A 57,671-nucleotide genomic window follows, 5' to 3' on the forward strand; every position below is an offset into this window, starting at 1 on the left:
GTCACCTCGTCAAGGTCGGTGGTGTCTTCGCCGTTGATCAGGATCTTGCCCGAGGTGGGTTTGATCAGGCGATTGATCATCTTTAGCGTGGTGCTCTTGCCGCAGCCCGAGGGCCCCAGGAATACGCAAATCTCGCCTTCGTTGACGGTCAGGCTTACATCGTTGACGGCGGTGACAGTCTTGCCGTTGCTTTGAAAAGTCTTGGACAGGTTTTGAAGTTCGATCATTTGAGCAATCCTTTTGGAGTCAGCGAGCGTTGCAGCCATTGCAGAAGCAGGTCGGCGAAGATGGCCAGGAGACTGACCAGCACGGCGCCGACAATCAGCATCGACATATCGCTGCGGCTGATGGAAGCCAGAATAAGTACACCCAGGCCACCGGCACCGATGGTGGCGGCGATGGTCATCACACCGATATTCATCACGACGGCGGTGCGCACGCCAGCGAGGATCACCGGCACGGCAATCGGCAGTTCGACCATGCGCAGGCGCTGGCCGAAGGTCATGCCGATGCCTTTGGCGGCCTCGCGAATGCCTGGCTCAACGCCGGTGAGGGCCAGGTAGGTGTTACGCATGATTGGCAGCAGGGAGTACAGGAACACGGCGGTGATCGCCGGCATCGGCCCCAGGCCCTGGCCGAACTTGGAGTAGAACGGCAACAGCAGCCCGAACAGCGCAATGGATGGCACGGTCAGCAACACCGTGGCGCTGGCTTGCAAGGGACCTGCGAGGGTTGGGAAGCGCGTCATCAGAATACCCAGGGGCACGCCGATAAAGATCGCGAGGATCACGGCGATGCCGACCAGGGTGATGTGCTGCCAGGTCAGGTGCAGGACTTGGGCCCAATCAAGATGGGAAAAGGCGTTCAAAAATTCCATGTCTTCTCCTTCTTAGTTGATCGGATGTTGGCGCAGGAAATCGGCGGCGACAGCGGACGGGCTTTCGTGGTCGACGTCGACCCGCGCATTCAGCTCGCGCATGGTTGCGTCGTCGAACAGCTCGGCCAAGGGCTTGAGCTCTGCGGCCAATTGAGGATGCTGGTCGAGATATTCCTGACGGATCACCGGAGCTGCGGTGTAGTCCGGGAAGTAATGCTTGTCGTCGGCCAGCAGCTTCAATTTGAACGCGTTCAGGCGGCCATCGGTGGTGTAGACCAGACCGGCAAACACCTGGCCATTACGCAGGGCGGTGTAGACCAGGCCAGCGTCCATCTGCCGGGTGTTTTTGCGCGTGAGGTTCATGTCATACAGCTTGACCATGCCGCCCATGCCGTCGGAACGGTTGGCGAACTCGGTGTCCAGGGCCACCAGGCGGTTTTCCTTGGTGTCCTCGGCCAGGGCTTTGGTCAGGTCGCTGATGCTGTTGATCTGCGGAAATTCCTTGGCCACGTTTTCCGGCAGTGCCAGCGCGTAGGTGTTGCTGAATTTCGACGGCGAGAGCCAGACCAAGCCTTTTTTCGCGTCGAGTTCTTTCACCCGGGCGTAGGACTGTTCGCTGTCGAGCTTCTCGTCGATGTGGTTATAGGCCACCAGCGATACGCCGGTGTATTCCCAGATCAGATCCAGTTGCCCGCTTTCCTGGGCACTGCGTGCCAGGTTGCTGCCCAGGCCACCCGTTACACGGGCGTCGTAACCCTTGGTGCGCAGGTACTGGGAGGTGATTTCGGCGAGCAGGGTCTGCTCGGTGAACACCCGGGCGCCAATGCGAATCACCGGTTTTTCAGCGGCTTGCGTAATACCTGCAAACAGCAGGACGCAGCCTAATATCAAGCTTAGTTTTTTCATGTCGATTCCTTTCCTGGCGTTAAGACGGGCGCAACCCGCGTTCCAGCCAGAGGCGGCTGGCCATGGTCACCAGGCCGTCAAGCAGCAATGCCAGCAGCGCGGTGCATGCAGCGCCGAGCAGCAGTTGCGGCTGGTTGTTCAGGGCAATGCCGGGGAAGATCAGGCTGCCCAGGCTGTTGGCACCAATCAGGAACGCCAGTGGCGCGGTGCCGACGTTGATCGCCAGGGCCACACGTACACCGCCGATGATGATCGGCACGGCGTTGGGCAGTTCCACGCGAAACAGCACCTGGCGCGGCGTCATGCCGATGCCGGTGGCGGCTTCCTTGAGGGAACCCTGGACGTTTTTCAAGCCTTCGTAGGTGTTACGCACGATGGGCAGGAGGGAGGCGAGAAACAGCGCGAAGATGGCCGGGCCGCTGCCGATGCCGAGGACGCCGAGGGCGATGGCCAGTACAGCCAGGGGAGGGACGGTGTTGCCGATGTTGAAGATCTGCATGAAACGTTCTGCACGCCCGACCATGTTGGGTCGGCTGAGCAGGATACCAGCGGGGATGCCCACAATCAGGGCTGCCAGCATGGAGACTAGGACAAGAATCAGGTGAGCTTGCAGGTAAAACAACAAATCGTCGCGGTACAGTTCGATCGTGTTGATGCCGATCCAGTGGACCAGCAGGGCCAGGAGCGCGACGACAACCGCGCCTCCTATCAGCCCTTTGCCATAGCGAATAGCCACAGGCGGACTCCTTTTTTTCTTTTGTCGGCGAACACATTCTCCGGCGGCAATGCCATTCCTGGCTGTCGGCGAATAGGTTCGCGAAAAGCAGCTCGCCGATACTGGCAATGCAGTATGCGATCAAGCCATGAGCGCAGCCTCGTCAGGCTAACTTGCTGATATTTCAGCCCCTGTTCCGAGTGCGGTAGCAGGGGAGTGGACGTCTCGACCTTTTAAAAGGTTCCACACTTGGGCGCATTTAGCCACCCCCAATGGGCTCAACGGTGGTCTGTACCCTCGCGTTTGCGCTATACTCGCCGCCCTTTTTTGACTCACCTGCCAGGCGATTTCCCATGACCCACCAGGCCGCCGAAGTCGCGAAACGCCGCACTTTCGCCATTATTTCCCACCCCGATGCCGGTAAAACCACCATCACCGAAAAGCTGTTGCTGATGGGCAAGGCGATCGCGGTAGCCGGCACGGTGAAATCGCGCAAATCCGACCGCCATGCCACCTCCGACTGGATGGAAATGGAAAAACAACGGGGTATTTCCATTACCACGTCGGTCATGCAGTTCCCGTATCGCGACCACATGGTCAACCTGCTCGACACCCCGGGCCACGAAGACTTCTCCGAAGATACCTACCGCACCCTGACGGCAGTGGACTCGGCATTGATGGTCCTCGACGGCGGTAAGGGCGTTGAGCCACGTACCATTGCGCTGATGGACGTTTGCCGCCTGCGTGACACGCCGATCGTCAGCTTCATCAACAAACTCGACCGTGATATCCGCGACCCGATCGAGTTGCTGGATGAAATCGAAGCCGTCCTGAAGATCAAGGCCGCGCCGATTACCTGGCCGATTGGTTGCTATCGCGACTTCAAGGGCGTGTACCACCTGGCCGACGACTACATCATTGTCTACACCGCCGGCCATGGTCACGAACGTACCGAAACCAAGATCATCGAAAAGCTCGACTCCGACGAAGCCCGCGCCCATCTGGGTGACGAGTACGACCGTTTCGTCGACCAGCTGGAACTGGTGCAGGGCGCCTGCCATGAGTTCAACCAGCAGGAGTTCCTCGACGGCCAGTTGACCCCGGTGTTCTTCGGTACCGCCTTGGGCAACTTCGGCGTCGACCACGTGCTCGACGCGGTAGTGGACTGGGCCCCGCGCCCGCTGGCGCGTGTCGCCAACGAGCGCACCGTGGAACCGGTTGAAGAGAAATTCACCGGCTTCGTGTTCAAGATCCAGGCGAACATGGACCCTAAGCACCGCGACCGTATCGCCTTCATGCGCATCTGCTCCGGCAAATACGAAAAAGGCATGAAGATGCGCCATGTGCGCACCGGCAAGGACGTACGCATCGGCGACGCCCTGACGTTCTTCTCCTCCGAGCGTGAACAGCTCGAAGAAGCCTACGCCGGCGACATCATCGGTTTGCATAACCACGGCACCATCCAGATCGGCGACACCTTCACCGAAGGCGAAGCGCTGGGCTTTACCGGTATCCCGCACTTCGCCCCGGAACTGTTCCGCCGCGTGCGCCTGCGCGACCCGCTCAAGTCCAAGCAACTGCGCCAAGGCTTGCAGCAATTGGCCGAAGAAGGTGCCACCCAGGTGTTCTTCCCCGAGCGCAGCAACGACATCATCCTCGGCGCCGTGGGTGTGCTGCAGTTCGACGTGGTCGCCAGTCGCTTGAAGGAGGAATACAAAGTGGAGTGCTCCTACGAGCCGATCACCGTGTATTCGGCGCGCTGGATCGAGTGCAGCGATAAGAAGAAGCTGGAAGAGTTCTCCAACAAGGCGGTGGAAAACCTCGCGGTCGACGGCGGTGGTCACCTGACCTACCTGGCGCCGACCCGGGTCAACCTGGCGTTGATGGAAGAGCGCTGGCCGGATGTGAAATTCCGCGCGACCCGTGAGCATCATTAAAGCTAGAGCGGTACACCCAAGGGCGAAGCTGTGATGGCTTCGCCCTTTTTATTGGGGGGCTGGTATGGCCCGTTGGGCGTGAGCGCAATCAGGTTCAGCAACGGCTGGAAGTGTTCGCTGCACTGGATAATCCAGCGTGCCAACGTTTGCCGGGGGATCTCGATACCGTGTCGGCTCTGCACCGTTTCAAAACGATGCAGCGGCAAGCCATCGACATACTTGGTGGTCAGCAGCATGCCAGTACGCTTGGGCTGGCCATGCTCTTTTCGATTGACTGCGCAGGCTTGTCTGCGGTGATCGGGGCTCTTTCACAACCGCGGCAGCCGTAGACCTTGCGCACATGTTTGATCACGTGGATCTGCATCGGCAAGATGTTCAACTGCTCGCTGGTTTCTTCGCCAATGACATGTTCGCAGCAACCACAAGCGCAGGTCAGATCGTGCTCTGGCAAGTCGTGGATGACTTCGATATGCGCCAGATCAGCCGACAGTGGCTCGCTTTCCGGCTCGTGGAGCCAGTTCAGTTCCTGGACGCTCAGGACAATAGCTTCGTCAGTAATGTCGGGCGAGGTTTTGAAACGTTCGGACTCCAGGCGCTTTAGCCAAAGACAGAAACTGTTGCGCTCCCAATACAACACCTTGACCCGATTGCGGTGGCGATTTAGAAAAACGAAAAGCACGAAAAGCACGGGGTCAGACACCGCCACCTTGATATCCAGTTCGACAAGGGCTGCCAAGCCGTCGATGGGTTTTCGACAGTCGACCGGTTTTGGATAGAGGTACACTTTTTCAACGCTGGTATTGGGACGCATCATGACGATGGGCTTCTGGTTGAAGTCGAGAGCACAGCATGATGATGACAGTTGACCTAGCACTGAAGGGCGCGAGTTACAAAAAAAAATAATGCGTGCCCCCTCCAACTGACAGTATCTAGTGAAACACATTAAGAATCGTCTTATTTTGCCCTCCACCAAAAACACAATATAATTATAATTCATTCCATTTCATTCCCCTCTGTTAATATTGGGGTCCAACTGTCAAAGCGAAGTTAGCACATGAAAAGGCACGCGTTTAATATTTTGCACTCCCTATGTTTAATAGCGCTCGCTGGGTGTTCACCTATCTCTATGCCGCAGACGTAGCTCAACCTGCCCGCGTCCGATTTCGAAACATATAGAAGCGACTTCAAAGTCAGGTTCCACAATTAAACTCAGTCTTCCTTCAAGAAGCTAGGCACTATGAAAGTCATTAAGCTATTATTGCTATTTTTTATCTTTTGCACGACGGCCAATGCAGTTGCAGCAGTATGCGAGTACGAAACAGGCGACTCTGCTGTTACGCGAAACATCGTGCTGCCCACAAGTGTATCGATACCTAGAGATGCAGCTAACGGCACAGTTATATATGAGAGCGTGCAAGTTACAAATGCTGAGGTGGGCGTTTTCAATTGCAGCGATTTTCATTTGGAGGGGATCAAGAATTACTTGGGCCAGGACGTGGCCGGGACAATACAGCCTATTGGGGATACAGGAATTGGTTGGCAATGGATTTATAATGGATACCCACATTATGGAGTGGCAAACAATAATAGTGGCCGACCTAGCCGATACTCGTTCAAAGACACAGCTGTCGCGTTAAGATTTGTAAAAATAGGAGCAATAAAAAGCAATGCTCTAATACCTGCCGGAGCAATCGGTGCGTTCGAATTTGGAACAATTTTTCCGTTTATAATCGAAACCAGCGGAATGTCTATAGTAGTACCTTCATGCGAAACACCCGATGTAATTGTGGACATGGGAAGCCAAGACTTGAGTCAGTTTTTTTACAATGCTCCATACACTGCATCGAAGCGCTTCAACATAAAACTCAACGACTGTCCAGTTGGCATCAAAAAAGTAAATTACAAATTGATTGCAACATCAACAGCTCCTGCCATAGATCCAACCTCAGGAATTATTAGCCTAAACTCCACCTCAACTGCCAAAGGCATTGCATTGCAAATAATGGACAGTAGCGAGCAGCCAATAAATCTCAACCTGACACATGTATTCAACGATTACTCAAGTGGCGGGGGGAGTTTCGAAATCCCTATGTTTGCACGATACTTTAAGAAGACAGGGGGAGATGGAGAAATCAAAGCCGGAACCGCAAATACGGAGATTACTTTTGTTATGAGTTACTTATAATGTCGCTCAGTCTCCTTGTCACATAGAGCGACTTAAGGAGCCCTTGAACGTGGCTATCGCAATCGAACCTCAAAAACGTATAGACTTTGTTTTTTTTGAATTCGGACGAAACGGTAGAACTGGCGAGAAAAACCTCATTGCTCGGCAGTCGTGTTGATCCATGCGTATGGATGGCAAGTTTGAAATTCATCAAGCCGACTAAGTCAAGCAAATCGCATAGTGTATTCCAATACATTCACGTCCTCAGATCCTATCCAAGTCTTAGGAGGAACTCGACTCTGGGCCACTACCGCCACACTTGTCCGCACACCCAGAATTCTCTGCTCCCTATCACCACCTACAGTGATGTTGTGCTTCTGCCCTACCACCAAGTTGAAGTCCCGCCCGGTGACCAGTATCAGGGCGGCAGCAAGGACGATAATGACGCCACCACTAGCGACGATCCGGATGATGAAGGCGATAGCCAGACCTAGTCCCGGCCAGATACAAACCCGCCCGGCTAGCCGGGCGGAGTACGTTATGAACTTACAACGGCCCGATCAGAACGAAGTGGTCACCGACGCGAAGTAAGCCCGGCCCGGCTCATTGTAAGTCTGCGCACCCGCATCCTCGGCGTTGCCTTTGCGCGACAGGCGCTTGTCCAGCAGGTTGTTGATGCCCACCCGTACGCTCAGGTTTTTGCTGAACTCGTAGCCGCTGCTCAAGCCCATCAACCCATACGGGTCGACGTCCTGCTGGGCGCTGCGATCGTAACTGCTGGCGCTGCGTGAGTTGAGCTTAGGCGCTTGCTGCTTGCCGTAATAGGTGCCGCTGACCTGGAAGGACAACTTATCGGTGGCTTGCCAATCCAGCGTGGTGTTGACGGTGTACTTGGGGATGATGCTCAAGGGCTCGCCGGTGTCTTTGTCCTTGGAGTCGATCATATAAGTCAGGTTGGTGTTCAAGTCCAAGTCATCGCGCAGGCTGACGAACAGGTTGCCTTCAACGCCCTGCACCAAGGCGGGGCCGCTGTTTTCCCACTCCAATACACGTCGGCCGTTGCCCAGACGGAAAGCCGCCTCGTTACTGGCGTTGATCTTGTTCTTGTAGTCATTACGGAAGTACGTCGCACTGGTGCGCCAGGTGCCCTTGTCGAAAGCCAGGCCGATTTCCTTGTTGACGCTGATTTCCGGCTTCAGGTCCCGGTTGCCCACCAGGTAGCATCCGCCCATGTTGGCTTCGCTGGCGTTGCAGCCATTACCACGGCTGTAGAGCAAATAGTTCGGGTTGGACTGGTACAGGTTGGGGGTTTTGTAGGCGCGGGCAATGCCGCCCTTGATGCTCAGTTCGTCGGTCAACTGGTGCGAGGCATTGAAGCTGGGGCTCCAGTTGCCGCCGTATTCCTCATGATCGTCGAAGCGCAAGCCAGGCGTGATCACGGTTTTGCTGCCCAACTCGATGTTGTTCTCGGCAAACAAGGCGTAGCTCGAGGCGGTGGTCTTGGTGCTGTTGCGGCTGACGCCGGGGATGGCGGGGACGCCGCCGGTGCCCGGGTCATAAGTTTGCGGGCGCAACGAGCCTGGATCGTTCATCGACTCGTAGAGGTATTCGCTGCCCAGGGTCAGGACTTGTTCGGCACCGAAGCTCAGGGGCAGGTTGACCTCGGCGGTGGCCCGGGTGTTACGCAGGCGTGATTCGAAACGCCCGGCGCTGGCCGAAGGCGCGCCCTCGCCGGATCCGGCCAGGCCTTCGTTGAGACGCTCATTGCGGGTCAGGTCGTGGGTCAGCGAGGCCAGGGTCGAGCCCCAGTCAAATTCACCACGGTGGGTTGCAGAGAAGCTGCTGCGTTGAATCACACTGGTTTCCTTGCCCACCAGGCTTTCAACGAATGCGCCACCGCCGTTGAGCATGGTGTCGCCGGCAAAAATATTACCCTGGCGGCTGTAGCTGGCTTCCAGGTCGAGTGTTTGCTCGGGGGTGAATTGCCAGCTCAGCAAGCCATTGACGTCTTTATTGCGCACGCCCTCGCGGCCAGCGACCAAAGAATCAGGCGTCGCTTGAGCTGCGCGGTTGATGTCGGCGTCATCGGCGTCGGTCTTGTTCAGGCCGCCATAGACGCGGAATGCCAGAGTGTCGGTCAACGGGCCGCTGAGGTTGAAGTTGGTGCGCTTGCTCGCGCCTTCGGCATCGTTTTCGGGGAAGGCGGTGTAGGCGGTCAGCGAACCGTGCAATTGATCGGTCGGGCGTTTGGTGATGATGTTGATCACCCCGCCCATGGCCCCGGAGCCATAACGAGCGGCGGCCGGGCCGCGCAGGATTTCAATGCGCTCGACTTCTTCGGCCGGCACCCAGTTGGTTTCGCCACGGGTATCACGGTCACCGCTCCAGCCATAACGCACGGCGTTGCGTGAGGTGGAGGGCTTGCCATCGATCAGGATCAGGGTGTTTTCCGGGCCCATGCCGCGCAGGTCGATCTGACGGTTATTGCCGCGGCTGCCGCTGGAACTATTGCCGGTCAGGTTGACGCCTGGCTCGCGGCGGATGATCTCCGACAGGTCGTTGCTGGGTGGGCGCTTCTTGATGTCTTCGGCGGTGATGATCGACACGCCGGGTGCTTGCTTGAGTTCTTCGGCAGCGGTCCCCAAAACACGCGTCTCGCCCAACACCAAGGCTTGGGAGGTGCCATCTACAGGCAGGTCCGTTGCCTGGATCGGCACTTTATCGCGCTCTTTTTCCACACTCTCCGCCAGCAGCGCGGGAGACGAGAGGGTAGCGATAAACGCCAGCGATAGATGGCTGAGCCTGAATTGAGACGACATGTCCACAAAGTCCTTTACGAGGGGCGATTGAACGAGAGGCGTCTGAATTTTTCGCGTAGCCAACCGTGGCTTGGCAGCCAGTATCCAGCGCCCTCTTTGCGTCGTGATGGTATTGATTCTCAAACAAAAGTAAATTTCATTTACAATCTATACACTTTCCAGAGGGCTCTGGCGCAATGTTTTCAAGGCCGGAGGCATTGAAAGGCGCAGGTCCATCTGTATTTTCTTTGCTACAAACGCGCAAAAAAAAGCCCCTCCGGCCAGACTGATGCGCAATCTGGCGGGAAGGGCGATGGAACTCATTGAAGCTGCAGTTCCTACAAGGGAGGCGTCAGGCCACGAATTGCTCTGCGTAGTGGCAAGCCACCTGCCGATTATCCAATGGTCGCAACAGCGGCTCCTCGCTGCTGCAGCGCTCGGTCGCATACGGGCAGCGCTTGTGGAACGCGCAGCCAGGTGGCGGGTTCAGCGGGTTAGGCAGTTCGCCGACGATTTTGATCTTCGGCTTGTTCGGGTCCGGGTGAATGGTCGGTGTGGCCGACAGCAGCGCCTGCGTGTACGGGTGCAGCGGGCGGGCGTAGATGTCTTCCTTGGGGCCTACTTCCACCGGGCGGCCGAGGTACATCACCATCACGTCGTCGGCGACGTGTTGCACCACCGCCAGGTTGTGGGAGATGAACACGTAGGCGGTGTTGAATTCCTGCTGCAAATCCATGAACAGGTTGAGCACCTGGGCCTGGATCGACACGTCCAGCGCCGAGGTCGGTTCGTCTGCCACCAACACTTTGGGTTGCAGCATCATCGCCCGAGCCAGTGCGATACGTTGGCGCTGACCACCGGAGAACATGTGCGGGTAGCGCTGATAATGCTCAGGGCGCAGGCCCACTTGCTTCATCATCGCCTGGACTTTTTCGCGGCGCTCGGCGGCGGACAGGTTGGTGTTGATCAGCAACGGCTCCGCCAGTTGATCACCGACTTTCTGGCGTGGGTTCAACGACGCATACGGGCTTTGGAAAACCATCTGCACGTCTTTACGCAATTGCTTGCGCTGGGCCTTGTCGGCACCGGCCACTTCTTGCCCGGCGATTTTCAACGAGCCCGACGAGGGCTCTTCAATCAGCGTCAGGGCACGGGCCAGGGTGGATTTGCCGCAACCCGACTCGCCCACAACCGCGAGGGTCTTGCCGGCTTCCAGCTCAAAGGACACGCCATTGAGAGCACGCACGGTGGCGTGGCCCTTGAACAGGCCACGGGACACTTCATAGTGACGGGTGAGGTCGCGGGCGGTAAGTACGACGGCCATTACGCCACCTCCTGGTTCAGCGGGTAGAAGCAGCGGGCGAGGCTGTTGCTTTTCGGATCAAGGCTTGGACGCTGGGCGCGGCAGGAGTCCTGGACATACGGGCAGCGCGGTGACAGCAAGCAGCCCTGCGGACGGTCATAGCGGCCGGGAACGATGCCCGGCAGCGTGGCCAGGCGCGTGGCGCCGAGGCTGTGCTCCGGGATCGCCTTGAGCAGCGCTTCGCTGTACGGGTGCGCCGGAATGTCGAACAGTTGCGGCACCTGGCCGACTTCCACCGCTTGGCCTGCGTACATCACGCATACGCGCTGGGCGGTTTCAGCCACTACCGCGAGGTCGTGAGTGATCAGCACCAGGCCCATGTTCTGCTCTTTTTGCAGGGCCAGCAGCAGTTCCATGATCTGCGCCTGGATGGTCACGTCCAACGCAGTGGTCGGTTCATCGGCGATCAGCAACTTGGGCTCGCCGGCAATCGCCATGGCGATCGCAACACGTTGGCTCATACCGCCGGACAATTGGTGCGGGTAGGCATCCATACGGCTGGCGGCGCCTGGGATCTCGACTTTTTCCAGCAGTTCGATAGCCCGCTTGCGCGCTTGCCTGCCGGACATTTTCAAATGCAGGCGCAGCACTTCTTCGATCTGGAAACCCACGGTGTAGCTGGGGTTCAGCGCGGTCATCGGGTCCTGGAACACCATCGCCAGGTCTTTGCCGACGATCTGGCGGCGCTGGCGGTTGCTCAGCTTGAGCATGTCCTTGCCGTCGAAGTTCAGCGCATCGGCGGTAACGATGCCGGGATGCTCGATCAGGCCCATCAGCGCCATCATGGTCACGGATTTACCCGAGCCCGACTCGCCAACGATCGCCAGTACTTCGCCTTTGTCGACCGACAGGTCGAGGCCATCGACCACTGGTACGGCGGTCTTGTCGCCGAAGCGGACGTTGAGATTCTTGATTTCTAACAGTGACATGGGAATCTCCTCAGGCGGCGTTCTTGAGTTTCGGGTCCAGCGCATCGCGCAGGCCGTCACCCATCAAGTTGATTGCCAGCACGCTGAGCAAAATGGTCAAGCCAGGCAGGCTCACGACCCACCAGGCGCGTTCGATGTAGTCACGGGCCGAAGCCAGCATGGTGCCCCACTCAGGGGTTGGCGGTTGTACGCCAAGGCCGAGGAAGCCCAGGGCCGCGGCATCGAGAATCGCCGAGGAGAAGCTCAGGGTGGCCTGGACGATCAGCGGTGCCATGCAGTTAGGCAGCACGGTGATGAACATCAGGCGTGGCAGGCCGGCACCCGCGAGGCGGGCGGCGGTCACGTAGTCGCGGTTCAGTTCGCCCATCACCGCGGCGCGCGTCAGGCGCACATAAGACGGCAGCGACACGATGGCGATGGCGATCACGGTGTTGATCAGGCCAGGGCCGAGGATGGCGACAATGGCAACGGCCAGCAGCAGCGATGGCAGGGCCAGCATGATGTCCATCAGGCGCATGATGGTCGGGCCGAGCAAGCGCGGGAAGAACCCGGCGAACAGGCCCAGCAGGATGCCCGGGATCAGCGACATCACCACCGATGACAAGCCGATCAGCAACGACAGGCGCGAACCCTGGATCAGGCGCGAGAGCAAGTCACGGCCCAGTTCGTCGGTGCCGAGCAGGAACTGCATCTGCCCGCCCTCCAGCCACGCCGGTGGGGTCAGCAGGAAGTCGCGGTATTGCTCGCTGGGGTTATGCGGCGCAACCCAGGGGGCGAAGATCGCGCAGAACACGATCAGCAACATGAACAGCAGGCCGGCAACCGCGCCCTTGTTCTTGGAGAAGGCTTGCCAGAATTCTTTGTACGGGGACGGGTACAGCAGGCTCTGATCGACTGCTGACACTGGAGTAGAGGTAGTCATGGTCATGATCTCAGCGCTGGTGACGGATGCGTGGGTTGGCGAAGCCGTAGAGGATATCCACCACGAAGTTCACCAGGATCACCAGGCAGGCGATCAGCAGAATGCCGTTTTGCACCACCGGGTAGTCCCGCGCGCCAATGGCTTCGATCAGCCATTTGCCGATGCCGGGCCACGAGAAGATGGTTTCGGTCAGTACCGCACCGGCCAGCAGCGTGCCGACTTGCAGGCCGACCACGGTCAGTACCGGGATCAGCGCGTTGCGCAGGCCGTGCACGAATACCACGCGCGCCGGCGACAGGCCCTTGGCCTTGGCGGTGCGGATGTAGTCCTCGCGCAGTACTTCAAGCATCGATGAGCGGGTCATCCGTGCGATCACCGCCAGCGGGATAGTACCCAGCACGATAGCCGGCAGGATCAGGTGGTGCAGGGCGTCCCAGAACGCGTCCGGCTCGTCGGCCAGCAGGGTGTCGATCAACATGAAACCGGTGCGCGGCTCGATGTCGTAGAGCAGGTCGATACGCCCGGAAACCGGGGTCCAGCCCAGGCTCACCGAGAAGAACATGATCAGGATCAGGCCCCACCAGAAGATCGGCATCGAATAGCCCGCCAGGGAGATGCCCATCACCCCATGGTCGAACAGGGATCCTCGTTTGAGTGCCGCGATCACCCCGGCCAACAGGCCCAGGATACCGGCGAACAACAGGGCGGCCATGGACAGTTCCAGGGTCGCCGGGAAAAGGGCGGTGAACTCGGTCCACACGCTGGTGCGGGTGCGCAGTGATTCGCCAAGATCGCCCTGGGCGAGCTTGCCGACGTAATCCAGGTATTGCGCGTACAGCGGCTTGTTAAGGCCAAGGCGCTCCATTGCCTGGGCGTGCATTTCGGGGTCAACCCGCCGCTCGCCCATCATGACTTCTACGGGGTCGCCTGGAATCATGCGAATCAACGCAAAAGTCAGCAACGTGATGCCGAAGAACGTGGGGATCAATAACCCCAATCGGCGGGCAATAAAACTAAACATCTTGGTGTATACCTCAATCAGCCGGTTAGGCAGGTTCGGCACCGTCAATGTCGACGGTGCCGAGCGTTTTTCTTATTACTTCACCTGGGTGGTGGCGAAGTTATTGGTAGTCAGAGGGCTTTGGGTATAACCCTCGACGTTCTTGCGCATGGCGGTAAACATTTTCGGGTAGGCCATGGGGATCCACGGTTGGTCCTTCTCGAAAACGGCCAAAGCTTGTTCATAGAGTGCAGCGCGTTCGGCGGGTTCAGCGTCGGCGCGGGCCTTGTCGATCAAGTCTTGAAACTCTTTGTTACACCAGCGGGCGTAGTTTTCGCCGTTTTTCGCTGCATCGCAACTCAGGTTTGGGGTGAGGAAGTTATCCGGGTCACCGTTATCCCCGGCCCAACCGGCAGAAACCATGTCGTGCTCTCCGGCTTTGGCGCGCTTGAGCATTTCGCCCCATTCCATGACCTTGATATTGACCTTCAGGCCGATCTGGGCCAGATCCGCCTGCATGCGCTGGGCGCCGAGCATCGGGTTGGGGTTGGTCGGGCCGCCGCCGTTGCGGGTGAACAGGGTGAACTCGGTGCCTTCCGGCACGCCGGCTTCCTTGAGCAGGGCGCGGGCCTTGTCCAGATCGCGGGGCGGGTTCTTGATTTTGTCATTGAAGCCCAGCAAGGTCGGTGGATACGGGCCGGTGCCCACCACCGCGTTGCCTTTGCCGTACAGGGCGTCGGTGTAGCCGGCTTTGTCGAACGCAATGTTGATCGCGTGACGTACCCGTGCATCGCTCATGTACTTGTGAGTGGTATTCATCGCGGTGTAGCTGGTGGTCATGGCCGCCAGCTCATCGACTTTCAGGTTTGGGTCGGCCTTGACGCTCGGCACGTCATCAGGCTTGGGGTACAGCGCGATCTGGCACTCGTTGGCCTTGAGCTTCTGCAGGCGCACGTTGTTGTCGACGGTGATCGCCAGGATCAGTGGGTCGGCCGGCGGCTTGCCGCGGAAGTAGTCCGGGTTGGCCTTGAAACGTACCTGGGCATCTTTCTGGTAACGCGTGAAGATGAACGGCCCGGTGCCGATCGGCTTGGCGTTCAGGTCATCGGTCTTGCCGGACTTGAGCAATTGGTCGGCGTATTCAGCGGAGTGGATCGAGGAAAACGCCATGGCCAGGTCGGCCAAGAATGGAGCTTCAGGACGAGTCAGGGTAAATACGACGGTGTGATCGTCGGTCTTCTCTACGCTCTTGAGCAGTTCCTTGAAGCCCATGCTTTCGAAGTACGGATAGCCCACGTTGGACTTTTTATGCCACGGATGATTCGGGTCCAGCTGGCGCTGGAAGCTCCAAAGCACGTCGTCGGCGTTCAGGTTGCGCGTGGGTTTGAAATAGTCGGTGGTGTGAAACTTGATGTCGTCACGCAGGTGGAAGGTGTAGGTCAGGCCATCGGCGCTGATTTCCGGCAGGTCTTTAGCCAGCGCAGGGACCACCTCGGTAGTACCGGGCTTGAAGTCCACCAGACGGTTGAACATGGTTTCAGCGGCGGCATCGGCGGTCACGGCGGTGGTGTACAGGACCGGGTCGAAACCTTCCGGGCTGGCTTCGGTGCACACCACCAGCGGTTTGGCCGAAACGCCGATCGCCACGCTCAACAGCGCGGCAGCCATGGCGGCTTGTAGCGGGAGCATTTTCATTCAGAGCCCTCTGCAATCGATGGAACCAGAAAAGCGTAGACGGCGAGCTCGTCCTGAGCCCGCCGTCTGCCTGGCGCTAATTAAAGGATGTTGAATGGGATAGTGGTGACCAGACGGAACTCTTTGATGCTGCCGTCGGATTGGAACTCGCTGCCACGGTGTTCAACGTAGGTGGCACGAATCGCGGTGGCCTTGAGCGGGCCGCTCTGGACCGCGTAGGAAGCGCCGATACCGTATTCCTGGTGCTTCTCGCCGTCCTGGGACTGGATGCCGTCGTAGGCGAACTTGGCCCGACCACCGTTGCCGGTGTAGTGGGTGCCGTCGATATCCCAGCCGCGCGCCGAGTAGGCGTTGAACTTCAGGCCCGGTACGCCGTATTCGGCCATGTTGATGGCGTAGGCGATCTGGAAGGACTTCTCGTTCGGGCCGTTGAAGTCCGAGGTCAGGGAGTTGGCCAGGTAGATGCCGTTGGTTTCGTGCAGGTAGTCGAAGTACTCGTTACCGTTCACTTGCTGGTAAGCGAAGGTCAGGCTGTGTGCCTGGTGGGTCAGGCCCAGAGAAAGGGAGAAGGTATCGTTGTCGATTTCCCCCATCTCTTTTTTGCCTTCATCGACGGTTTTGTAGTAGTTGAAACCGGTGGTCAGGCCCAACTGCTGCGCGTCGCCCAGCTCGTGGGTGGCGCCGAAGTAGTACTGGTTCCAGAAGTCCTTCACGTTGGCGGCGAAGAAGCTGGTCTTCAGGCTTTTCAGCGGCTGGTAGTTCACACCCAGGGTCGACACTTTGTCGGTTTCTGCACCGTTACCGTATTCGGTACGGAATTTCGACAGGCTCTGCTCGCTACGTGGCGAAACGCGGTCGAACACGCCGCCCTGAAACGACAGGTTGCTGAACTCTTCGCTGTTGAAGCTCACGCCCTGGAAGCTCGAAGGCAGAGCACGGTTGCCGATGGTGTCGACGATGCCGCTGCTGAAGTTCTGGCGACCGGCGGTCAGTGTGGTGTTGGACACACGGAACTGCACGTTGGCCAGGCCCAGTTTGCTCCACTGGTCGACGGCGTCGCCGTTGGAGTCGGCCAGTGTACGGTTGGAGCCGCCTTTGATATCACGCTTGCTGCGGTCCAGCACCAGGGCGTTGTACACCGCCACTTCAGTCTTGACCCCAACGGTGCCTTGGGTGAAACCCGAGCTGGCGTTGAGGATGGTGCCTTGCACCCAGTTGGTACGGTTGCGATCGGTCAGGGTCTGGCCGTGCTTCTGGTACGAGAAGGTGCCCCCACGGTATTTGCTTTCATGGGAGTACCAGTTACGCGTGGTGCCGCCCAGGCTGAAATCTTCGATAAAGCCTTTGGCCTCGCTTTGGGCGCTGGTGCCGGCCAGGGTGGTAGGAACGAAGTCCTGGCTTTGCGTTTCAGCGTACGCGGTCGCCGTGATGCTGCTGATGGCCAAGGCCAGAAGCGCTTTGCTGCTCAGTTTCATGGGTGAAGCTCCTTTGGTTCTCTTTTTTAATGCCGGTCTTTTTAGGTGAACCGGCTATTGGGTGTGGAACTCGTTCAAGCCTGTGCAAACGTTTGGCGTAGGAAATTTCCCAACAAAAGCCTGCGCGTTTGCCGGGAAGCGAACTTCGCTCCCCGCAATCCGGTTATTTTCTTATGGGGTAATGCTGACGCCCGAGAACACGTTGCGGCCGAAGGGGCTCACCTTGAAACCTTCGACTTTGGCGCTTAACGGCTGGTTGACCGTCGAGTGGGCGACTGGCGTGATCGGCACCTGCTGCTTGAGCAGTTGCTGCGCCTGTTTGTATAGAACAGTCCTTTGTTCGCGGTCGGTCACGACCTTGGCTTGCTTGATCAGCTTGTCGTACGCCGGGTCACACCACATGGAGTAGTTGTTCCCGCCGATGGCGTCGCAGCTGTAGAGGGTGCCCAACCAGTTGTCCGGATCACCGTTGTCGCCGGTCCAGCCAATCAGGCTGACATCATGCTCACCGTTCTTGGTGCGCTTGATGTACTCGCCCCATTCGTAGCTGACGATTTTGACTTTCAGGCCGATCTTGGCCCAATCGTTCTGCAGCATCTCGGCCATCAGCTTGGCGTTGGGGTTGTACGGACGTTGTACCGGCATCGCCCACAGGGTGATCTCGGTGCCTTCCTTGACGCCGGCGGCCTTGAGCAGCTCCTTGGCTTTTTCCGGGTTGTAGGCGGCGTCCTTGATGCTGTCGTCGTAGGACCACTGTGTCGGCGGCATGGCGTTGACCGCCAGTTGCCCTGCGCCCTGGTACACAGCGTTGAGGATGCTCTGCTTGTTCACCGCCATGTCCAGCGCCTGGCGCACTTCAAGCTGGTCGAACGGCTTGTGGCGCACGTTGTAGGCGATGTAGCCGAGGTTGAAGCCAGGCTTGGTCAGCAGTTGCAGGTTCGGGTCGGCCTTCAGCGCGTCTACATCGGCGGGGCGCGGATGCAGGGTGACCTGGCATTCGCCGGCCTTGAGCTTCTGCACCCGTACCGAGGCGTCGGTGTTGATGGCGAAGATCAGTTGGTCCAGCTTGACGCGGCTCGGGTCCCAGTACTGTTTGTTGCCCACGTAACGTATCTGCGAGTCTTTCTGGTAACGCTGGAACACAAATGGGCCAGTGCCGATCGGCTTCTGGTTGATGTCGCTGGGCTTGCCTTGCTTGAGCAACTGCTCGGCGTATTCGGCGGACAGGATTGCAGCGAAACTCATGGCGATGTTCTGTACGAACGCGGCATCGACCGTGTTCAAGGTCATCACCACCGTGTGCGGGTCGGTTTTTTCGACCTTGGCGATATTCTTGTTCAGGCTCATCCCGTTGAAGTACGGAAACTCGGTAGGGTAGGCCTTGCGGAATGGATGCTCGGGGTCAAGCATGCGGTTGAAGGTGAACAGCACGTCGTCGGCGTTGAAGTCGCGCGTCGGCTTGAATTCCTTGTTGCTGTGGAACTTCACCCCCTCACGCAGGTGGAAGGTGTAGGTCAGGCCATCTGGCGAAATATCCCATTTGGTCGCCAGCCCAGGTACTACGTCGGTCGCGCCTTTTTCGAATTCAACCAGGCGATTGTACAAAGGCTCTGCCGCATCGTTGTCGGTGGCCGTGGTGTATTGCGCAGTGTCAAACCCTGCCGGGCTGCCTTCGGAGCAGAACACCAGGCTCTTCTTTTCGGCGGCCTGGCCCATCGTGGCCACGGCCAGCAGGCTGGTGGCAAACATCGCGGATAGAACAGTGGTATGGCGCATGACGATCCCGATCCTTGTTTGTAGTTATCAACAGCAACCCTCCCGCTGGCCATGGCCAGGAAGACATCACTGATCCCACGCACAGCAAGTGCCATTTCCCAGAGTGATGCCTCTGCTGTCCTACGACGTTATGGGACGCGGACCTTGCAGTAAATGCGCCAATTCTGACTGGACTTGTAGGTAACGGAGACACAAGGCGCAGTTCGTTGCTGTAGGACGGCAACGCTTACAAATGTGGTCTGTTTCCTATGGCCCTGGCGGATGGAATAACGGCGACGTTGTGAAACGTCGCCGTTATTGATCCTTACTTGCCGCTTACGCTAACGCCGTAGAAGGAGTTCAAGCCAAATGGGCTGATCTTGAAGTCCTGTACGGTATTACGCATGGGTTGATACACCGTCGAGTGCGCGATAGGTGTCATCGGGACTGCATCTTTGAGGATATGTTGCGCCTGCTTGTACAGCTCGGTGCGTTTGGCGACATCCGATGTGGCCTTGGCTTCTTTCACGATGCCGTCGAATTTCTTGTCGCACCACTTGGAGAAGTTGTTGCCCGACAGCGAGTCGCAGCCGAACAGCACGTTCAGCCAGTTGTCCGGGTCACCATTGTCGCCGCTCCAGCCAATGATCATGGCCTGGTTCTCGCCGCCTTTGGAACGCTTGATGTACTCGCCCCATTCGTAGCTGGTGATCTTGACCTTCAGGCCGATCTTGGACCAGTCGTTCTGCAGCATCTCAGCCATCAGCTTGGCGTTCGGGTTGTACGGACGCTGAACCGGCATGGCCCACAGGACGATTTCGGTACCTTCCTTGACGCCGGCTTCCTTGAGCAGCGCCTTGGCTTTCTCTGGGTCGTACTTAGCGTCCTTGATGCTGGTGTCGTAGGACCATTGGGTCGGCGGCATGGCGTTGACGGCCAGTTGGCCGGCGCCCTGGTACACGGAGTCAATGATCTGCTGCTTGTTCACCGCCATGTCCAGCGCCTGGCGTACGCGCAGGTCAGCCAGCGGGTTAGGCTGGTCGCTGCCCTTGACCTTGTCCATCACGTTGTAGGCCACATAGCCCAGGTTGAAACCGGCCTGGTGCGGCAGCTTCAGGTCTTTGTCTTCGCCCAGCGCCTTTAGGTCGGCCGGACGTGGGAACAGAGTGATCTGGCATTCGTTTTTCTTGAGCTTCTGGATACGCACCGACGGGTCGGTGGTGATGGCGAAGATCAGGTTGTCGATCTTCACGTCTTCAGGTTTCCAGTAGTCCTTGTTGCCGGTGTAACGAATGTTCGAATCTTTCTGGTAGCTCTTGAACACGAACGGGCCAGTGCCGACCGGCTTCTGATTGATGTCGGCGGGTTTGCCTTCCTTCAACAATTGCGCGGCATATTCAGCGGACTGGATCGAAGCGAAGCTCATGGCCAGGTTCTGGATGAAAGCCGCGTCCACGGTGCCAAGGGTGAACTTGACGGTGTGATCATCGACTTTCTCGATGTTCTTGATGTTGGTGTCCATCCCCATGTCCGTGAAGTACGGGAACTCGGTGGGGTAGGCCTTACGGAACGGATCGTCTTTGTTGATCATCCGGTTGAAGGTGAACAGTACGTCGTCAGCCGAGAATTCACGAGTAGGCTTGAAGTACGGGGTGGTGTGGAACTTGACGCCTTCGCGCAGGTGGAAGGTATACGTCAGGCCGTCCGGCGACACGTCCCAGCTGGTGGCCAGGCCAGGAACGACGGCGGTGCCGCCACGTTCGAACTGGCTCAGACGGTTGAACATGGTTTCGGCCGAGGCATCGAAGTCTGTTCCGGTGGTGTACTGGCCTGGGTCGAAACCGGCCGGGCTCCCTTCGGAGCAGAACACCAGGTTAGTTGCCGCCAGGGCTACGGGGGCTGCGGCCATCAGGCCGGCGCTCACTAATAACGGAAGGACTGCGTGTTTAAGCATGTTGGCCTCATGATTTGTTGTCATTTTTGGTGGTGAGGGCGACCTCGTGAGTCGGCCTGCGGATACTTATGCAGGCGCCATACCCAATGCAAGATGCTGAACGGTTACGAGCGGTAAACAGTGGTACGAACGTACAGGAATGTCGCAATTATGAAAGTTTTGCCATAAATGCGTCGATTTGATGGTTTTTTTCGGTGCAATGTGCGCACCAAAAAAGCCCAGCCGAGGCGTCTAGCGCACTCGGTTGGGGCGTTGATGTTACTTATCTAGACTCACGCCGTAGAAGGGCGTCAGTCCAAACGGGCTGATCTTGAAGTCGCGCACTTCCTTGCGCAGGGGCTGGAAAACCGTCGAGTTCGCAATAGGCGTTATAGGTACCTGTTCCTTAAGGATTTTCTGCGCCTGTTGATACCACTTGATGCGCTGCTCGCGATCATTGCTGACCTTGGCTTGCTGCACCAGCTTGTCGTAGGCCGGGTTACACCATTTGGCATAGTTGCTGCCCTTGACTGCGGCACAACTGTAGAGCACGCCGAGCCAGTTGTCCGGGTCGCCGTTGTCGCCGGTCCAGCCGTAAATCATTGCGTCGTGTTCGCCATTTTTAGCGCGTTTGATGTACTCGCCCCACTCATAGCTGACGATGTTGGCTTTGATGCCGACCTTGGCCCAATCCTGTTGGATCATTTGTGCGGACATCCGCGCATTGGGGTTGGAGGCGCGTTGCACGGTCATCGCCCACAGATTGATGGTGGTACCTGGTGCAACCCCTGCTTCTTTTAGTAGCAACCGGGCTTTGGTCGGATCGTAGGGGGCATCCTTGATGCCTGGGTCATAAGACCACTGCGCCGGCGGCAATGCGTTCTGCGCCAATTGTCCGGCGCTCTGGTAAACGGCCTTGATGATTGCTGGTTTGTCGATCGCCATGTCCAGCGCCTGGCGCACCTTGAGTTGGTCCAGCGGCGGGTGCGTTACGTTGTAGGCCAGGAAGCCCAGATTGAAACCCGCTTGTTGCAGCACGCGCAGATTGGGATCTTGCTTCATCACGTCGATGTCGGCAGGACGTGGGTAACCGCTGACCTGGCATTCACCGGCCTTTAGTTTTTGCAGGCGCGCAGCGGCGTCCGGGGTGATCGCAAATACCAGGTTATCGAGCTTTACGTCCTCGGGCTTCCAGTATTGTGTGTTGGCCACATACCGGATCTGCGCATCTTTCTGGTAACGCTTGAACACAAACGGCCCGGTGCCGATGGGCTTCTGATTGATCTGCTCGGCCTTGCCCTCTTTCAAAAGCTGGGCGGCGTATTCGGCCGATTGCACCGAGGCGAAACTCATCGCCAGGTTCTGTACGAATGAAGCATCGACATTGTTCAGGTTGAAACGCACGGTGTGTTCGTCGAGTTTGTCGACGCTCTTGATCGTGGCGTTCAAGCCCATGTCAGTGAAGTAGGGCGATTCGGAGGGGTAGGCCTTGCGAAACGGGCTGTCGGGATCGAGCAAGCGATTGAAGGTGAACAACACATCATCGGCGTTGAAATCACGGGTCGGGGTGAAGAAGTCGGTGGTGTGGAACTTGACGCCATCGCGCAGGTGGAAGGTATACGTCAGGCCGTCCTTGGATACATCCCAGTTCGTGGCCAGACCCGGTTCTACCTCGGTGCCACCGCGCTTGAACTGAGTCAGACGGTTGAACACGGTTTCGGCGGACGCGTCAAAATCGGTGCCGCTGGTGTACTGGCTGGGATCGAACCCGGCGGGGCTGGCTTCGGAGCAGTAGACCAGGGTGGTTGCGGCCTGGGCCATCGGCATAAAAGCCAGTAGGCTTGCGGCGAGGAGCAGTGGCTTGACGGCGATTCTTTCCATGGAGACCCCTGAAATGGCAGGCAGACCAAAGCTGCCTAAACGAAAACGGCGGTCACCGAGGTTACCGCCGTTCTGGTTACTCAGGTAGGGACATCTGCATCAAAGGGGGGGCCTTGATTACTGAGGGAGATCATCGGGGATCGAGACTTCCAGTTGAGTTGGAGCGTAATCGTCAATCGTGTAAAGGTCGCCGGACACATCATTGTTCTCGCGAATGGTGAAGGTTCTGACGGTGGTTGCTTCTAAATCCGGAATCACTTTTGGAACGTGATCGCTGACATCGCTTACAAACCACGTGGTGACGACTTTGACTCGGGCTTCACTGTTTATCGGGTCGTAATCAATAAAGTAAGAAGTATTGCTTGCTGTGACGCCGTAGCCTTCTTTCAAGCTTTGGAGCAACTCCCAATTGGCGGGAAATACTGATCCTTGATGGGCAACCTCGGAGATACGGGATCGCAGTTGTGCATCGGGAATCTCTTTCTCGAATTGCTTTAGACGGCTCAGTCTTGTCGCTTCGGGTGTGTCTGCACGGGCGTCCAACGGCACCTCGATATCGCCGCCTTTTGAGCTTTTGATGACCGTGTAGTTGTTACGATTCAGGTCGGGAAGAAAGTTCTCTGAATAATTGGTCTCGCTCAGAGGCGTAGGAGCCGCTCGCTCCGAGGGCAATACTTCGAACTTCTCCTTGGGGGCCTCCCAGCCAATATTCAGCTTTCTTTTAACAACGCCGTTTTCTTCATAGCCGCGGGTCGATACGGCGTAAGGTCTGGTCTCATCCACTTTCATGAATTGGTCGAATCTGTCGGCTCGCGCCACGGCCTGTTGATCGACATCGGCGAACAGGTCCGAAAAATGGGGGGTCAGATTTTCACTAGGTGTTGGCGATGGTGAGCGCTGCCACGGCCACCTCACCCCCCCATTGGCTGCATTGCGAACCCAGTTTCCGTCACCGGCTGAATGCACGGTCAATACAATCTTTCCGGAGCGATCAATAATCTGCACGTAGTCATTGCTAGGTTTGAAGTTGCTTTTTATTTCATATACGCCAGGGACGCCTGTCCCATCGGTGTAGCGGATAAACCAGCGATCTTCGCCGGTGGCGGTGTTCTTGAGCTGATAGATGCCCTTCTGGTTGTGCGTGGCCTTTTCAATCAACTGCTCGCCGTCAGGGATGGCATGTTCGCTGATCATCCCCGCGTGACTGGGCCGCAACGGGTTCACCTGGGGCGTCGAGTGATTTGCAACCGGGTTGATATCACTCTCGCTCAACGCGTTTGGCGTGCGCACGAGTTCAAGATCGCTAGTGTCCTGACTGAATCGCCAGCTGTAGGGTTTTGCGCTGGGAGCGCCAGGTGTCAAAACCGCCTCCCCAAGTCCGGCTTCCACTCCAATGGGGGCAATCTCGTGCGCCAGTTGCAGGCTGGAAATTACCGCCGCGGCGTTACCTGCGACACGATCATCAGCCGTCTTGCCGTAGAGGCCATCGTGTACGCCGAAGACAATGTTGCCCACATTGCCTACGATCGGTAAGTAACCAAACGTGTTACCCCAAAACTCTTTGGCTGCTTTCCAACTTTGTTGGGAGGCGCCAAAGACCTCGGTTTGATCGGTCCAGCGTGCATTCTTGGCATTTATCGCCTGGTAGTGGGGGGCAATACCGTTTTTAAGGTCGCCAAATTTCAAGTAGTAATCGCTGTCTCGCGATTGTGTGTAATTGAATGTCTCCCGGACCGGTACGGCCTGATCTGTGAACGGGCCTTTTCTTCCTGGAAACGTAGAACGGTTATCCTGAATCAATGCATTGAGTACATACCCGGCCCCTACCCAGTGAGCATCATGACCGCCTTGCCTGTCACGAGCGTTGAAGCGGCTAACCAATTGAGCCTGATTGTTTTTAGCCCAACTGGCAAAGTCGTCATCACCGTGTATTTCACGGGCGGAGCCATTCTTTAAGTCAATCATCAGTCCCTTATTCGGGCGGTGGTCATAATCACCGTGATAATTGATATAAGGAATAAATGCATAACCCTCTAAGGGATAGCCATATATGTTGGGGATTACCGCGTTTCCGTCTTCTTCAAGTGTGCGGACAATGGCGGCCCGCGCAGCGGGGGTTAGGTGTTTGTTACTGGAATTGTCGTCATGCAGACTTTGTAATATTCCTCGCAACACATAGGCATCCGCTTTGCCCGATCGCTTCGCCAGTTGCCCCGAGGCGTCGCGCATGGGCGCCGCTATTTCATTTTCCCAATGGCCTTGGAGTTGGCTACCCAAGGATTCCAGTTCGTGAAGCTTGTTTTTATCTTGCGGGTTGATGTGCATGCCCTGGAAGTTCAACGGGCCGCCCCTTGACACCTTGTCGTGCGCAAGAGCGCCGGCTGCAATCTCCCATGCAAAATAGGTGCGTACCTCCTTGTTGGTTTCCTCCTGGGGCTTGCCCATTCCTACATAGGAGTGGAAGGTCACCGAGATTTTTTCATGGGGATCGTAGCCGGCTGCTAGCAACCCGCCGCTGAAGTAACCTGCGGGTTCAAGAAACAGGCGAGTTTGCTGGAACTTGATATTGCGTTCTGCGTCGCTGCCATTTTCGATGTGTTGAATGTGCGCGACGACTCGACCGGCATAGGCATCGATACGATGCATTCGCTCTTGCTGTGTATAACCCGCGTTTGGCGGAATAACGTTGACTGACCCATAGATGATGCTTTTGGAAGCATCGAGCTCATGGGCGGGTGTAGGCAAGGGGAACGGGGGTTGGTCGAGCAACTTTTTTGGATGTTTTGAAGAGGTTTCTTCTGCCTGCTGCCGGGTTTGCGTTGCGGGCAAATCATCAAGCGCTCGACGCTGGCGATCGTGTGTGGGAGGGAAAGAGGGAACGACGGGTGTGGGAGCGAGAGACGGTGTTATATTCATTATCGACTCACATTAATTATTGGATAAATAACTGCCGTTCATCGAGAAACAAAGAAATCGATATGTGTGATGTTCTGTTGTCAGTACGTCCGTGTGTGGCAAATAACCTGTTCGATGTTCTGATTCAAGATGATGTGCATGGCAACCCTGGGTGGGAAGTTGAGTGTCGTAAGTTCCAGGCCTGCATTCGTAATGTTTGACGAGTGGTGTCGTGAGGGCGAGGTTTAGATAGATTAGAGTAAGGCTGTAGTATCAAGTTACTTGGTGTGTGGTAGCGGTCTGAGTGTTCCGTGGGCGGCAACACCACAGCGTAACCGGTGAAGGTTACGCCGTGTTGGTCTCGCGAAGACTTACGGTAAAACTTCGATCACTCCATCGGCGCTCATGCTCACTTGGCTGGTGCCCGCTTCAACGTCAGGCGTCGGTGCAGAATCTGCCATGGCCGCCTTCATCATCATGCCGCCACGGGCATAAGGCATCGGGTAACCATTGGTGTTGAAGTTCAGATTGACGATCTTGTAACCCTTGCCGCCCAGTGCATCGGTAGCCAGTTGCGCACGGGCCTTGAACGCAGTAACCGCGTCCTTGAGCAACGCATCTTCGCTGGCCTTGCGCGTGGCATCGGCGATGGCGAAGTCCATGTTTTCCATTTTCAGCGTGTTCAACAGCTCGCCGGTGAGCTTGGACAGCGCCGGGAAGTCCGCGCTTTCCAGGCGCAGTTCGGCGCGCTCACGCCAGCCGGTGATCTTCTGGTTCTTGTTGTCGTAGATCGGGTAGCTGTTACGGCTGCCCTGGCGCAGGGTCACGCCTTTGACTTCGCGGGCCTGGCCTAAGGCTGTGTTCATGGTGGTGGTGATTTCAGCGGCAAGCTTGGCCGGGTCGGCGTTTTGCGACTCGGTATAGAGGGTGACGATCATCTTGTCGCGGGCTACTTCCTGGCTGACTTCGGCGCGCAGGGAGATCTGGTTGTAGTTCAGTGCATCGGCGGCCATGGCCGGCAGGCTGGCAATGGCGCTGGCGCTGAGAGTGATGATGGCTGCACTGCGAATGAAACGAGACATGGAAGCTCCTTGAGGTAGTCGTGCTCGGTATGACTGTAGACGCTGGCATAGGGTTCTTCGGGTTTACACATTACCAACAAGTTATGCGGGCGCCGACGAACGGTCATTTAGCCGGCCTGCGTCAAAGAGCCACACGCGCCGTGCCAGCAGGTCCGCTTCGTTTATACTCGTGCCGATCCGCCTGCAGCGCTCATCGGGAGAGCTCATGCTCGCCGCCGTAAAACTGACTTCCGCCACTCGCCAGAACCTCTGGCGCCTGACGTTCATTCGCACCCTGGTATTGGCCGCACAGGCCGGTTCCGTCGGGCTTGCCTATTGGTTCGACCTGCTGCCGCTGCCCTGGCTGCAACTGGCTGTGACCCTGGGTTTTTCCACCGTGTTGTGTGCATTTACCGCCATACGGCTGCGCACCACCTGGCCGGTGACCGAGTTGGAATATGCCCTGCAACTGGCTTGCGACCTGTTTATCCACAGCGTGTTGCTGTACTTCTCCGGTGGGTCCACCAACCCGTTCGTTTCGTATTACCTGGTGCCACTGACCATCGCTGCGGTGACGTTGCCATGGCGCTACTCGGTGGTGCTTTCGGGGATCGCGCTGACGCTGTACACCCTGTTGCTGGCTCAGTTCTACCCGTTGCAGACCTTCCCTATCGCCCGGGAAAACCTGCAAATCTACGGGATGTGGTTGAGTTTTGCCCTGTCTGCCGCCGTCATTACCTTTTTCGCCGCACGTATGGCCGAAGAGCTGCGTCGCCAGGAAGAGCTGCGCGCCATTCGCCGTGAAGAGGGCCTGCGTGACCAGCAACTGCTGGCCGTTGCCACCCAGGCTGCCGGTGCCGCCCATGAATTGGGCACGCCGTTGGCGACCATGAGCGTGCTGCTCAAGGAAATGACCCAGGACCATCACGACCCCGCGCTGCAAGACGACTTGAGCGTGCTGCAGGAACAGGTCAAGCAATGCAAGCTGACGCTGCAGCAACTGGTGCGTGCCGCCGAAGCCAATCGCCGCCTCGCGGTTGAAATGCAGGATGTGACCCAATGGCTCGATGAAGCCCTGAACCGTTGGCACCTGATGCGCCCCGAGGCCAGTTACCGCTTCAACCTGTTGGGCCAAGGCAGCGTGCCGCGCCTGGCGCCACCGCCAGACCTGACCCAGGCGCTGCTCAACTTGCTGAACAACGCCGCTGACGCCTGCCCTGAAGGGCTCGGTGTACAGTTGGACTGGGACGCCGAAAACATCACCATCAGCATTCGTGACCACGGCGCGGGCGTGCCGCTGGCCATTGCCGAGCAGATCGGCAAACCCTTCTTTACCACCAAGGGCAAAGGCTTCGGCCTGGGCCTGTTTTTGAGCAAGGCCAGCGTGACCCGCGCGGGCGGCTCAGTGAAGCTCTATAGTCATGAGGAAGGTGGCACGCTCACCGAGCTGCGCCTGCCCCGTGTCGCACGAGGAGATATCGATGAGTGACGAGATCCAAGTCGAAGGCGAAGAACTGCCGCACCTGTTGCTGGTAGATGACGATGCCACCTTTACCCGCGTGATGGCGCGCGCCATGAGCCGTCGCGGTTTTCGCGTCAGCACCGCAGGGTCTGCCGAAGAAGGCCTGACCATCGCCCAGGCCGACCTGCCCGACTACGCCGCCCTCGACCTGAAAATGGACGGCGACTCCGGCTTGGTGCTGCTGCCCAAGCTGCTGGAGCTCGACCCCGAAATGCGCGTGGTGATCCTCACCGGTTACTCCAGCATCGCCACCGCTGTCGAGGCGATCAAGCGCGGCGCCTGCAACTACCTGTGCAAGCCGGCGGACGCCGACGACGTGCTGGCCGCTCTGCTTTCCGAGCACGCCGACCTCGACACCCTGGTACCGGAAAACCCGATGTCGGTGGACCGCCTGCAATGGGAGCATATCCAGCGCGTGCTGACCGAGCACGAAGGCAATATCTCCGCCACTGCCCGTGCTTTAGGCATGCACCGCCGTACCTTGCAGCGCAAGTTGCAGAAGCGCCCGGTACGACGCTGAACGAACACTGAACAACCTGCTTCAGGCTGCACGGATGCGCGAACCGATCACCTATGATCGGTTCAAACGCCTGTGATGTTTTTCCTGCCGAGCCTGAACAATGAACCAGAACGCTGAGTACTCCGCGATCAACGACGCGGTGCGGGGGCAATTCTTCCGCCGAACCTGGGCCATGATCACACCGTATTGGCGTAGCGAAGAGAAGGGCAGGGCCTGGCTGTTGCTGGCTGCAGTGATTGGCCTGTCGCTGTTCAGCGTGGCGATTTCCGTGTGGATCAATCACTGGTACAAGGATTTCTACAACGCCCTGGAGAAGAAGGACACCGCCGCCTTCTGGCAACTGATAGGTTATTTCGGCGGCATTGCGGCGGTGGCGATTCTCGGCGCGGTCTACCGTCTCTATCTGACCCAGATGCTGACGATCCGCTGGCGCGCCTGGCTCACCGAAAAACACTTCACCCGGTGGCTGGCCCACAAGAATTACTACCAGCTGGAACAGGGTGGTTATACCGACAACCCAGACCAGCGGATTTCCGAAGACCTCAACAACTTCACCTCCGGCACCTTGAGCCTCGGCCTTGGGTTGCTGCGTAATGTGGTCAGCCTGGTGTCGTTCTCGATCATCCTGTGGGGCGTATCGGGCAGCATCGAAGTGTTTGGCATCACCATCCCCGGCTATATGTTCTGGTGCGCGCTGCTGTACGCCACCGTGGGCAGTTGGCTGACGCACCTGATCGGCCGACGCTTGATCGGCCTGAGCAACCAACAGCAACGCTTCGAGGCAGACCTGCGTTTTTCCATGGTGCGGGTGCGTGAGAATGCCGAGAGCATTGCCCTGTACAACGGCGAGCCCAATGAAAGACAACGCCTGAGTACGCGCTTCGGCAAGGTCTGGCACAACTTCTGGGACATCATGAAAGTGTCCAAGCGCCTGACCTTTTTCACCGCCGGCTACAGCCAGATTGCGATCATCTTCCCGTTTATCGTGGCCGCGCCGCGCTACTTCACCGGCAAAATCGAGCTGGGCGAGCTGATGCAAATCAACTCGGCGTTTGGCAACGTGCAGGAAAACTTCAGCTGGTTTATCAACGCCTACTCGGAACTGGCGACATGGCGCGCCACCAGTGATCGCCTGCTGAGTTTCCAGCAAGCCATGAGCGACAACGAGCAGCGAGCCCCGGCCATCGATGTGCGCCCTGACGGCGAGCGCCTGGTGATCACGGATCTGGGCATGGACCTGGCCGACGGCCGTCACCTGCTCACCGACGCCGACATGACCGTGGAGCCTGGCCAGCGCGTGATGCTCAGCGGGCGTTCCGGTAGCGGCAAGAGCACCTTGTTGCGGGCGATGGGCCATCTTTGGCCCGCAGGTCATGGCAGCATTCGGTTGCCGGCGACGCGCTACCTGTTTCTGCCGCAGAAGCCTTACCTGCCGATTGGTACGCTCAAGGCGGTGCTGAGTTATCCACAAGACGACAGCGTCTATCCGGCAGAACGTTATGCACAGGTCCTGCAAACCTGCCGCCTGCCGCACCTGCTCAATCGTCTGGATGAAGCCAACCACTGGCAACGCATGCTTTCGCCGGGTGAGCAACAGCGCCTGGCCTTTGCCCGTGCGTTGTTGTTCGCACCGCAGTGGCTGTATATGGATGAAGCCACTTCGGCGATGGATGAAGAGGATGAGGCAACGTTGTACCAGGCGTTGATCGATGAATTGCCGGGATTGAGCATCGTCAGCGTCGGCCACCGCAGCAGCCTCAAGCGTTTCCATGGGCGGCATGTGCGCATCGAGGGTGGGCGGTTGCAGGAGCAACAACTCACTTGAGCTCATCCTCGGTGAGTGTGGGAGGGGGCTTGCTCCCGATAGCGGTGTGTCAGCCACCTACTTTGGGGCTGACAGACTGCTATCGGGAGCAAGCCCCCTCCCACATTAGGTTCTGCTTTGTCTTGGAGAATGAGACAAAAAAAGCCCGGCTGATCATTGATCAGCCGGGCTTTTTTAATGCTCGAAGATGACTTACTTCTTCAAGCCGTAATGCTCATCCAGCATTCCTGGGGCGTTCGGCGTCTTTGGCGCGTAGTCCCGTGGTGGCTCCTGGTTTTCCCGAGGCGGGGGCAGGCGTTCCCGTGGGGGTTGCGGTGCATCGGAATGCAGCGCAGCCAGCAGGCGCTGGCGGGTGATGTCGTCGAGGGCCAGGCGATTAGCGCCTTCGGCGAGGTGATCCTGTACTTCCTGGTAGCTCTGGGTGAGCTTCTTGACCAGGGTCGCGGTGCTGTTGAAGTGGGTAACAACCTCGTTCTGATAACTGTCAAAACGTTCCTGAATGTCATCCAGCTGACGCTGCGTGCGGTTAGGCGCGGCATTCGGCAGCAGGCGGGCAACCAGGAATCCAATGGCGACACCGGCAACCAGGGCAAGAGTCGGCAACAACCAAACTAAGAGCGAGTGTTCCACGAGTCCTTCCTCTATAAACGGCTTTGCTTTACGTTAACGGCTCAAACCTGCGCTGTATACCGCGATTAAGCTCGCAATGATGCCATGCACAGACTTTTAGCTAGACGAGTCGACCCCTTGAGAGGTCACGGAGTTCATCCTTGCTCATGCGTGAAACCCCCGTTTTGATCGATGGCCCGGTGGGCCAATTGGAAGCCTTGTACCTGGATCACCCCGAACCACGTGGCCTGGCGCTGATCTGCCACCCTAACCCGGTGCAGGGTGGGACCATGCTCAATAAAGTGGTGTCGACCCTGCAACGCACTGCCCGCGATGCCGGTTTGATTACTTTGCGTTTCAATTATCGTGGCGTCGGTGCCAGCGCCGGTACACACGATATGGCCAGTGGTGAGGTCGACGATGCCGAAGCGGCCGTCACCTGGCTGCGGGCAAAACATCCCGAACTGCCGATCACCTTGTTGGGTTTTTCCTTCGGAGGCTATGTCGCGGCCAGTCTCGGCGGCCGTCTGGAAGCCAAGGGTGAAAAGCTTGCGCACCTGTTTATGGTGGCTGCCGCCGTGATGCGCCTTGGCGATGCAGATGTGTTGCCCCAAGGCTGCCCGTTGACCCTGATCCAACCGGAAAGCGATGAAGTGGTCGACCCGCAATTGGTCTACGACTGGTCCGCCGCCCTGAAACGCCCCCATGAGTTGCTGAAAGTGGCAGAATGCGGACACTTTTTTCATGGCAAGCTGACCGATCTCAAGGATCTGGTGCTGCCACGCCTTTCGAATTGATGACAAGCGATCACCCATGACGACCCGTACCCGAATCCTCACCGGCATTACCACCACCGGCACGCCGCACCTGGGCAACTACGCCGGTGCGATTCGCCCGGCGATCCTCGCCAGCGAAGACGCGAATGCCGACTCCTTCTACTTCCTGGCCGACTACCACGCGCTGATCAAGTGCGACGACCCGCAGCGCATCCAGCGCTCGCGCATGGAAATCGCCGCGACCTGGCTGGCCGGTGGCCTGGATGTGAACCGTGTGACCTTCTATCGCCAGTCGGACATCCCGCAGATTCCCGAGCTGACCTGGCTGCTGACCTGTGTTGCCGCCAAGGGCCTGCTCAACCGCGCCCATGCGTACAAGGCGTCGGTGGACAAGAACGTGGAAAACGGCGAAGACCCGGATGCGGGCATCAGCATGGGCCTGTACAGCTACCCGGTGCTGATGGCGGCGGACATCCTGATGTTCAACGCACACAAAGTGCCGGTCGGCCGCGACCAGATCCAGCACGTGGAAATGGCCCGCGACATCGGCCAGCGTTTCAACCACTTGTTCGGCAACGGTAAAGAATTCTTCACCATGCCCGAGGCGCTGATCGAAGAAAGCGTCGCCACCTTGCCGGGCCTGGATGGCCGCAAGATGTCCAAGAGCTACGACAACACCATCCCGTTGTTCACCAGCGCCAAGGACATGAAAGACGCGATCTCGCGGATCGTGACCGACTCGCGTGCGCCGGGCGAAGCCAAGGACCCGGACAATTCGCACCTGTTCACCCTGTACCAGGCGTTCGCGACCAAGGCGCAGGAAGAAGAATTCCGTGGCGAGCTGCTGCAAGGCCTGGGCTGGGGCGAGGCGAAGAATCGTCTGTTCCAACTGCTCGATGGCCAACTCGGTGAAGCGCGCGAGCGTTACCACCAACTGATGTCGCGCCCCTCCGATATGGAAGACCTGCTGCTGGTCGGCGCCAAGAAAGCCCGTGCCGTGGCCGCGCCATTCCTCGCCGAGTTGCGTGAGGCGGTGGGCCTGCGTTCGTTCGTCAACCAGGCTGCGGCGCCGGCTGCCACCAAGAAAAAAGCGGCGAAGGCTGCGCGTTTTGTGAGTTTTCGTGAAGACGATGGCAGCTTCCGCTTCCGCCTGCTGGCCGCTGATGGTGAGCAACTGTTGCTGTCGCGCAACTTTGCCGATGGCAAAGCGGCTGGCGCTGTGACCAAACAATTGCAAAGTGGTGATGCGCTGGACGTGCGTGCGCAGGCTCTGAGCTTCAGCGTATGGCTGGACGGCGCCGCCGTGGCTGACAGTGCCGAGTACGCCGATCAAGCATCGCGTGACGCGGCCATCGAAGCCTTGCGCGCTGCGTTGACCCCAATCGAGGATTAACCCGACCAAGGGTTGATTGCCATTCTCCAGGGCCGTCGTTACAGTGTCGGCCCGTTTTTGTTGCCTTGCTAACGAAATTATGACGCCCCTAGAACGATATCAAGCTGATCTGAAACGCCCTGAATTCTTCCATGACGCAGCCCAGGAAAATGCTGTGCGTCATTTGCAGCGCCTGTACGACGATCTGGTCGCGGCCTCGCAAAGCAAACCAGGGATGTTCAGCAAGCTGTTTGGCAAGAAAGATCACACGCCGGTCAAGGGCCTGTACTTCTGGGGTGGCGTCGGCCGGGGCAAGACTTATCTGGTAGACACCTTCTTTGAAGCGCTGCCATTCAAGGAAAAGGTCCGTACTCACTTCCACCGCTTCATGAAGCGCGTGCACGAAGAGATGAAAACCCTGCCGGGCGAGAAAAACCCGCTGACCATCATCGCCAAGCGCTTCTCCCAAGAAGCGCGGGTGATCTGCTTCGATGAGTTCTTCGTCTCCGACATCACCGACGCCATGATCCTTGGCACGCTGATGGAAGAGCTGTTCAAGAACGGTGTGACCCTGGTGGCCACGTCGAACATTGTGCCTGACGGCCTGTATAAGGACGGCCTGCAGCGTGCGCGCTTCCTGCCGGCCATTGCGCTGATCAAGCAGAACACCGATATCGTCAACGTCGACAGCGGCGTCGATTACCGCCTGCGCCACCTGGAGCAAGCCGAGCTGTTCCACTTCCCGCTGAACCAAGCGGCGCACGACAGCCTGAAAAAAAGCTTCCGCGCCCTGACGCCGGAATGCACCCAGGCGGTGGAAAACGACAAGCTGATGATCGAGAACCGCGAAATCATCGCGTTGCGCACCTGCGATGACGTGGCCTGGTTCGAGTTCCGCCAGCTGTGCGACGGCCCGCGCAGCCAGAACGACTACATTGAGCTGGGCAAGATCTTCCACGCGGTGATCTTGAGCGGCGTCGAGCAGATGGGCGTGACCACCGACGATATTGCGCGGCGGTTTATCAACATGGTCGACGAATTCTACGACCGTAACGTCAAGTTGATCATCTCGGCGGAAGTCGAGCTCAAGGACCTGTACACCGGCGGCCGCTTGAACTTCGAATTCCAGCGCACCTTGAGTCGCCTGCTTGAAATGCAGTCCCACGAGTTCCTGTCGCGCGGACACAAGCCTTAATCAATCTCCAGCTCAATGGAGATCCAATGTGGGAGGGGGCTTGCTCCCGATTTCGGAGTGTCAGTCACTGTAGATGTGACTGACCCAGCGCAATCGGGAGCAAGTCGAATCGTCGCACCGCCCCTCCCACTTTGTTTTCTGTGTTCCTTCAGTTAGGCGGCTTGCTGAAATTGCTGGCGATACTGGTTCGGCGACAACTCCGTGTGCTGCCTGAACAACCGCGCAAAGAAACTCGCATCGTCGTAACCCACCTCATAACTGATGGTCTTGATGCTCTTGCGGCTGCCTGAGAGCAGGCCCTTTGCCGTCTCGATGCGCAACCGTTGCAGGTAATGCAGCGGCTTGTCACCGGTGGCGGTCTGGAAGCGCCGCATGAAGTTGCGGATGCTCATACCGTGTTCCCGGGCGACGTCTTCGAAGCGGAACTTGTCGGCGAAGTGTTCTTCGAGCCAGTGCTGGATCTGCAGGATGATCACGTCCTGGTGCAGCTTCTGGCCGCCAAAACCGATACGCCCCGGCGAATAGCTGCGCTGCACCTCATAGAGGATGTCGCGGGCCACGGCCTGGGCGATGTTGGCGCCGCAGAAGCGTTCGATCAGGTAGATGTAGAGGTCACAGGCCGAGGTGGTGCCGCCGGCGCAATACAGGTTATCGGCATCGGTCAGGTGCTTGTCCTGGTTGAGCTGCACCTTGGGGAAGCGCTCGCTGAAAGCATTGAAGAACCGCCAGTAGGTGGTCGCCTCCTTGCCATCGAGCAGCCCGGCTTCGGCCAGCCAGAACACCCCGGTGGCTTCACCGCACAGCACGGCGCCGCGGGCATGTTGTTCGCGCAGCCACGGCAACACTTGCGGGTAGCGGGTGCACAGGGCGTCGAAGTCGTCCCAGAAGGCCGGCAGCACGATGATATCGGCATCCTCCAGGCCGCCGTCCACCGGCATGATCACATCGCTGAAGCTGCGCACGGATTGCCCGTCGGGGCTGACCAGGCGCGTATCGAACCCTGGGGTCAAGCCCAGGCCCTGCTGTTTACCGTAACGCAGGCTGGCCAGATGGAAGAAATCCTTGGCTTGCATGAGGGTGGAAGCGAATACCCGATCAATGGCCAAAATGCTGACGCGCCGCAGGGGCGTGGAGATTTGGTTAGACATAATTTCATTTATTCTTATAGGGGAAAGTGGTCACCAGACGGCTGGATCGTCTTATTTTTTGTCGCATGTGTCCAGTGTCCCGTGACGCCATCGGGGCATAGGCTCTGTGGGCTCGTCCTTGTCCGACAATCCACGCAGGTGACCCATGATCCCCAGAACCTTGTTCAGCTCGGAGCACGAACTCTTCCGCGAGAGCGTGCGCACCTTCCTCGAAAAACACGCCGCGCCCTTTCATGGGCAATGGGAAAAGCAGGGCTATATCGACCGGAGCCTGTGGAACCAGGCGGGGGAGGCGGGCATGTTGTGTTCCCACCTGCCGGAGGAATATGGCGGCCTGGGCGCAGATTTCCTCTACAGCGCGGTGGTGATCGAAGAAGTCAGCCGCCTGGGGTTGACCGGCATCGGCTTTTCTCTGCACTCGGATATCGTCGCGCCCTACATCCTGCATTACGGCAGTGAAGCGCTTAAGCACAAATACCTGCCCAAGTTGATCTGCGGGGAGATGGTCACGGCAATTGCCATGACCGAGCCGGGCGCCGGTTCCGACCTGCAAGGGGTCAAGACCACGGCAGTGCTGGACGGCGATGAGTACGTCATCAACGGCTCCAAGACCTTTATCACCAACGGTTACCTGGCCGATCTGGTGATCGTAGTCGCCAAGACCGATCCCAAGGCCGGCGCCAAGGGCACCAGCCTGTTTCTGGTGGAGGCTGGCACGCCCGGTTTCGACAAGGGCAAGCGCCTGGAGAAAGTCGGCATGAAGGCCCAGGACACCTCGGAGTTGTTTTTCCAGGACGTGCGGGTGCCCAAGGAAAACCTGCTGGGCCAGGCCGGTATGGGCTTCGCATACCTGATGCAGGAACTGCCTCAAGAGCGTTTGACCGTAGCGATAGGCGCACTGTCTTCAGTCGAAGCGGCATTGCAATGGACCCTGGATTACACCCGCGAGCGCAAGGCGTTCGGCAAGGCGATTGCCGACTTCCAGAACACCCGATTCAAGCTGGCCGAGATGGCCACCGAGATTCAGATCGGCCGTGTGTTTGTCGACAAATGCATGGCGTTGCACCTAGAGGGCAAGCTGGACGTGCCGACAGCGGCGATGGCCAAGTACTGGGCCACGGACCTGCAATGCAAGGTGCTCGATGAGTGCGTGCAGTTGCACGGCGGCTACGGCTTCATGTGGGAATACCCGATTGCCCGGGCCTGGGCGGATGCGCGGGTGCAGCGCATTTATGCGGGAACCAATGAGATCATGAAGGAGATTATTGCGCGGGCACTTTGATTGTCTGGTGCTCTTGATGGCCTCATCGCAGGCAAGCCAGCTCCCACATTTGACGGTATTCACAGATCAACATGTGGGAGCTGGCTTGCCTGCGATGGCGGTCTGAAGGTCAATCAAGGCGCGGGGTTTGGATGATCCTTTTGAATCGCCTCAATCCCTTCCAACACCTCTTTCGACAGTTTCAACTCGGCACTGGCAATGTTGCTATCCAACTGTTCCAGCGACGTAGCCCCAATGATATTGCTGGTCACAAACGGCTGCTGTGTCACAAACGCCAGGGCCATCTGCGCCGGGTCCAGGCCATGTTCCCGCGCCAATGCCACATAGCGGCTGCACGCCGCCTCCGACTGCGGGTTGAAGTAACGGCTGAACCGGCTGTACTCGGTCAGGCGTGCCTTGGCCGGCCGTGCGCCGCCTTCGTACTTGCCGCTGAGCATGCCGAACGCCAGCGGTGAGTAGGCCAGCAAGCCGCACTGCTCACGGATGGCGATTTCCGCCAGGCCCACTTCAAAGCTGCGGTTGAGCAGGTTGTACGGGTTCTGGATCGACACCGCGCGCGGCCAGCCACGGGCTTCGGCCAGGGCGAGGAACTTCATGGTGCCCCATGGGGTTTCGTTGGACAGGCCGATGTGGCGGATCTTGCCGGCCTTGACCTGTTCATCCAGGGCTTCGAGGGTTTCTTCCAGCGGGGTGAGGTCGTCTTCGTCCTTGTGCTTGTAGCTCAGTTGGCCGAAGAAATTAGTGCTGCGTTCCGGCCAGTGCAGTTGGTAGAGGTCGATCCAGTCGGTCTGCAGGCGCTTGAGGCTGGCGTCGAGCGCCTGGGTGATGTGCTTGCGGTTGTGACGCAGGTAGCCATCGCGGATGTAGTCGATGGTGTTGCCGGGGCCGGCGATCTTGCTGGCGAGGATCCAGTCGGCGCGGTCGCCACGGCTTTTGAAATAGTTGCCAATGTAGCGTTCGGTGGTGGCATAGGTGTCGGCCTTGGGCGGTACCGGGTACATTTCTGCGGTATCGAGGAAGTTGATCCCCGCGCCCTTGGCCCGTTCGATCTGCGCGAAAGCCTCTGCCTCGCTGTTCTGCTCGCCCCAGGTCATGGTGCCCAACGCGATGGCGCTGACGTTCAGATCGGTGCGGCCCAGCTGTCGGTAATCCATCGGGTACTCCTTCGGGGGAAAACAATCATAAAAGCAGGTTGAATTTTTTTTCGCAATCTGCATAATTGCCCACCTCTTTCTGCAGTGGAAGTGATGCGCCGCCTGCCGAAGAATCTTGCCGTTGAACGGACGCGCCGACCCGAGCCCCCGATAGCGTCTGTATCCGGCTGCCTTTGACTTGTCAAAGTACGCACTATTCAGTAAGATCCGCCGTCTAATTTACAGGGCGGCCCCTGAGGCTATTAAAGAATGACAACTTTTACTGCAAAACCGGAAACAGTTCAGCGCGACTGGTTTGTCGTCGACGCCGCTGGTCAGACCCTGGGTCGTCTGGCCACTGAAGTCGCCAGCCGTCTGCGTGGCAAGCACAAGCCTGAATACACCCCGCACGTTGATACCGGTGACTACATCGTGATCATCAACGCTGAGCAGGTACGTGTTACCGGCAACAAAGCGCAAGACAAAATGTACTACCGTCACTCCGGTTTCCCAGGCGGTATCAAGTCTTCCAACTTTGAAGGCCTGATCTCCAAGAAGCCTGAAGCCCCGATCGAAATCGCGGTCAAAGGCATGCTGCCGAAGGGCCCACTGGGTCGCGATATGTTTCGCAAGCTGAAAGTCTATGCGGGCGCTGTACACCCTCATGCTGCTCAGCAGCCCCAAGAACTGAAGTTTTAACGGAATAGTTCATTATGTCGGCGACTCAAAATTACGGCACTGGCCGTCGCAAAACCGCAACCGCACGCGTTTTCCTGCGTCCGGGCACTGGTAACATCTCGATCAACAACCGCTCCCTGGACAACTTCTTCGGTCGCGAAACTGCCCGCATGGTAGTTCGTCAGCCGCTGGAATTGACCGAGACCGTTGAAAAGTTCGACATCTACGTCACCGTTATCGGTGGCGGTGTAAGTGGTCAAGCTGGCGCAATCCGCCACGGTATCACTCGCGCTCTGATGCAGTACGACGAAACCCTGCGTGGCGCTCTGCGCAAAGCTGGCTTCGTTACTCGCGATGCTCGTGAAGTTGAACGTAAGAAAGTCGGTCTGCGTAAAGCGCGTAAGCGTCCGCAGTACTCGAAGCGTTAATTCGCTTTACGTTCCAGAAAACGCCCAGCCTCCTCACGGAGCTGGGCGTTTTTTATTGCCTGCGATTTATGCACATTTTTCGCCGTGACAACTTGCCACATCCGTAGACCCCCTATACTACAAGGCCTGAGGGCGGAGGCCCGGGCAATTCCCTTGTCATACGTGGGGCTTTTCATTACCATCCGTCAAAATTTTTATAAGTAAAGATTCAACACTTAGTAGACGCCTGATTTAACAGGCCAAAAAGCTGATGGGAGAGGACTGAATGAGCAATGACGGCGTGAATGCAGGCCGGCGTCGCTTCTTGGTAGCAGCCACATCCGTGGTGGGTGCTGCAGGAGCGGTGGGGGCTGCGGTCCCGTTCGTGGGGTCATGGTTTCCCAGTGCCAAGGCGAAAGCCGCAGGTGCACCGGTGAAGGTGAATGTCAGCAAGATCGAGCCAGGTCAGCAGATGATTGCTGAATGGCGCGGCCAGCCGGTTTTCATTGTTCGCCGTACCGAGGAAATCCTGGGGAATCTGAAAAAGATCGAAGGCCAGTTGTCTGACCCGAAATCCGAAAATTCCGATCAGCCCGCCTACGCCAAGAACGAAATGCGTTCGATCAAGCCAGAGATCCTGTTGCTGGTTGGTCTGTGTACCCACTTGGGTTGCTCGCCTACCTTCCGCCCGGAAGTGGCCCCTGTCGATCTGGGCAAGGATTGGGTCGGTGGTTATTTCTGCCCCTGCCACGGCTCGCACTACGACCTCGCTGGCCGTGTCTACAAATCCCAGCCTGCTCCATTGAACCTGCCCGTGCCTCCGCATACCTACGAAACTGACGACCTCATAGTCATTGGCCTCGACAAGGAGAACGCGTGATGAGCAAGTTCATGGATTGGGTGGATGCGCGCTTCCCCGCCACCAAAATGTGGGAAGACCATCTCAGCAAATATTACGCGCCAAAAAACTTCAACTTCTTCTACTTCTTTGGCTCCCTGGCCTTGTTGGTGCTGGTCAACCAGATCGTCACCGGCGTGTGGTTGACGATGAGCTACACCCCGTCGGCGGAAGAGGCCTTTGCTTCCGTCGAATACATCATGCGCGACGTCGAGTACGGCTCGATCCTGCGCCTGCTGCACTCCACAGGCGCGTCAGCGTTCTTCATCGTCGTCTACATGCACATGTTCCGTGGCCTGCTCTACGGTTCGTACCAGAAGCCGCGTGAGCTGGTGTGGGTGTTTGGCATGTTGATCTACCTGGCGCTGATGGCCGAAGCCTTCATGGGCTACCTGCTGCCATGGGGCCAGATGTCGTACTGGGGCGCCCAGGTGATCATCTCGCTGTTCGGTGCAATCCCGGTGATCGGCAACGACCTGACCCAGTGGATTCGTGGCGACTACCTGATCTCCGGCATCACCCTGAACCGCTTCTTCGCCTTGCACGTGGTGGCCCTGCCGATCGTGATCCTGGGCCTTGTGGTACTGCACATCCTGGCACTGCACGAAGTGGGTTCCAACAACCCTGATGGTGTGGACATCAAGAAGCACAAGGACGAGAACGGCATCCCGCTCGACGGCATTCCATTCCACCCTTACTACACCGTGAAAGACATTGTCGGCGTAGTGGTGTTCCTGTTTGTGTTCTGCTCGATCGTGTTCTTTTTCCCGGAGATGGGTGGTTATTTCCTGGAGAAACCTAACTTCGAACAGGCCAACGCCTTCAAGACGCCCGAGCATATTGCCCCGGTCTGGTACTTCACGCCGTTCTACGCGATCTTGCGTGCGATCCCCGACAAACTCATGGGCGTGATCGCCATGGGCGCAGCCATCGCGGTGCTGTTCGTGCTGCCGTGGCTCGATCGGAGCCCGGTCAAGTCGATGCGCTACAAAGGCTGGCTGAGCAAGATCTGGCTGTGGGTGTTCTGCATTTCGTTCGTGATCCTGGGCGTGCTGGGCGTGCTGGCGCCGACCCCCGAGCGTACGTTGCTGTCGCAGGTCTGCACCTTCCTGTACTTCGCCTACTTCATTCTGATGCCGTTCTATACCCGGCTCGAGAAGACCAAACCGGTTCCGGAAAGGGTGACTGGCTGATGAAAAAATTATTCGTTGCATTCGTGCTTGCGGCTCTGCCGCTACTGTCCTTCGCCGCCGAGCATGGCGCGCAGCTGGAAAAAGTCGATATCGATGTGTCTGACAAGGCCGCCATGCAGGATGGGCTGCGTACATTCACCAACTACTGCATGGGTTGCCACAGCGCCAAGTTCCAACGTTACGAGCGTGTCGCCGATGACTTGGGCATCCCCCATGAAGTGATGCTCAGCCACGCGGTGTTCACTGGCGCGAAGATCGGCGACCACATGAACACCGGCATGCAACCGGCCGATGCCAAGGCCTGGTTCGGCGCCGCACCGCCCGACCTGACCCTGGTGGCCCGCGTGCGCGGCACCGACTGGCTCTACGGCTACCTGAAATCCTTCTACGAAGACCCTGCGCGCCCGTATGGCGTGAACAACAAAGTCTTCCCGAACGTCGGCATGCCGAACGTTCTGGTCGGCCTGCAGGGGCGTCAAGTGGTAGGATGCAAGCAGGTTCAGGTCGTTGAAGACGGCAAGAAGCAATATGATCCGTTGACCGGTACGCCTCTGACCCATGAAGCATGCGATCAACTGACCATCGTGCCCAAGACCGGTACGCTGAACGAAGAGCAGTTCGACGAGAAGGTCAAGAACCTGGTGACCTTCCTGGCCTACTCGGCCAACCCGGTCAAACTGCAGCACCAGCGCATCGGTACGTACGTCTTGCTGTACCTGGCTTTCTTCTTCGTATTCGCTTATCTGCTCAAGCGCGAATACTGGAAGGATGTGCATTGATCCAACCGTAAGCAATTGCTGTTAATCTTGCGCGCCCAGCGGCATCTCTGAACACGTAACGCCTGGTTTGACCGGACGTTACAGAGATGCTCTCTGGGCGCGCTCGTTTTTGAGCTTTCGATAATTTCAACAAGCGAGGAGGACCGCCATGGGCGTGACCAATCGGTTGGCCTGTTACTCCGACCCCGCCGACCACTATTCCCACCGAGTACGCATCGTGCTCGCAGAGAAGGGTGTCAGCGCCGAGATCATCAGTGTGGAGGCGGGCCGTCATCCGCCGAAACTGATCGAAGTGAACCCTTACGGCAGCTTGCCCACCCTGGTCGATCGTGACCTGGCGTTGTGGGAGTCAACCGTGGTGATGGAATACTTGGATGAGCGTTACCCGCATCCGCCTTTGCTGCCGGTGTACCCGGTAGCGCGTGCCAACAGCCGCCTGCTGATCCATCGGATCCAGCGTGACTGGTGCGGGCTGGTGGATGTCATTTTGGATTCGCGTTCTAAGGAAGCCGCTCGGGTGCAGGCGCGCAAGGAATTGCGCGAAAGCCTGACCGGTGTTTCGCCGCTGTTCGCTGATAAACCTTTTTTCCTCAGTGAGGAACAAAGCCTGGTGGATTGCTGCCTATTACCCATACTCTGGCGCTTGCCGATCCTGGGCATTGAACTGCCACGGCCGGCCAAGCCGCTGCTTGATTACATGGAGCGCCAATTTGCGCGTGAGGCTTTCCAGGCGAGTCTGTCTGGTGTCGAACGCGATATGCGCTAAGGCTTAAGGAGCCGTTGATGAACTCCAGTCGACCTTATTTGGTCCGCGCGCTCTATGAGTGGATTGTGGACAACGATTGCACACCGCACATGCTGGTCAATTCCGAGTTTCCCAAGGTGGATGTGCCACAGGGTTTCGCCAGCGACGGACAAATCGTGCTGAACGTATCGCCCAGTGCCGTGCGCCATCTGCACATGGACAACGAAGCGGTGAGCTTTGAAGGGCGTTTCGGTGGCGTACCACATACGCTGTTCGTGCCGATTGGTGCCATCCTCGGGATCTACGCCCGGGAGAATGGCCAAGGCATGGTGTTCGATCTGGAGTCGCCTTTCGAGGACGACGAAACGATCGACGGTGAAGGCGGTGATGATCTACCGCCACCGGACAGCGAGCCGCCGCGTCCTAGCGGTCGGCCGAGCTTGAAAGTGGTGAAGTAGGCGGATTTTGCCTTCAGACCCCTCTGAAAAATGCCTCGACGTTTGTCGGGGCATTTTTTTGCGCGAAGGATATGGATGAAAGTCGCGCCACAACGGTGATCGTACAACCACCATGGGCTATGATGCGGTCTTCAGTTCGCCGAGAAAGATGGTTCATCATGGAAAACGCCAGCGCCGCTCCACGTCTGCCCCGCAAGCGCCGCAGCCTTGCCCAGGAATTGGTCACGGTGTTGTCCGAGCAGATCCGCGATGGCCAGCTCAAACGCGGCGATAAACTGCCTACCGAGTCGGCGATCATGGACGCCCACGGCGTCAGCCGCACCGTGGTGCGCGAGGCCATCTCGCGCTTGCAGGCGGCGGGGCAGGTCGAGACCCGCCATGGTATCGGCACCTTTGTGTTGGACACGCCCAGCCCTAGCGGTTTCCGCATTGACCCGGCCACCGTGGTGACCTTGCGTGATGTGCTGGCGATTCTGGAGCTGCGTATCAGCCTGGAAGTAGAGTCGGCGGGCCTTGCCGCCTTGCGTCGCAGTGATGCACAACTGGCCGCCATGCGTGCGGCCCTTGATGCGCTGAATGAAAGTGCGGCCCACGCTGGCGATGCGGTGGCGTCAGACTTTGCCTTCCACCTGGAAATTGCACTGTCTACCGGCAACCGCTACTTCACCGACATCATGACCCACCTGGGTACCAGCATCATTCCGCGTACCCGCTTGAATTCGGCGCGCTTGGCCCATGATGACCAACAGCATTACATGAGCCGCCTGAGTCGCGAACACGAAGAAATCTATGAGGCAATTGCCCGTCAGGATTCGGATGCGGCGCGGGCGGCCATGCGTCTGCATTTGACCAACAGCCGTGAGCGGCTGCGCCATGCCCATGAAGAGGCAGAAGCGCAGCGCGGCTGAGGTTTGCCATATCCCGTGTGGGAGCTGGCTTGCCTGCAATAGCGGTGTGTCAGTCATTGAGTTTGTTACTGAACCAGTGCATTCGCAGGCAAGCCAGCTCCCACATTTGATCTCCATTATCTGGAGTACCGGGCCTGTTTAGCTGGCGGGTTGATTGGGCTTGTAGTCTTTGAGCAACAGGTACGTACTCCACCCCCACCAATCATTGGTCCAGTGTTTGTCGTTCAGGTCATTGACGTCCTTGCGCCGCAGCACCTTGTCCCCCTCCATCTTGAACAACGGCGAGAAGTTATTCGCCGGGTTTTGCGCGGCGTTCAGGTCGGGCACATACAGCGGTGCCTTGAAGCTGGCCGGGGAGGGCGCGACGCCGCTGATGAAGGTTTCGAAGATTTCGTCTGCCGAAGCCTGCACCGCACGTTTTACCTGCACGCGATTATCGGCGTCGATGCTGTCGAAGTAGCGCTTGTCGCCGTAGGCATGCCACTGATCACCCATGGCATTACGCACCTTGAGCCCGAACTTGCTGTCTTCGTCGTGCATGAAGCGGCTGATCAGCGAGCCCAGTTCACCTGGCGTCACAACGGCTGCCAACTGTTTGCGCGGCACTCGCAGGTGCCCGGCAGAAAACAGGTCGGTCAAGAAGTGATCAGCGAAGCTGTTCATCGCATAGGCCAGTTCCAGGGCCTGGTCGGTACCCGTCTGGTGGGCCACAACGGCTTGTTGCAGCGCCGCCGTGTGACCGGCCAGGTACGCGGACAAGGCCCACTCACCGAAGTGATCGGCATTGTCCGCTGCCAGCTTGAGGTAGCGTCCCAAGGGAATCAGGGCCGAAACAGCGCTGCCGCCACCCGTGATGCGGTTCCACTCCTCCGACAACGTATCACCCAGTGCGTCGTAGGCTTCATGGGGTTGTTTGCCATCCTTGATCGCCTGCTTGACGGCGTTGATTTCCTTTTGCATCACCGCCAGGATCTTCTGCGCCTCTTCCCGTGAGGCGGGCAATACGGCGAGAGAGTTGAAGGCTGCAGTGAAACGTTGCACGCGCTCGGCCGCAGAGGCGCCATCGCTGATGGCTTGGCCGGGGATGCCATAGAAATCGCCACCCAAAGCGATCACTTGGCCGTAGGTCAGCGCGAGCCCGTTGGGCAGATGCAATTGCACCTGGTGTGCAGGAATCGCCGCAGCGTCCTTGGCGAAGCGCAGCAGGGTTTCATCGCCGATGGCGGTGTGTTCACCCCCTTCAAAACGCAGGGTTGGCGGGAGTTTCTCGGGTACTGCTAGTTCAAGACCTGACATGTTAGCTCCTTGCTATGTCGTGGGAATCTTCCTTTTTAACTGTATGTATATACAGCTAAAGTTACTATAGGTGAGAAATTTCCTACGTCAAGAGTTGCAATCCACACGTCAGGTGCGAGCGGAGGCTCAACGAATTGCAGTTGACGAATCTTTTTATAGTTGTACGATGACGTACGACATCATCAAAACCAACAACAACGCTTTCCTCAGAAAGTCTTCGCCCAGGGTGTTCGAATAATGAATCCACAAGAACTGAAGTCCATCCTCTCCCACGGTCTGCTGTCTTTCCCGGTGACCGATTTCAACGCCCAGGGTGACTTCCACCAGGCGGGCTACATCAAGCGCCTCGAATGGCTAGCCCCTTACGGCGCCACCGCGTTGTTCGCAGCCGGTGGGACGGGTGAGTTTTTTTCCCTCGCTGCCAGCGAATATTCCCAAGTGGTAAAAACCGCCGTGGACACTTGCGCGTCCAGCGTGCCGATTCTTGCCGGTGTGGGCGGTTCGACCCGCCAGGCCATCGAGTACGCCCAGGAGGCGGAACGCCTCGGTGCCAAAGGCTTGCTGCTGCTGCCGCACTACCTTACCGAAGCCAGCCAGGACGGGGTTGCTGCCCACGTTGAAGCGGTGTGCAAGTCGGTCAAGATCGGCGTGGTGGTTTACAACCGCAATGTCTGCCGCCTGACCGCGCCGCTGTTGGAGCGTCTGGCCGAACGTTGCCCGAACCTGATCGGCTACAAGGATGGCCTGGGTGATATCGAGCTGATGGTGTCGATCCGTCGCCGCCTGGGTGACCGATTCAGCTACCTCGGCGGCCTGCCGACTGCAGAGGTTTACGCCGCGGCCTACAAAGCCCTTGGAGTGCCGGTGTACTCCTCGGCGGTGTTCAACTTCATCCCGAAAACCGCCATGGATTTCTACCACGCCATTGCCCGCGAAGATCACGTCACCGTCGACAAGATCATTGATGACTTCTTCCTGCCTTACCTGGACATCCGTAATCGCAAAGCCGGGTACGCAGTGAGCATCGTCAAGGCCGGCGCGAAAATTGTCGGGTATGACGCCGGCCCGGTGCGTACGCCGCTGACCGATCTGTTGCCGGAAGAATACGAAGCCCTGGCCGCGCTGATCGACAAGCAAGGCGCGCAATAAATTATCCACAAGGCCGCTGAGCAATCAGCGGCCTTTTGCGTCAGGAGAAGATTTGTGTCCCAAGCAAAGCGTTTCGAAAACTACATCAACGGTGAATGGGTAACCGGCGCCGACTATTGCACCAATATCAACCCGTCTGATTTGTCCGATGTCATCGGCGAATACGCCAAAGCGGACGTGGCCCAAGTCAACGCGGCCATTGACGCGGCCCGCGCCGCTTTCCCGGCCTGGTCCACGTCCGGTATCCAGGCGCGCCACGACGCGCTGGATAAAGTCGGCAGTGAAATCCTTGCCCGTCGCGAAGAGCTCGGCACCTTGTTGGCCCGGGAAGAGGGCAAGACCCTGCCCGAAGCCATCGGCGAAGTGACCCGCGCCGGTAATATTTTCAAGTTCTTCGCCGGTGAATGCCTGCGCCTTTCAGGTGATTACGTGCCCTCGGTGCGTCCGGGCGTCAGCGTTGAAGTGACTCGCGAAGCCCTTGGCGTGGTGGGGCTGATTACTCCATGGAATTTCCCGATTGCCATTCCCGCGTGGAAAATCGCCCCGGCCCTGGCCTATGGCAACTGCGTGGTGATCAAACCTGCGGAGCTGGTGCCGGGTTGCGCCTGGGCCCTGACGGAGATCATTTCTCGCGCTGGTTTCCCTGCTGGTGTGTTCAACCTGGTGATGGGCAGCGGTCGTGTCGTCGGTGACGTGTTGGTTAACAGCCCGAAAGTCGATGGCATCAGCTTCACCGGCTCCGTTGGCGTGGGTCGTCAGATCGCCGTCAATTGTGTGTCGCGCCAGGCCAAAGTGCAGTTGGAAATGGGCGGCAAGAACCCGCAGATCATCCTCGATGACGCCGACCTCAAGCAGGCGGTGGAGTTGTCGGTGCAGAGCGCGTTCTATTCCACCGGCCAGCGTTGCACCGCGTCGAGCCGCTTGATTGTCACGGCGGGGGTCCACGACCAGTTTGTCGCCGCCCTGGCCGAGCGCATGAAGTCGATCAGGGTCGGCCACGCTTTGAATAGCGGCACCGACATTGGCCCGGTGGTGTCCCAGACCCAGTTGGACCAGGACATGAAATACATCGACATCGGCCAGAGCGAAGGTGCGCGGCTGGTCAGCGGTGGCGGCCTGGTGACCAGCGACACCGAAGGCTATTACCTGGCGCCGACCTTGTTTGCCGACAGTGAAGCGGCGATGCGCATCAGCCGTGAAGAAATCTTCGGCCCGGTGGCCAACGTGGTGCGTGTGGCTGACTACGAGGCGGCGCTGGCCATGGCCAACGACACTGAATTCGGCCTGTCGGCGGGTATCGCCACTACGTCGCTGAAGTACGCCAACCACTTCAAACGCCACTCCCAGGCCGGGATGGTGATGGTCAACCTGCCGACGGCGGGTGTGGACTACCACGTTCCATTCGGTGGCCGTAAGGGCTCATCCTACGGTTCGCGTGAGCAAGGTCGCTATGCGCAAGAGTTCTACACCGTGGTGAAGACCAGCTATATCGGGTCGTAATACGCAGCATCCTGTGGCACTGGCTTTATGTGGGAGCTGGCTTGCCTGCGATAGCATCACCTCGGTCTTGCTGACACACCGAGGTGTCTGCATTGCGGGCAAGCCCGGCTCCCACAGGAAAAACAAAAAATCATTACCCGCAAAAAAAATAATTAGTGGGAGTACCTCTTCATGCAAGCGACCAAGCCGACCCATGTCCGCTATTTGATCCTGCTCATGCTGTTTCTGGTGACCACGATCAACTATGCCGACCGCGCTACTATCGCCATCGCCGGCTCCAGCCTGCAAAAAGACCTCGGCATCGACGCGGTCACCCTCGGTTACATCTTCTCCGCATTCGGTTGGGCTTACGTGGCCGGGCAAATTCCTGGCGGCTGGCTGCTCGACCGCTTCGGCTCGAAAAAAATCTACGCCTTGAGCATCTTCACTTGGTCGCTATTCACCGTGCTGCAAGGCTATGTCGGTGAGTTCGGCGTCTCCACCGCCGTAGTGGCGCTGTTCATGTTGCGCTTTATGGTGGGCCTGGCCGAGGCGCCGTCGTTTCCGGGCAATGCCCGTATTGTTGCGGCGTGGTTTCCTACGGCTGAGCGCGGCACCGCATCGGCAATCTTCAATTCGGCGCAGTACTTCGCCACGGTGTTGTTTGCGCCATTGATGGGCTGGATCGTCTACCGCTTCGGCTGGCAGCATGTGTTTATCGTGATGGGCGTGATCGGCATCGTGTTCTCGCTGATCTGGCTGAAAGTTATCCACAGCCCGCGCCAGCATCCGATGATCAACGAGGCCGAGTTCAACCACATCGCTGCCAACGGCGCGATGGTCGACATGGATCAGGACAAGGGCAAGGGTAAGAAAACTGATGGGCCGAAGTGGGATTACATTCGCCAGTTATTGACCAACCGCATGATGCTCGGCGTGTATCTGGGCCAGTACTGCATCAACGGCATCACCTACTTCTTTCTGACCTGGTTCCCGGTGTATCTGGTGCAGGATCGCGGCATGACCATTCTCAAGGCTGGTTTTATCGCCTCGTTGCCGGCGATCTGCGGCTTTATCGGCGGTGTGCTCGGCGGGGTGATTTCTGACTACCTGCTGCGTAAAGGCCACTCGCTGACCTTTGCACGCAAGGCGCCGATCATTGGTGGCCTGCTGATCTCCAGCAGTATCGTGGCCTGCAATTACGTGGACATCGAATGGATGGTGGTGGGCTTCATGGCCCTGGCGTTCTTCGGCAAAGGCGTTGGCGCACTGGGTTGGGCGGTAGTGTCCGACACCTCGCCGAAGCAGATCGCCGGCCTCAGTGGCGGCCTGTTCAACACCTTCGGTAACCTGGCGTCGATCACCACGCCGATTGTCATTGGCTACATCATCAGCACTACCGGCTCGTTCAAATGGGCCCTGGTGTTCGTCGGCGCCAACGCGCTGGTCGCAGTGTTCAGCTACCTGGTGATTGTCGGCCCGATCAAGCGCGTGGTGCTCAAAGAGCCGCCCGCCAAAGGCCCTGAGTTGACCAACCTTTCCCAAGCGCATTCCTGAGGTTCGTGTGATGCAGTTGATTGAACATGCCGACTCGCCGCGCTCGATCCGTTTGCACGAGCGCGACAATGTGGTGATCGTGGTAAACGACCAGGGTGTGCCGGCGGGGACCGAATTCCCCGACGGCCTGGTCACCGTGGAGTTCATACCCCAGAGCCACAAGGTCACACTGGAAGATATCCCCGAGGGCGGCCGGATTATCCGCTACGGTCAGACCATCGGTTACGCCCTGGCTCCGATTCCGCGTGGCAGTTGGGTGCAGGAAGATCAGCTGCGCATGCCCACCGCGCCACCGCTTGACAGCTTGCCGCTGTCCACCGAGGTGCCTGAAACCCAGGCACCGCTGGAGGGGTTCACCTTCGAGGGCTATCGCAATGCCGACGGTACCGTGGGCACGCGCAATATCCTCGGCATCACCACCACCGTGCAGTGCGTTACCGGCGTGCTGGACCACGCAGTCAAGCGCATCAAGGATGAGTTGCTGCCCAAGTATCCCCACGTCGATGATGTGGTGGCGCTGACTCACAGCTACGGCTGCGGCGTGGCGATTACGGCGACGGATGCCTATATCCCGATCCGCACCGTGCGCAATCTGGCGCGCAACCCGAACCTGGGCGGTGAAGCCCTGGTGATCAGCCTGGGCTGCGAGAAATTGCAGGCCGGCCAGGTGATGCACGATAACGACAGCTCGGTGGACTTGAGCGAGCCGTGGTTGTATCGCCTGCAGGATTCCAGCCATGGCTTTACCGAAATGATTGAGCAGATCATGGCGCTGGCCGAGGTGCGCTTGAAGAAACTCGACCAGCGCCGTCGGGAAACCGTGCCGGCCAGCGAGCTGATCCTGGGTATGCAGTGCGGTGGTAGTGATGCGTTTTCCGGTATCACCGCCAACCCGGCGCTGGGGTATGCCTCGGACTTGTTACTGCGGGCCGGCGCGACGGTGATGTTTTCCGAAGTGACTGAAGTGCGCGATGCGATTTACCTGCTGACTTCCCGGGCGCAGAACCAGGAGGTTGCCCGGGAACTGGTCAGGGAAATGGACTGGTATGACCGTTACCTGGCCAAGGGTGAAGCAGACCGCAGTGCCAATACCACGCCGGGCAACAAGAAGGGCGGGCTGTCGAATATTGTCGAGAAGTCATTGGGCTCCATCGTCAAGTCCGGCAGCAGCGCGATCAACGGCGTGCTCGGCCCCGGCGAGCGCTTGAAGGGCAAGGGCCTGATTTTTTGCGCCACCCCGGCCAGTGATTTTGTGTGCGGCACCTTGCAACTGGCGGCAGGGATGAACCTGCATGTATTCACCACCGGGCGTGGCACGCCGTACGGGCTGGCGATGGCGCCGGTGGTCAAGGTGTCGACCCGCACCGAGCTGGCCCAGCGCTGGCCGGACCTGATCGATATCGACGCCGGGCGCATTGCCACCGGGCGCGCGAGCATCGAGGAGCTGGGCTGGGAGTTGTTTCACTTCTACCTGGACGTGGCCAGTGGCAGGAAGCAGACGTGGGCGGAGCATCACAAGTTGCATAACGACATCACGCTGTTCAACCCGGCGCCGATTACCTGAGACCGAGTCGCCTGCATCGGGAGCAAGCCCCCTCCCGCATTGGTCCGCATTTCAACAGAATGAATGCGTTCAAATGTGGGAGGGGGCTTGCTCCCGATAGCGGTAGACCAGACGACACGGGCTGCATGGCTTATCATTAGCCAACTAACGACGCCCACCAAGGTTCTCCCCGGCATGCTGGCAATCTTCCTTACCACCCTCACCATCACCGCGCCGGTGTTTGCCATGCTGTTTCTGGGTGTGCTGCTCAAGCGCATCAACTGGATCAACGACAACTTTATCCACACCGCGTCGTCCCTGGTGTTCAACGTCACCATGCCGGCGCTACTGTTCCTGGGCATCCTGCATGCCGACCTGCACGCGGCACTCAAGCCGGGTTTGCTGATCTATTTTGCCGTCGCCACCCTGGCGAGCTTTGCTTTGGCCTGGGGCTGGGCGATTTTTCGCTGCAAGCGTGAAGACCGGGGCATTTACACCCAGGGTGCGTTTCGCGGCAATAACGGGGTGATCGGCCTGGCGCTCGCCGCCAGTATGTACGGTGACTACGGGATCTCCCTGGGCGCAATCCTCGCGGCGCTGGTGATCCTGTTTTACAACACGCTGTCGACCATTGTGCTGGCGGTGTACAGCCCGGTGATCAAGTCCGACCCGTGGAGCATTTTCAAGAGTGTGGTGGCTAACCCACTGATCATCAGCGTGATCGTTGCTGCGCCGTTCGCGTACTTTCAGATCAGCTTGCCCGGCTGGTTCGAAAAGTCCTTGCAGTACCTGTCGGATACCACACTGCCGTTGGCGTTGATTTGCATCGGCGGCACCTTGTCCATGGCCGCGCTGCGCAAGAGCGGCAACATGGCGTTGAGTGCGAGCCTGATGAAGATGATCTGGTTGCCGGTGATCGCAACCTTGGGCGCTTGGTTGCTGGGCTTTCGCGGGCCGGAGCTGGGGATTCTGTTCCTGTACTTCGGCGCGCCGACAGCCGCGGCCAGCTTCGTGATGGCCAGGGCGGCGCAAGGCAATCATGAGCTGGCGGCGGCGATTATCGTGATCACTACGCTGATGGCGGCGGTGACCACCAATATCGGGATTTTCGTATTGCAGGCGGGTGGCTGGATCTAGGCGTCTTTCTGGTAGCTTTCGATCACTTCCTGCGCCGCCCGAAAGGCATCAATCGCCGCCGGCACACCGGCATACACCGCGCAATGCAGCAGCGCTTCGCGAATCTCGTCTACCGTGCAGCCATTATTAAGTGCACCGCGCACGTGGCCCTTGAGTTCCTGCGGGCATTTGAGGGCTGTCAGGGCGGCGAGGGTGATCAGGCTGCGGGTCTTGAGCGGCAAGCCTTCGCGGTTCCAGACAGCGCCCCACGCATGTTCATTGACGAAATCCTGCAGCGGCTGGGTGAACGCCGTGGCATTACCCAGGGCGCGGTCGACGAATGCATCGCCCATGACTTGGCGTCGTACCTCAACTCCGGGTTTTTTCTGATCGGTCATTTCGATTCCCTCTTGTGTTGGCGGTGCCAGGCGCGCACAGAGGTGAACAACAGCAAAGCCACCAACGCCGGCAGGACGTAATACAGCATCAATTGTTCAAGCTTGTTGGCCAGGGGCATACCGGTGGTGAACGCCATTACGTGCAGCCCGTACGCCAGGTACAACCCCAGCAGCACCAGCCCTTCGATACGCGTCACGCGGTAGCCGGTATAAAACACCGGCAGGCACAGGACGATGGCACCGAGCATCACCGGCAAATCGAAGTCCAGGGCATTGGGTGATACCGACAGCGGCGACGGCGCCACCAGCGCGGTAAAGCCCAGCACTCCCAGCAGGTTGAACAGGTTGCTGCCGATCACGTTGCCCACCGCAATTTCCCGCTCGCCGCGCAAGGCGGCGATCAGCGATGTGGCAAGGCAGGGCAGCGAGGTGCCCACGCCGATGAGCGTCAGGCCGATGACGCGCTCCGACAAGCCCAGGTCGCCCGCCACTTCCACCGCGGCGCCCAGCAACAAATGCCCGGCCAGTACCAGCACCAATAGCCCGGCGAACATCAGTAACGCGCTGCTCAACCAGGGTGCCTTGGCCACGGTGTCCAGGGTGCGCGGGCGGCGTGAATGACGCGTCTGGTGGTGCAGCACGCCAAGGTAAGCTACCAGCGCCACCAGCAGCAAAACACCATCGAGCGGTGTCAGCACTTCATTGGCGGCCAGGATAAACACCAGCAGACCGGCGAAGATCATCACCGGGATATCCACACGCACCAGTTGCCGCGAGACCCGCAGCGGAATGATCAGCGCCGACAGGCCCAGGGTGACGAGGATATTGAAAATGCTGCTGCCAATAACGCTACCCACGGCGATATCGGTATTGCCGGCCAGCGTGGCCTGGAGGCTGACGGCCATCTGCGGCGCGCTGCTGCCGAAGGCGACAACGCTCAGGCCGATGATCAGCGGTCGCACTTTGAGGCTGGCCGCCAGGCGCACGGCGGCGCGTACCAGGATCTCGGCGCCGACGATCAACAGCAGCAAGCCGCCGACCAGTTCGAGCAGGCTCCAGGGCGAAAGGGCGTTCAATCCGAAAATACTCAAGGCAGCCTCAATCAGTTGTTCAGGGCTTGCACGCGAACCCGTGCGGTGCCGCTGCCCAGCATACGCAGTTGCTCGGCAGCCTTGCGGGAAACGTCGATCAGGCGCCCACGGGTGTGCGGGCCGCGGTCATTGATGCGCACCACGACCGATCGGTCGTTGTTCAGATTGGTCACTTTGACCCGCGTACCGAAGGGCAGGCGCCGATGCGCAGCGGTCAAGGCGTTCTGGTTGAAGGGTTCACCACTGGCGGTTCTTTTGCCATGGTGTTTGGCGCCGTAATAGGAGGCGGTGCCGGTTTCGTCGTAACCGTTGGGGTCGATGAGACCGCTGGCGCAACCGGCCAGCAGGGAGGACAAGGCCAGGAGGCCGAGTAGACGTTTCATTGTCAGGACATCCCCAATAAAAAATGTGGAGAGGGAGCAAGCCCCCTCCCACACAGGTTGGAGCCAGACCTTGAAGTCTGCTCCAACCATTCACCGCAATCAGCCTTCGAGCTTGCTTTTAAGCAGTTCGTTCACCTGTTGCGGGTTGGCTTTGCCCTTGGAAGCTTTCATGGCCTGGCCGACAAAGAAGCCGAACATCTTGCCGCGCTTGGCTTCGTCTGCGGCGCGGTATTGCTCGACCTGTTCGGCATTCGCCGCGAGCATTTCATCGAGTACGGCCGAAATCGCGCCGCTGTCGGTGACTTGCTTGAGACCACGCTTCTCGATGATCTCGTCGGCGTTGCCTTCACCCGCGGCCATCGCTTCGAACACCGTCTTGGCGATTTTGCCGGAGATGGTGTTGTCCTTGATGCGCAGCAGCATCCCGCCCAATTGTTCGGCAGTTACAGGCGCTTCGTCGATTTCCAGGCCCTGTTTGTTCAGCAGGCTGCCCAGTTCGACCATCACCCAGTTGGCCGCCAGCTTGGCGTCGCCGGCAATGCTCACGACTTTTTCGAAGTAGTTGGCTTGTTCACGGCTGGAGGCCAGCACGCTGGCATCGTAGACCGACAGGCCGAACTGCTCCTGGAAGCGCTCGCGTTTTTGCTGCGGCAGTTCCGGCAGGGTGGCGCGGATGTCGTTGAGGAACGAATCTTCCAGCACCACCGGCAACAGGTCGGGGTCGGGGAAGTAACGGTAGTCGTTGGCTTCCTCCTTGCTGCGCATGGCGCGGGTTTCGTCTTTGTTCGGGTCGTACAGGCGCGTTTGCTGGATCACCTTGCCGCCGTCCTCGATCAATTCGATCTGGCGACGCACTTCGCTGTTGATCGCCTTCTCGATGAAGCGGAACGAGTTGACGTTCTTGATCTCGCAGCGGGTGCCGAACTCAACCTGGCCCTTTGGCCGGATCGACACGTTGCAGTCGCAACGCAGCGAGCCTTCGGCCATGTTGCCGTCGCAGATGCCCAGGTAGCGCACCAGCGCGTGGATGGTCTTGACGTAGGCCACGGCTTCCTTGGCGCTGCGCATGTCCGGTTCGGAGACGATTTCCAGCAGCGGCGTGCCGGCACGGTTCAGGTCGATACCGGTGGCGCCGGGGAATTCTTCGTGCAGGCTCTTGCCGGCGTCTTCTTCCAGGTGCGCACGGGTTACGCCGACACGCTTGATGGTGCCGTCTTCCAGCGGGATGTCCAGGTGGCCCTTGCCGACGATCGGCAGTTCCATCTGGCTGATCTGGTAGCCCTTGGGCAGGTCCGGATAGAAGTAGTTCTTGCGTGCAAACACGTTGTGCTGGCCGATCTCGGCGTCAATCGCCAGGCCGAACATCACCGCCATGCGCACCGCTTCCTGGTTCAGCACCGGCAGCACGCCGGGCATGCCCAGGTCGACCAGGCTGGCCTGGGTGTTGGGCTCAGAGCCGAACGTGGTGGCGCTACCGGAGAAAATCTTCGATTGGGTGGCGAGCTGGGTATGAATCTCCAGCCCGATCACAACTTCCCATTGCATAGTGTTCTCCTCAGAAGCCGGTAGGGGTGCGGGTGTGCCAGTCGGTGTGCAACTGGTACTGGTGCGCCACATTGAGCAGGCGGCCTTCCTGGAAATACGGGGCGAGCAATTGCACGCCAACCGGCAAGCCGTCGACGAAACCGGCGGGCATGGACAAGCCCGGCAGGCCCGCGAGGTTGGCGGTAATGGTGTAGAGGTCTTCCAGGTACTCGGCGATCGGGTCGCCGGTCTTGGCGCCGATTTTCCAGGCCGGGTTCGGCGTGGTCGGGCCGAGGATCACGTCGACTTCTTCGAAGGCGGCCATGAAATCGTTCTTGATCAGGCGACGGATTTTCTGCGCCTTGAGGTAGTACGCGTCGTAGTAGCCGGCGGACAGGGCATAGGCACCGACCATGATCCGGCGCTGGACTTCACTGCCGAAGCCTTCGCCACGGGAGCGTTTGTACAGGTCGGTGAGGTCTTTCGGGTTCTCGCAGCGATAGCCGAAGCGCACACCGTCGAAACGCGACAGGTTGGAAGACGCCTCTGCCGGCGCGATCACGTAATAGGCGGGAATCGCGTGCTGGTTGTTCGGCAGGCTGATTTCCTTGATCACGGCGCCTAGCTTTTCCAGCTCTTTGATGCTGTTTTGCACCAGATCGGCGATACGCGGGTCGAGGCCGGCGCTGAAGTACTCTTTCGGCACGCCGATGCGCAGGCCCTTGAGCGAGGTATTCAGGCTGGCGCTGTAGTCCGGCACGGGCTCATCGATGCTGGTGGAGTCCTGTTTATCGAAGCCTGCCATGCCTTGTAACAATATTGCACAGTCTTCGGCGGTGCGTGCCAGAGGGCCGCCCTGATCCAGGCTTGAGGCGTAGGCGATCATGCCCCAGCGGGAAACGCGACCGTAGGTCGGCTTCAGGCCGGTGAGGTTGGTGAACGCGGCGGGCTGGCGGATCGAACCGCCGGTGTCGGTAGCCGTAGCGGCGGGCAGGAAGCGTGCGGCCACGGCCGCAGCCGAGCCACCGGACGAGCCGCCGGGCACGTGCTCAAGGTTCCACGGGTTTTTCACCGCGCCGTAGTAGCTCGACTCGTTGGCCGAACCCATGGCGAATTCGTCCATGTTGGTCTTGCCCAGGGTCACAGCCCCGGCGGCGGCCAGCTTGGAGACCACGGTGGCGTCGTAGGGCGCCTTGAAGTTGTCGAGCATCTTCGAGCCGCAGCTGGTGCGAATGCCCTGGGTGCAGAAAAGGTCCTTGTGGGCGATGGGGGCGCCCAGCAGAGGGTTGTTTTCACCGTTGGCGCGACGTGCGTCGGCCGCCTTGGCCTGGCTCAGGGCCAGCTCTTGGGTGAGGCTGATGAAGCTGTTGACCTTGGGATCGTGCTCGGCGATGCGCGCAAGCAGGGTCTTGGTCAGCTCTTCGCTGGAAAACGTTTTGTCGGCGAGACCGCGGGCGATCTCGGCCAGAGTCATGTGATGCATGAAAGGCTCTTTCCCTTTAGTCGATGACTTTCGGAACCAGGTACAGGCCGTTTTCGACCGCTGGCGCGATGGACTGGTAGGCCTCGCGGTTATTGCGCTCGGTCACGACGTCTGCGCGCAGGCGCTGACTGGCTTCCAGCGGGTGAGCCAGGGGCTCGATGCCGTCGGTATTGACGGCCTGCATTTGGTCAACCAGCCCGAGAATGCTGTTCAGGGCTGCGGTGGTCTGTGGAAGATCGGCGTCATTGAGGCCAAGCGAGGCCAGATGCGCGATTTTTTCCACGTCGGAGCGTTCAAGCGCCATGGGATTCTCCAGTGGAAAACAGAACGGAAGGCGTCCGTGTGTTAGATTGTCGGAACACTACCGCATTTCTACGGTCATATGGCCGCGATTGTGGGGGTTGGTGCACAGAAAGTCGGCCAATTTAGCACATTGGCGCCTTGCCCAAAATCCCTGTCGTTGTTAGAGTTTGCCGCACTTTTTTACCCACGCGTTGCCTAGGGTCCCTTTCCCATGTTCAAGAAACTGCGTGGCATGTTTTCCAGCGATCTTTCCATTGACCTGGGCACTGCCAACACCCTTATTTACGTGCGCGAGCGCGGTATCGTTCTGAATGAGCCATCGGTTGTGGCCATTCGGACCCATGGTAATCAGAAAAGTGTCGTTGCCGTTGGCACCGAGGCCAAGCGTATGCTCGGCCGTACACCAGGCAACATTGCTGCCATTCGTCCGATGAAGGATGGCGTGATCGCCGATTTCAGCGTCTGCGAGAAGATGCTGCAGTACTTCATCAACAAGGTTCACGAAAACAGTTTTCTGCAGCCCAGCCCTCGTGTGCTGATCTGCGTTCCGTGCAAGTCCACCCAGGTTGAGCGTCGTGCCATCCGTGAGTCGGCC

The 57,671-nt window shown here is 58.6% G+C and carries 49 protein-coding genes and 2 pseudogenes (2 of these 51 only partly in view); 23 read left to right on the forward strand and 28 right to left on the reverse strand.

Going from position 1 to position 57,671, the window contains the following annotated elements; all coding sequences use genetic code 11:
* The 4 genes in view from E4O97_RS04760 to E4O97_RS04775 are tightly spaced (at most 19 nt apart) and all read right to left on the reverse strand, a layout consistent with a single transcriptional unit that may run on beyond the window.
* Positions 1-227: the start of an ABC transporter ATP-binding protein gene (locus E4O97_RS04760; protein WP_003171711.1), read on the reverse strand. It extends 931 nt beyond the left edge of the window; 227 of the gene's 1,158 nt are visible here — the first part of the coding sequence; the start codon lies at positions 225-227; its stop codon lies beyond the left edge, outside the window.
* A complete protein-coding gene (locus tag E4O97_RS04765; protein ID WP_005784720.1) occupies positions 224-877 on the reverse strand; it encodes an ABC transporter permease in 654 nt (217 codons plus the stop codon). The genes E4O97_RS04760 and E4O97_RS04765 overlap by 4 nt, the downstream gene beginning before the upstream one ends.
* A 12-nt stretch (positions 878-889) precedes the next feature.
* Entirely contained in the window at positions 890-1,783 is an 894-nt protein-coding gene (locus E4O97_RS04770; RefSeq protein ID WP_248160905.1) for a glycine betaine ABC transporter substrate-binding protein, read from the reverse strand.
* 19 nt (positions 1,784-1,802) lie between these two features.
* The gene (locus tag E4O97_RS04775) at positions 1,803-2,519 is read right to left on the reverse strand and encodes an ABC transporter permease (protein WP_004372306.1); all 717 of its coding nucleotides are present in this window, start codon (positions 2,517-2,519) and stop codon (positions 1,803-1,805) included.
* A 332-nt stretch (positions 2,520-2,851) separates the two neighbouring features.
* On the opposite strand from E4O97_RS04775, the gene E4O97_RS04780 reads away from it, so the two are divergent.
* Positions 2,852-4,435 carry a peptide chain release factor 3 gene (locus tag E4O97_RS04780; RefSeq protein WP_005784726.1) on the forward strand — a complete coding sequence of 528 codons (1,584 nt, stop codon included), beginning with the start codon at positions 2,852-2,854 and terminating at the stop codon, positions 4,433-4,435.
* Between the two features lie 86 nt (positions 4,436-4,521).
* On the opposite strand, the pseudogene E4O97_RS04785 reads toward E4O97_RS04780, so the two are convergent.
* Together E4O97_RS04785 and tnpB are read right to left on the reverse strand one after the other, a co-directional pair.
* A pseudogene (locus E4O97_RS04785) lies at positions 4,522-4,931 on the reverse strand (transposase); the annotation flags it as partial.
* Positions 4,932-4,952: 21 nt separating this feature from the next.
* Positions 4,953-5,432 (reverse strand): annotated as a pseudogene (gene tnpB / locus E4O97_RS27550) (IS66 family insertion sequence element accessory protein TnpB); the annotation flags it as partial.
* A 240-nt stretch (positions 5,433-5,672) separates the two neighbouring features.
* Here tnpB and E4O97_RS04795 point away from each other — a divergent pair.
* Positions 5,673-6,620, forward strand: a complete 948-nt coding sequence (locus E4O97_RS04795) for a fimbrial protein (RefSeq protein WP_248160906.1) — start codon at positions 5,673-5,675, stop codon at positions 6,618-6,620.
* Positions 6,621-7,159: 539 nt separating this feature from the next.
* Here the strand turns inward: E4O97_RS04795 and E4O97_RS04800 are convergent.
* From E4O97_RS04800 to E4O97_RS04855, 12 genes are all read right to left on the reverse strand, one after another.
* Complete coding sequence (locus tag E4O97_RS04800) at positions 7,160-9,418, reverse strand: TonB-dependent siderophore receptor (protein WP_248160907.1); 2,259 nt, start codon at positions 9,416-9,418, stop codon at positions 7,160-7,162.
* Between the two features lie 331 nt (positions 9,419-9,749).
* The gene (locus tag E4O97_RS04805; RefSeq protein ID WP_005784734.1) at positions 9,750-10,721 is read right to left on the reverse strand and encodes a peptide ABC transporter ATP-binding protein; all 972 of its coding nucleotides are present in this window, start codon (positions 10,719-10,721) and stop codon (positions 9,750-9,752) included.
* On the reverse strand, positions 10,721-11,689 hold the full coding sequence (locus E4O97_RS04810) for an ABC transporter ATP-binding protein (RefSeq protein ID WP_057701629.1): 969 nt from the start codon (positions 11,687-11,689) through the stop codon (positions 10,721-10,723). Before E4O97_RS04810 ends, E4O97_RS04805 begins: the two co-directional genes overlap by 1 nt.
* A gap of 10 nt (positions 11,690-11,699) precedes the next feature.
* Positions 11,700-12,611: an ABC transporter permease subunit gene (locus E4O97_RS04815; RefSeq protein ID WP_005784738.1), complete on the reverse strand. Its 912-nt coding sequence runs from the start codon at positions 12,609-12,611 to the stop codon at positions 11,700-11,702.
* 10 nt (positions 12,612-12,621) lie between these two features.
* A complete protein-coding gene (locus E4O97_RS04820) occupies positions 12,622-13,632 on the reverse strand; it encodes an ABC transporter permease subunit (RefSeq protein WP_003171721.1) in 1,011 nt (336 codons plus the stop codon).
* A gap of 75 nt (positions 13,633-13,707) precedes the next feature.
* Positions 13,708-15,306, reverse strand: a complete 1,599-nt coding sequence (locus E4O97_RS04825; protein WP_078820282.1) for an ABC transporter substrate-binding protein — start codon at positions 15,304-15,306, stop codon at positions 13,708-13,710.
* 80 nt (positions 15,307-15,386) lie between these two features.
* On the reverse strand, positions 15,387-16,781 hold the full coding sequence (locus E4O97_RS04830) for an OprD family outer membrane porin (protein WP_248160908.1): 1,395 nt from the start codon (positions 16,779-16,781) through the stop codon (positions 15,387-15,389).
* 171 nt (positions 16,782-16,952) lie between these two features.
* A complete protein-coding gene (locus tag E4O97_RS04835) occupies positions 16,953-18,557 on the reverse strand; it encodes an ABC transporter substrate-binding protein (protein ID WP_032877813.1) in 1,605 nt (534 codons plus the stop codon).
* Positions 18,558-18,861: 304 nt separating this feature from the next.
* Entirely contained in the window at positions 18,862-20,490 is a 1,629-nt protein-coding gene (locus E4O97_RS04840) for an ABC transporter substrate-binding protein (RefSeq protein WP_005784750.1), read from the reverse strand.
* Positions 20,491-20,748: 258 nt separating this feature from the next.
* On the reverse strand, positions 20,749-22,350 hold the full coding sequence (locus E4O97_RS04845) for an ABC transporter substrate-binding protein (RefSeq protein ID WP_078820284.1): 1,602 nt from the start codon (positions 22,348-22,350) through the stop codon (positions 20,749-20,751).
* A 117-nt stretch (positions 22,351-22,467) separates the two neighbouring features.
* Complete coding sequence (locus E4O97_RS04850; protein ID WP_248160909.1) at positions 22,468-25,266, reverse strand: hypothetical protein; 2,799 nt, start codon at positions 25,264-25,266, stop codon at positions 22,468-22,470.
* A 350-nt stretch (positions 25,267-25,616) separates the two neighbouring features.
* Positions 25,617-26,327: an SIMPL domain-containing protein gene (locus tag E4O97_RS04855; protein ID WP_032877810.1), complete on the reverse strand. Its 711-nt coding sequence runs from the start codon at positions 26,325-26,327 to the stop codon at positions 25,617-25,619.
* Between the two features lie 205 nt (positions 26,328-26,532).
* On the opposite strand from E4O97_RS04855, the gene E4O97_RS04860 reads away from it, so the two are divergent.
* From E4O97_RS04860 to E4O97_RS04870, 3 genes are all read left to right on the forward strand, one after another.
* Positions 26,533-27,795 (forward strand): ATP-binding protein, encoded by a 1,263-nt coding sequence (locus E4O97_RS04860; protein WP_032877809.1) that lies wholly within the window; start codon positions 26,533-26,535, stop codon positions 27,793-27,795.
* Positions 27,788-28,348 carry a response regulator transcription factor gene (locus E4O97_RS04865; RefSeq protein WP_003171731.1) on the forward strand — a complete coding sequence of 187 codons (561 nt, stop codon included), beginning with the start codon at positions 27,788-27,790 and terminating at the stop codon, positions 28,346-28,348. Before E4O97_RS04860 ends, E4O97_RS04865 begins: the two co-directional genes overlap by 8 nt.
* A gap of 100 nt (positions 28,349-28,448) precedes the next feature.
* Positions 28,449-30,173: an ABC transporter ATP-binding protein/permease gene (locus E4O97_RS04870; RefSeq protein WP_032877808.1), complete on the forward strand. Its 1,725-nt coding sequence runs from the start codon at positions 28,449-28,451 to the stop codon at positions 30,171-30,173.
* Between the two features lie 192 nt (positions 30,174-30,365).
* Here E4O97_RS04870 and E4O97_RS04875 read toward each other — a convergent pair whose 3' ends face one another.
* Entirely contained in the window at positions 30,366-30,803 is a 438-nt protein-coding gene (locus E4O97_RS04875) for a DUF1043 family protein (protein ID WP_248160910.1), read from the reverse strand.
* Positions 30,804-30,949: 146 nt separating this feature from the next.
* Here E4O97_RS04875 and E4O97_RS04880 point away from each other — a divergent pair, with 146 nt between their 5' ends.
* The 3 genes from E4O97_RS04880 to zapE all read left to right on the forward strand — a co-directional run bounded on the left by E4O97_RS04880 (position 30,950) and on the right by zapE (position 34,125).
* Positions 30,950-31,579, forward strand: a complete 630-nt coding sequence (locus tag E4O97_RS04880; RefSeq protein ID WP_005784765.1) for an alpha/beta fold hydrolase — start codon at positions 30,950-30,952, stop codon at positions 31,577-31,579.
* A 16-nt stretch (positions 31,580-31,595) separates the two neighbouring features.
* Positions 31,596-32,951 (forward strand): tryptophan--tRNA ligase, encoded by a 1,356-nt coding sequence (locus E4O97_RS04885; RefSeq protein WP_248160911.1) that lies wholly within the window; start codon positions 31,596-31,598, stop codon positions 32,949-32,951.
* Between the two features lie 79 nt (positions 32,952-33,030).
* On the forward strand, positions 33,031-34,125 hold the full coding sequence (gene zapE, locus E4O97_RS04890) for a cell division protein ZapE (protein ID WP_005784768.1): 1,095 nt from the start codon (positions 33,031-33,033) through the stop codon (positions 34,123-34,125).
* Positions 34,126-34,277: 152 nt separating this feature from the next.
* On the opposite strand, the gene E4O97_RS04895 is transcribed toward zapE, so the two are convergent.
* Positions 34,278-35,174: a GlxA family transcriptional regulator gene (locus E4O97_RS04895; RefSeq protein ID WP_177327423.1), complete on the reverse strand. Its 897-nt coding sequence runs from the start codon at positions 35,172-35,174 to the stop codon at positions 34,278-34,280.
* A 244-nt stretch (positions 35,175-35,418) separates the two neighbouring features.
* Here E4O97_RS04895 and E4O97_RS04900 point away from each other — a divergent pair, with 244 nt between their 5' ends.
* The gene (locus E4O97_RS04900; RefSeq protein ID WP_248160912.1) at positions 35,419-36,555 is read left to right on the forward strand and encodes an acyl-CoA dehydrogenase family protein; all 1,137 of its coding nucleotides are present in this window, start codon (positions 35,419-35,421) and stop codon (positions 36,553-36,555) included.
* 113 nt (positions 36,556-36,668) lie between these two features.
* On the opposite strand, the gene E4O97_RS04905 is transcribed toward E4O97_RS04900, so the two are convergent.
* Positions 36,669-37,709 carry an NADP(H)-dependent aldo-keto reductase gene (locus E4O97_RS04905; RefSeq protein WP_032877805.1) on the reverse strand — a complete coding sequence of 347 codons (1,041 nt, stop codon included), beginning with the start codon at positions 37,707-37,709 and terminating at the stop codon, positions 36,669-36,671.
* A 249-nt stretch (positions 37,710-37,958) separates the two neighbouring features.
* Between E4O97_RS04905 and rplM the strand changes: the two genes are divergently transcribed.
* The 8 genes from rplM (at position 37,959) to E4O97_RS04945 (ending at position 43,754) form a co-directional block, all read left to right on the forward strand.
* Positions 37,959-38,387 (forward strand): 50S ribosomal protein L13, encoded by a 429-nt coding sequence (gene rplM / locus E4O97_RS04910; protein WP_003171742.1) that lies wholly within the window; start codon positions 37,959-37,961, stop codon positions 38,385-38,387.
* 14 nt (positions 38,388-38,401) lie between these two features.
* A complete protein-coding gene (rpsI, locus tag E4O97_RS04915; protein WP_002555064.1) occupies positions 38,402-38,794 on the forward strand; it encodes a 30S ribosomal protein S9 in 393 nt (130 codons plus the stop codon).
* Between the two features lie 265 nt (positions 38,795-39,059).
* Entirely contained in the window at positions 39,060-39,653 is a 594-nt protein-coding gene (petA, locus tag E4O97_RS04920) for a ubiquinol-cytochrome c reductase iron-sulfur subunit (protein ID WP_032877804.1), read from the forward strand.
* Entirely contained in the window at positions 39,653-40,864 is a 1,212-nt protein-coding gene (locus tag E4O97_RS04925) for a cytochrome bc complex cytochrome b subunit (RefSeq protein WP_032877803.1), read from the forward strand. Before petA ends, E4O97_RS04925 begins: the two co-directional genes overlap by 1 nt.
* On the forward strand, positions 40,864-41,643 hold the full coding sequence (locus E4O97_RS04930) for a cytochrome c1 (protein ID WP_032877802.1): 780 nt from the start codon (positions 40,864-40,866) through the stop codon (positions 41,641-41,643). Before E4O97_RS04925 ends, E4O97_RS04930 begins: the two co-directional genes overlap by 1 nt.
* A 148-nt stretch (positions 41,644-41,791) precedes the next feature.
* Positions 41,792-42,409 (forward strand): glutathione S-transferase N-terminal domain-containing protein, encoded by a 618-nt coding sequence (locus E4O97_RS04935; protein ID WP_005784778.1) that lies wholly within the window; start codon positions 41,792-41,794, stop codon positions 42,407-42,409.
* Between the two features lie 17 nt (positions 42,410-42,426).
* Positions 42,427-42,846, forward strand: coding sequence for a ClpXP protease specificity-enhancing factor (locus E4O97_RS04940; protein WP_005784780.1), 420 nt, complete (start codon positions 42,427-42,429; stop codon positions 42,844-42,846).
* Between the two features lie 158 nt (positions 42,847-43,004).
* On the forward strand, positions 43,005-43,754 hold the full coding sequence (locus tag E4O97_RS04945; RefSeq protein WP_032877801.1) for a FadR/GntR family transcriptional regulator: 750 nt from the start codon (positions 43,005-43,007) through the stop codon (positions 43,752-43,754).
* A 138-nt stretch (positions 43,755-43,892) separates the two neighbouring features.
* Here the strand turns inward: E4O97_RS04945 and E4O97_RS04950 are convergent, their stop codons facing one another.
* Positions 43,893-45,050, reverse strand: a complete 1,158-nt coding sequence (locus E4O97_RS04950; protein WP_032877800.1) for a hypothetical protein — start codon at positions 45,048-45,050, stop codon at positions 43,893-43,895.
* Positions 45,051-45,287: 237 nt separating this feature from the next.
* On the opposite strand from E4O97_RS04950, the gene kdgD reads away from it, so the two are divergent.
* The 5 genes from kdgD to E4O97_RS04975 all read left to right on the forward strand — a co-directional run bounded on the left by kdgD (position 45,288) and on the right by E4O97_RS04975 (position 51,915).
* Entirely contained in the window at positions 45,288-46,199 is a 912-nt protein-coding gene (gene kdgD / locus E4O97_RS04955) for a 5-dehydro-4-deoxyglucarate dehydratase (protein WP_005784786.1), read from the forward strand.
* Positions 46,200-46,253: 54 nt separating this feature from the next.
* Complete coding sequence (locus E4O97_RS04960; protein WP_248160913.1) at positions 46,254-47,699, forward strand: aldehyde dehydrogenase family protein; 1,446 nt, start codon at positions 46,254-46,256, stop codon at positions 47,697-47,699.
* A gap of 171 nt (positions 47,700-47,870) precedes the next feature.
* On the forward strand, positions 47,871-49,235 hold the full coding sequence (locus E4O97_RS04965; RefSeq protein ID WP_005784790.1) for an MFS transporter: 1,365 nt from the start codon (positions 47,871-47,873) through the stop codon (positions 49,233-49,235).
* Between the two features lie 10 nt (positions 49,236-49,245).
* A complete protein-coding gene (garD, locus tag E4O97_RS04970) occupies positions 49,246-50,799 on the forward strand; it encodes a galactarate dehydratase (RefSeq protein ID WP_005784791.1) in 1,554 nt (517 codons plus the stop codon).
* 174 nt (positions 50,800-50,973) lie between these two features.
* On the forward strand, positions 50,974-51,915 hold the full coding sequence (locus tag E4O97_RS04975; protein WP_005784792.1) for an AEC family transporter: 942 nt from the start codon (positions 50,974-50,976) through the stop codon (positions 51,913-51,915).
* Here E4O97_RS04975 and E4O97_RS04980 read toward each other — a convergent pair.
* The 6 genes from E4O97_RS04980 to gatC all read right to left on the reverse strand — a co-directional run bounded on the left by E4O97_RS04980 (position 51,912) and on the right by gatC (position 57,077).
* Complete coding sequence (locus E4O97_RS04980) at positions 51,912-52,292, reverse strand: carboxymuconolactone decarboxylase family protein (RefSeq protein ID WP_032877796.1); 381 nt, start codon at positions 52,290-52,292, stop codon at positions 51,912-51,914. The genes E4O97_RS04975 and E4O97_RS04980 overlap by 4 nt on opposite strands.
* Positions 52,289-53,335 (reverse strand): calcium/sodium antiporter, encoded by a 1,047-nt coding sequence (locus E4O97_RS04985; protein WP_177327422.1) that lies wholly within the window; start codon positions 53,333-53,335, stop codon positions 52,289-52,291. Before E4O97_RS04985 ends, E4O97_RS04980 begins: the two co-directional genes overlap by 4 nt.
* 59 nt (positions 53,336-53,394) lie before the next feature.
* Positions 53,395-53,766 (reverse strand): septal ring lytic transglycosylase RlpA family protein, encoded by a 372-nt coding sequence (locus E4O97_RS04990; RefSeq protein WP_005784798.1) that lies wholly within the window; start codon positions 53,764-53,766, stop codon positions 53,395-53,397.
* A 99-nt stretch (positions 53,767-53,865) separates the two neighbouring features.
* Positions 53,866-55,311 (reverse strand): Asp-tRNA(Asn)/Glu-tRNA(Gln) amidotransferase subunit GatB, encoded by a 1,446-nt coding sequence (gene gatB / locus E4O97_RS04995; protein ID WP_005784800.1) that lies wholly within the window; start codon positions 55,309-55,311, stop codon positions 53,866-53,868.
* A 10-nt stretch (positions 55,312-55,321) separates the two neighbouring features.
* Positions 55,322-56,773, reverse strand: a complete 1,452-nt coding sequence (gene gatA / locus E4O97_RS05000; RefSeq protein WP_032877795.1) for an Asp-tRNA(Asn)/Glu-tRNA(Gln) amidotransferase subunit GatA — start codon at positions 56,771-56,773, stop codon at positions 55,322-55,324.
* A 16-nt stretch (positions 56,774-56,789) separates the two neighbouring features.
* Positions 56,790-57,077 carry an Asp-tRNA(Asn)/Glu-tRNA(Gln) amidotransferase subunit GatC gene (gene gatC / locus E4O97_RS05005; protein WP_003188556.1) on the reverse strand — a complete coding sequence of 96 codons (288 nt, stop codon included), beginning with the start codon at positions 57,075-57,077 and terminating at the stop codon, positions 56,790-56,792.
* A 210-nt stretch (positions 57,078-57,287) separates the two neighbouring features.
* Here gatC and mreB point away from each other — a divergent pair, with 210 nt between their 5' ends.
* Positions 57,288-57,671 carry the 5' portion of a rod shape-determining protein MreB gene (mreB, locus tag E4O97_RS05010; protein WP_002555108.1) on the forward strand. 654 nt of this gene lie beyond the right edge of the window, so 384 of the gene's 1,038 nt are visible here — the first part of the coding sequence; its start codon is at positions 57,288-57,290; the stop codon falls past the right edge of the window.

The sequence above is a fragment of the Pseudomonas sp. W15Feb34 genome, assembly GCF_023127765.1.
GTDB lineage: Bacteria > Pseudomonadota > Gammaproteobacteria > Pseudomonadales > Pseudomonadaceae > Aquipseudomonas > Aquipseudomonas synxantha_A.

Coding starts and splice junctions, on each gene's coding strand:
- E4O97_RS04880 (WP_005784765.1), top strand. CDS start 30,950: ATGCGTGAAACCCCCGTTTTGATCGATGGCCCGGTGGGCCAATTGGAA.
- E4O97_RS04795 (WP_248160906.1), top strand. CDS start 5,673: ATGAAAGTCATTAAGCTATTATTGCTATTTTTTATCTTTTGCACGACG.
- rplM (WP_003171742.1), top strand. CDS start 37,959: ATGACAACTTTTACTGCAAAACCGGAAACAGTTCAGCGCGACTGGTTT.
- E4O97_RS04800 (WP_248160907.1), bottom strand. CDS start 9,418: ATGTCGTCTCAATTCAGGCTCAGCCATCTATCGCTGGCGTTTATCGCT.
- gatA (WP_032877795.1), bottom strand. CDS start 56,773: ATGCATCACATGACTCTGGCCGAGATCGCCCGCGGTCTCGCCGACAAA.
- E4O97_RS04840 (WP_005784750.1), bottom strand. CDS start 20,490: ATGCTTAAACACGCAGTCCTTCCGTTATTAGTGAGCGCCGGCCTGATG.
- petA (WP_032877804.1), top strand. CDS start 39,060: ATGAGCAATGACGGCGTGAATGCAGGCCGGCGTCGCTTCTTGGTAGCA.
- E4O97_RS04925 (WP_032877803.1), top strand. CDS start 39,653: ATGAGCAAGTTCATGGATTGGGTGGATGCGCGCTTCCCCGCCACCAAA.
- E4O97_RS04865 (WP_003171731.1), top strand. CDS start 27,788: ATGAGTGACGAGATCCAAGTCGAAGGCGAAGAACTGCCGCACCTGTTG.
- E4O97_RS04845 (WP_078820284.1), bottom strand. CDS start 22,350: ATGGAAAGAATCGCCGTCAAGCCACTGCTCCTCGCCGCAAGCCTACTG.
- E4O97_RS04905 (WP_032877805.1), bottom strand. CDS start 37,709: ATGGATTACCGACAGCTGGGCCGCACCGATCTGAACGTCAGCGCCATC.
- E4O97_RS04770 (WP_248160905.1), bottom strand. CDS start 1,783: ATGAAAAAACTAAGCTTGATATTAGGCTGCGTCCTGCTGTTTGCAGGT.
- E4O97_RS04980 (WP_032877796.1), bottom strand. CDS start 52,292: ATGACCGATCAGAAAAAACCCGGAGTTGAGGTACGACGCCAAGTCATG.
- E4O97_RS04950 (WP_032877800.1), bottom strand. CDS start 45,050: ATGTCAGGTCTTGAACTAGCAGTACCCGAGAAACTCCCGCCAACCCTG.
- gatC (WP_003188556.1), bottom strand. CDS start 57,077: ATGGCGCTTGAACGCTCCGACGTGGAAAAAATCGCGCATCTGGCCTCG.
- E4O97_RS04850 (WP_248160909.1), bottom strand. CDS start 25,266: ATGAATATAACACCGTCTCTCGCTCCCACACCCGTCGTTCCCTCTTTC.
- E4O97_RS04765 (WP_005784720.1), bottom strand. CDS start 877: ATGGAATTTTTGAACGCCTTTTCCCATCTTGATTGGGCCCAAGTCCTG.
- E4O97_RS04940 (WP_005784780.1), top strand. CDS start 42,427: ATGAACTCCAGTCGACCTTATTTGGTCCGCGCGCTCTATGAGTGGATT.
- kdgD (WP_005784786.1), top strand. CDS start 45,288: ATGAATCCACAAGAACTGAAGTCCATCCTCTCCCACGGTCTGCTGTCT.
- E4O97_RS04930 (WP_032877802.1), top strand. CDS start 40,864: ATGAAAAAATTATTCGTTGCATTCGTGCTTGCGGCTCTGCCGCTACTG.
- garD (WP_005784791.1), top strand. CDS start 49,246: ATGCAGTTGATTGAACATGCCGACTCGCCGCGCTCGATCCGTTTGCAC.
- zapE (WP_005784768.1), top strand. CDS start 33,031: ATGACGCCCCTAGAACGATATCAAGCTGATCTGAAACGCCCTGAATTC.
- E4O97_RS04815 (WP_005784738.1), bottom strand. CDS start 12,611: ATGACTACCTCTACTCCAGTGTCAGCAGTCGATCAGAGCCTGCTGTAC.
- E4O97_RS04855 (WP_032877810.1), bottom strand. CDS start 26,327: ATGTCTCGTTTCATTCGCAGTGCAGCCATCATCACTCTCAGCGCCAGC.
- E4O97_RS04935 (WP_005784778.1), top strand. CDS start 41,792: ATGGGCGTGACCAATCGGTTGGCCTGTTACTCCGACCCCGCCGACCAC.
- E4O97_RS04965 (WP_005784790.1), top strand. CDS start 47,871: ATGCAAGCGACCAAGCCGACCCATGTCCGCTATTTGATCCTGCTCATG.
- E4O97_RS04780 (WP_005784726.1), top strand. CDS start 2,852: ATGACCCACCAGGCCGCCGAAGTCGCGAAACGCCGCACTTTCGCCATT.
- E4O97_RS04975 (WP_005784792.1), top strand. CDS start 50,974: ATGCTGGCAATCTTCCTTACCACCCTCACCATCACCGCGCCGGTGTTT.
- E4O97_RS04835 (WP_032877813.1), bottom strand. CDS start 18,557: ATGCGCCATACCACTGTTCTATCCGCGATGTTTGCCACCAGCCTGCTG.
- E4O97_RS04990 (WP_005784798.1), bottom strand. CDS start 53,766: ATGAAACGTCTACTCGGCCTCCTGGCCTTGTCCTCCCTGCTGGCCGGT.
- E4O97_RS04945 (WP_032877801.1), top strand. CDS start 43,005: ATGGAAAACGCCAGCGCCGCTCCACGTCTGCCCCGCAAGCGCCGCAGC.
- gatB (WP_005784800.1), bottom strand. CDS start 55,311: ATGCAATGGGAAGTTGTGATCGGGCTGGAGATTCATACCCAGCTCGCC.
- E4O97_RS04900 (WP_248160912.1), top strand. CDS start 35,419: ATGATCCCCAGAACCTTGTTCAGCTCGGAGCACGAACTCTTCCGCGAG.
- E4O97_RS04860 (WP_032877809.1), top strand. CDS start 26,533: ATGCTCGCCGCCGTAAAACTGACTTCCGCCACTCGCCAGAACCTCTGG.
- rpsI (WP_002555064.1), top strand. CDS start 38,402: ATGTCGGCGACTCAAAATTACGGCACTGGCCGTCGCAAAACCGCAACC.
- E4O97_RS04805 (WP_005784734.1), bottom strand. CDS start 10,721: ATGGCCGTCGTACTTACCGCCCGCGACCTCACCCGTCACTATGAAGTG.
- E4O97_RS04825 (WP_078820282.1), bottom strand. CDS start 15,306: ATGAAAATGCTCCCGCTACAAGCCGCCATGGCTGCCGCGCTGTTGAGC.
- E4O97_RS04810 (WP_057701629.1), bottom strand. CDS start 11,689: ATGTCACTGTTAGAAATCAAGAATCTCAACGTCCGCTTCGGCGACAAG.
- E4O97_RS04870 (WP_032877808.1), top strand. CDS start 28,449: ATGAACCAGAACGCTGAGTACTCCGCGATCAACGACGCGGTGCGGGGG.
- E4O97_RS04885 (WP_248160911.1), top strand. CDS start 31,596: ATGACGACCCGTACCCGAATCCTCACCGGCATTACCACCACCGGCACG.
- E4O97_RS04830 (WP_248160908.1), bottom strand. CDS start 16,781: ATGAAACTGAGCAGCAAAGCGCTTCTGGCCTTGGCCATCAGCAGCATC.
- E4O97_RS04820 (WP_003171721.1), bottom strand. CDS start 13,632: ATGTTTAGTTTTATTGCCCGCCGATTGGGGTTATTGATCCCCACGTTC.